Origin of the sequence: Hymenobacter perfusus (genome assembly GCF_003944765.1) — a bacterium.
Taxonomy (GTDB): Bacteria; Bacteroidota; Bacteroidia; order Cytophagales; family Hymenobacteraceae; genus Hymenobacter; species Hymenobacter perfusus.
The window spans coordinates 1-57671 of the sequence record NZ_RWIU01000008.1; the positions used below are offsets into that span (position 1 = coordinate 1).

44 protein-coding genes (1 of these 44 running past the window's edge) are annotated in these 57671 nt (G+C 60.3%); 24 read left to right on the top strand and 20 right to left on the bottom strand.

Annotation, left to right across the window (positions count from 1 at the left end; genetic code table 11):
- Positions 1-627: 627 nt before the first annotated feature.
- Together EI293_RS18840 and EI293_RS22660 are read right to left on the bottom strand one after the other, a co-directional pair.
- Positions 628-936 (bottom strand): transposase, encoded by a 309-nt coding sequence (locus EI293_RS18840; protein ID WP_125440108.1) that lies wholly within the window; start codon positions 934-936, stop codon positions 628-630.
- Between the two features lie 106 nt (positions 937-1042).
- A complete protein-coding gene (locus tag EI293_RS22660; protein WP_125440109.1) occupies positions 1043-1360 on the bottom strand; it encodes a transposase in 318 nt (105 codons plus the stop codon).
- A 183-nt stretch (positions 1361-1543) separates the two neighbouring features.
- On the opposite strand from EI293_RS22660, the gene EI293_RS22665 reads away from it, so the two are divergent.
- Complete coding sequence (locus tag EI293_RS22665; RefSeq protein WP_394343414.1) at positions 1544-1786, top strand: integrase core domain-containing protein; 243 nt, start codon at positions 1544-1546, stop codon at positions 1784-1786.
- 271 nt (positions 1787-2057) lie between these two features.
- Here the strand turns inward: EI293_RS22665 and EI293_RS18855 are convergent, their stop codons facing one another.
- The 12 genes from EI293_RS18855 to EI293_RS18910 form a co-directional block, all read right to left on the bottom strand.
- The gene (locus EI293_RS18855; RefSeq protein WP_125440110.1) at positions 2058-3470 is read right to left on the bottom strand and encodes an alpha-amylase family glycosyl hydrolase; all 1413 of its coding nucleotides are present in this window, start codon (positions 3468-3470) and stop codon (positions 2058-2060) included.
- Between the two features lie 64 nt (positions 3471-3534).
- Positions 3535-5649: a glycoside hydrolase family 97 protein gene (locus EI293_RS18860; RefSeq protein ID WP_125440111.1), complete on the bottom strand. Its 2115-nt coding sequence runs from the start codon at positions 5647-5649 to the stop codon at positions 3535-3537.
- 36 nt (positions 5650-5685) lie between these two features.
- Positions 5686-7089, bottom strand: coding sequence for an alpha-amylase family glycosyl hydrolase (locus EI293_RS18865; protein ID WP_125440112.1), 1404 nt, complete (start codon positions 7087-7089; stop codon positions 5686-5688).
- Positions 7090-7259: 170 nt separating this feature from the next.
- Positions 7260-8465, bottom strand: a complete 1206-nt coding sequence (locus EI293_RS18870) for a T9SS type A sorting domain-containing protein (protein ID WP_125440113.1) — start codon at positions 8463-8465, stop codon at positions 7260-7262.
- Between the two features lie 120 nt (positions 8466-8585).
- Positions 8586-9746, bottom strand: a complete 1161-nt coding sequence (locus tag EI293_RS18875; RefSeq protein ID WP_125440114.1) for a T9SS type A sorting domain-containing protein — start codon at positions 9744-9746, stop codon at positions 8586-8588.
- A gap of 99 nt (positions 9747-9845) precedes the next feature.
- Positions 9846-11474, bottom strand: coding sequence for a RagB/SusD family nutrient uptake outer membrane protein (locus tag EI293_RS18880; RefSeq protein ID WP_125440115.1), 1629 nt, complete (start codon positions 11472-11474; stop codon positions 9846-9848).
- Between the two features lie 21 nt (positions 11475-11495).
- Positions 11496-14522: a SusC/RagA family TonB-linked outer membrane protein gene (locus tag EI293_RS18885; RefSeq protein WP_246010733.1), complete on the bottom strand. Its 3027-nt coding sequence runs from the start codon at positions 14520-14522 to the stop codon at positions 11496-11498.
- A 501-nt stretch (positions 14523-15023) separates the two neighbouring features.
- Entirely contained in the window at positions 15024-16310 is a 1287-nt protein-coding gene (locus EI293_RS18890) for a M16 family metallopeptidase (protein WP_125440117.1), read from the bottom strand.
- Positions 16311-16326: 16 nt separating this feature from the next.
- The gene (gene porV, locus EI293_RS18895) at positions 16327-17526 is read right to left on the bottom strand and encodes a type IX secretion system outer membrane channel protein PorV (RefSeq protein ID WP_125440118.1); all 1200 of its coding nucleotides are present in this window, start codon (positions 17524-17526) and stop codon (positions 16327-16329) included.
- Positions 17527-17578: 52 nt separating this feature from the next.
- The gene (gene porU, locus EI293_RS18900) at positions 17579-21517 is read right to left on the bottom strand and encodes a type IX secretion system sortase PorU (protein ID WP_125440119.1); all 3939 of its coding nucleotides are present in this window, start codon (positions 21515-21517) and stop codon (positions 17579-17581) included.
- Positions 21518-21698: 181 nt separating this feature from the next.
- On the bottom strand, positions 21699-22403 hold the full coding sequence (locus EI293_RS18905; protein WP_125440120.1) for a CDP-alcohol phosphatidyltransferase family protein: 705 nt from the start codon (positions 22401-22403) through the stop codon (positions 21699-21701).
- A gap of 88 nt (positions 22404-22491) precedes the next feature.
- A complete protein-coding gene (locus EI293_RS18910; RefSeq protein ID WP_125440121.1) occupies positions 22492-23127 on the bottom strand; it encodes an MBL fold metallo-hydrolase in 636 nt (211 codons plus the stop codon).
- A gap of 117 nt (positions 23128-23244) precedes the next feature.
- Between EI293_RS18910 and EI293_RS18915 the strand changes: the two genes are divergently transcribed.
- The 8 genes from EI293_RS18915 (at position 23245) to ccsA (ending at position 33735) form a co-directional block, all read left to right on the top strand.
- Positions 23245-24357: an NAD(P)/FAD-dependent oxidoreductase gene (locus EI293_RS18915; protein WP_125440122.1), complete on the top strand. Its 1113-nt coding sequence runs from the start codon at positions 23245-23247 to the stop codon at positions 24355-24357.
- Between the two features lie 10 nt (positions 24358-24367).
- Entirely contained in the window at positions 24368-27685 is a 3318-nt protein-coding gene (locus EI293_RS18920) for a TolB-like translocation protein (RefSeq protein WP_125440123.1), read from the top strand.
- Between the two features lie 187 nt (positions 27686-27872).
- Positions 27873-28514: a heme exporter protein CcmB gene (locus tag EI293_RS18925; protein ID WP_125440124.1), complete on the top strand. Its 642-nt coding sequence runs from the start codon at positions 27873-27875 to the stop codon at positions 28512-28514.
- A gap of 112 nt (positions 28515-28626) precedes the next feature.
- Positions 28627-29298, top strand: coding sequence for a cytochrome c biogenesis protein (locus EI293_RS18930; protein ID WP_125440125.1), 672 nt, complete (start codon positions 28627-28629; stop codon positions 29296-29298).
- Positions 29279-29527 (top strand): CcmD family protein, encoded by a 249-nt coding sequence (locus EI293_RS18935; RefSeq protein ID WP_246010735.1) that lies wholly within the window; start codon positions 29279-29281, stop codon positions 29525-29527. The genes EI293_RS18930 and EI293_RS18935 overlap by 20 nt, the downstream gene beginning before the upstream one ends.
- A gap of 137 nt (positions 29528-29664) precedes the next feature.
- Positions 29665-30093, top strand: coding sequence for a cytochrome c maturation protein CcmE domain-containing protein (locus tag EI293_RS18940; protein WP_125440126.1), 429 nt, complete (start codon positions 29665-29667; stop codon positions 30091-30093).
- A gap of 103 nt (positions 30094-30196) precedes the next feature.
- Positions 30197-31063: a fibronectin type III domain-containing protein gene (locus tag EI293_RS18945; RefSeq protein ID WP_125440127.1), complete on the top strand. Its 867-nt coding sequence runs from the start codon at positions 30197-30199 to the stop codon at positions 31061-31063.
- Positions 31064-31137: 74 nt separating this feature from the next.
- Positions 31138-33735, top strand: a complete 2598-nt coding sequence (gene ccsA, locus EI293_RS18950; protein ID WP_125440128.1) for a cytochrome c biogenesis protein CcsA — start codon at positions 31138-31140, stop codon at positions 33733-33735.
- A gap of 314 nt (positions 33736-34049) precedes the next feature.
- Here the strand turns inward: ccsA and EI293_RS18955 are convergent, their stop codons facing one another.
- Entirely contained in the window at positions 34050-36836 is a 2787-nt protein-coding gene (locus tag EI293_RS18955) for a T9SS type A sorting domain-containing protein (protein WP_125440129.1), read from the bottom strand.
- A 190-nt stretch (positions 36837-37026) separates the two neighbouring features.
- Here EI293_RS18955 and EI293_RS18960 point away from each other — a divergent pair, with 190 nt between their 5' ends.
- The 8 genes from EI293_RS18960 to EI293_RS18995 all read left to right on the top strand — a co-directional run bounded on the left by EI293_RS18960 (position 37027) and on the right by EI293_RS18995 (position 43438).
- The gene (locus EI293_RS18960) at positions 37027-37854 is read left to right on the top strand and encodes a Rossmann-like and DUF2520 domain-containing protein (RefSeq protein ID WP_170170443.1); all 828 of its coding nucleotides are present in this window, start codon (positions 37027-37029) and stop codon (positions 37852-37854) included.
- 64 nt (positions 37855-37918) lie between these two features.
- Positions 37919-38248: a 2Fe-2S iron-sulfur cluster-binding protein gene (locus EI293_RS18965; RefSeq protein WP_044000890.1), complete on the top strand. Its 330-nt coding sequence runs from the start codon at positions 37919-37921 to the stop codon at positions 38246-38248.
- A gap of 100 nt (positions 38249-38348) precedes the next feature.
- Positions 38349-38585 (top strand): Fe-S cluster assembly protein IscX, encoded by a 237-nt coding sequence (gene iscX / locus EI293_RS18970; protein ID WP_125440131.1) that lies wholly within the window; start codon positions 38349-38351, stop codon positions 38583-38585.
- A gap of 78 nt (positions 38586-38663) precedes the next feature.
- On the top strand, positions 38664-39167 hold the full coding sequence (locus tag EI293_RS18975; protein ID WP_125440132.1) for a KdsC family phosphatase: 504 nt from the start codon (positions 38664-38666) through the stop codon (positions 39165-39167).
- Positions 39168-39305: 138 nt separating this feature from the next.
- A complete protein-coding gene (locus tag EI293_RS18980) occupies positions 39306-39500 on the top strand; it encodes a cold-shock protein (RefSeq protein WP_125440133.1) in 195 nt (64 codons plus the stop codon).
- A 128-nt stretch (positions 39501-39628) separates the two neighbouring features.
- Entirely contained in the window at positions 39629-40561 is a 933-nt protein-coding gene (locus EI293_RS18985) for a geranylgeranylglycerol-phosphate geranylgeranyltransferase (RefSeq protein ID WP_125440134.1), read from the top strand.
- Between the two features lie 166 nt (positions 40562-40727).
- Positions 40728-42005: a BamA/TamA family outer membrane protein gene (locus tag EI293_RS18990; protein WP_125440135.1), complete on the top strand. Its 1278-nt coding sequence runs from the start codon at positions 40728-40730 to the stop codon at positions 42003-42005.
- 260 nt (positions 42006-42265) lie between these two features.
- The gene (locus tag EI293_RS18995; protein ID WP_125440136.1) at positions 42266-43438 is read left to right on the top strand and encodes a glycosyltransferase; all 1173 of its coding nucleotides are present in this window, start codon (positions 42266-42268) and stop codon (positions 43436-43438) included.
- A gap of 16 nt (positions 43439-43454) precedes the next feature.
- On the opposite strand, the gene EI293_RS19000 is transcribed toward EI293_RS18995, so the two are convergent.
- From EI293_RS19000 to EI293_RS19010, 3 genes are read right to left on the bottom strand one after another with little or no spacing between them, the layout of a single operon-like run.
- Complete coding sequence (locus tag EI293_RS19000) at positions 43455-44057, bottom strand: class I SAM-dependent DNA methyltransferase (protein WP_125440137.1); 603 nt, start codon at positions 44055-44057, stop codon at positions 43455-43457.
- A 15-nt stretch (positions 44058-44072) separates the two neighbouring features.
- A complete protein-coding gene (locus tag EI293_RS19005) occupies positions 44073-44816 on the bottom strand; it encodes a PIG-L deacetylase family protein (RefSeq protein WP_125440138.1) in 744 nt (247 codons plus the stop codon).
- A 37-nt stretch (positions 44817-44853) separates the two neighbouring features.
- Positions 44854-46011, bottom strand: coding sequence for an acyl-CoA dehydrogenase family protein (locus EI293_RS19010; RefSeq protein WP_125440139.1), 1158 nt, complete (start codon positions 46009-46011; stop codon positions 44854-44856).
- A gap of 203 nt (positions 46012-46214) precedes the next feature.
- Here EI293_RS19010 and purH point away from each other — a divergent pair, with 203 nt between their 5' ends.
- The 7 genes from purH (at position 46215) to EI293_RS19045 (ending at position 55576) form a co-directional block, all read left to right on the top strand.
- Positions 46215-47750, top strand: coding sequence for a bifunctional phosphoribosylaminoimidazolecarboxamide formyltransferase/IMP cyclohydrolase (gene purH, locus EI293_RS19015; RefSeq protein ID WP_125440140.1), 1536 nt, complete (start codon positions 46215-46217; stop codon positions 47748-47750).
- Between the two features lie 309 nt (positions 47751-48059).
- Positions 48060-49085 carry a rod shape-determining protein gene (locus tag EI293_RS19020; RefSeq protein ID WP_125440141.1) on the top strand — a complete coding sequence of 342 codons (1026 nt, stop codon included), beginning with the start codon at positions 48060-48062 and terminating at the stop codon, positions 49083-49085.
- A 108-nt stretch (positions 49086-49193) separates the two neighbouring features.
- Positions 49194-50120: a rod shape-determining protein MreC gene (gene mreC, locus EI293_RS19025; protein WP_125440142.1), complete on the top strand. Its 927-nt coding sequence runs from the start codon at positions 49194-49196 to the stop codon at positions 50118-50120.
- Positions 50117-50653 (top strand): hypothetical protein, encoded by a 537-nt coding sequence (locus EI293_RS19030; protein WP_246010736.1) that lies wholly within the window; start codon positions 50117-50119, stop codon positions 50651-50653. The genes mreC and EI293_RS19030 overlap by 4 nt, the downstream gene beginning before the upstream one ends.
- Positions 50654-50909: 256 nt before the next feature.
- Positions 50910-52751 (top strand): penicillin-binding protein 2, encoded by a 1842-nt coding sequence (gene mrdA, locus EI293_RS19035; protein ID WP_125440143.1) that lies wholly within the window; start codon positions 50910-50912, stop codon positions 52749-52751.
- A 41-nt stretch (positions 52752-52792) separates the two neighbouring features.
- A complete protein-coding gene (gene rodA, locus EI293_RS19040; RefSeq protein ID WP_125440144.1) occupies positions 52793-54091 on the top strand; it encodes a rod shape-determining protein RodA in 1299 nt (432 codons plus the stop codon).
- A gap of 87 nt (positions 54092-54178) precedes the next feature.
- Positions 54179-55576, top strand: coding sequence for a hypothetical protein (locus EI293_RS19045; RefSeq protein WP_125440145.1), 1398 nt, complete (start codon positions 54179-54181; stop codon positions 55574-55576).
- Here the strand turns inward: EI293_RS19045 and EI293_RS19050 are convergent.
- Both EI293_RS19050 and EI293_RS19055 read right to left on the bottom strand, forming a co-directional pair.
- On the bottom strand, positions 55503-56570 hold the full coding sequence (locus EI293_RS19050; RefSeq protein WP_125440146.1) for a hypothetical protein: 1068 nt from the start codon (positions 56568-56570) through the stop codon (positions 55503-55505). The two genes, EI293_RS19045 and EI293_RS19050, sit on opposite strands and share 74 nt — an antisense overlap.
- Before the next feature lie 192 nt (positions 56571-56762).
- On the bottom strand, positions 56763-57671 hold the 3' portion of the coding sequence (locus EI293_RS19055) for a hypothetical protein (RefSeq protein ID WP_125440147.1). 309 nt of this gene lie beyond the right edge of the window; 909 of the gene's 1218 nt are visible here — the last part of the coding sequence; its start codon lies off the right edge, out of view — the gene reads right to left on this strand; its stop codon occupies positions 56763-56765.

The window sequence follows — 57671 nt, forward strand, 5'->3', positions numbered from 1 at the left end:
GTCGGTCGCCGCCAACCTTATCATCCATCCAGCCTCGCGGCGTTCCCCCTCACCGGGTGAATGCGCGAGGCTGAATGCGTTTATACCAGGCACATATCTGTCTGCCCGTGGCTGGATAGGTAAGGCGCACTGAAGAAGGATATATATTTCTTCTGTTATTAAATCTGCTCTACTGATACCAGCAAGCGCAGCTCGTGAAGGTGGAGGGGCGCTTGAAAGTGGTCCGTGGCGGAAATACGGGTCCTGCGCGCCGTGAATAAGCGGCTGGCGCAGGAGCTCGATATGTTAAAAAACATTGGTCATCTTCGGCCAGCCGACCCCGTGAGTACCTACCACTACATCGCCAAGCGCGGGTGCCCGTGCGCCAGATCTGTTGTACGTCGCGCCTAGCGCTTACTACGCTTAGCACCGACAGCAGAACTAACCCGTGTCAGAGCCGGCTTGGCAAATCGCCGTGCGCGAGGCGTCTGCCCGCTACGGCACGCGCCGACTACGGGTCCAGCAGACCCGCTCGTTTGTGTCTCGCACCACCGACTCCAACCCGGCCGCGCGTGCCGCGCCCGCCCTCTTGCTTGACCAAATGGCCCCATCACTCCGAACCGAGTCTGGGTGGGAGATATCAAGTACTTACTCTGCCAAGGCGGTGGCTGACTCTACTTGGCCGTCTGGCTTGACCGTTGCTCGCACAAAATTGACAGGTGGGATGTACGCGAAACCTCTGGCTTCCTTGAGTCGACCGAAGAACCGTTCGGCCTCATTGCGCTCGGCGTAGAGGTTCTGGTCGTAAGCCCGACGCTCGTTGCGGCTGGATTTGGGTGGAATGACGGGCTCGGCGTGGCGGCAGGCAATGGCGGCGAGCACGGCGTTGGTATCATAGGCGTTGTCGGCCACAACGGCCCCGGGCGCGTGGCGCAGCCCCGCTAACAAGACCGGCAACTGTGTGCAATTGGCCTAATGGCCGGGCGTGAGCACCAAGTGTAAGCAGTTGCCCAACGCGTCAACCGCGGCGTGCAGTTTGGTGGAAAAGCCGCCCGGCTACGGCCTAAGCTTTCGGCTGCGGGCGTATTTTTTTTTGCCCGGCTGCGGCTTTGTGGGCCTGGGTGCTGGTCGAATCGACCAGCACCCAGGCATAGTCGGGTTCTTGCACTGCTTGGAACAGGGCTTCCCACACCCCGGCTTGGGCCCAGCGCCGAAAGCGCCGCGCCACCGTGTTCCAGGGGCCGAATCGCTCGGGTAAGTCGCGCCAAGAAATACCCGTTCGCACACGGTAAAGCACGGCGTTGACAAACAGCCGGTTGTCGCGCCCTCGACTTAGGCGGCCAAGCGTAAGGGGGGGCGACGGCTTTCCATTCGTGTTCACTTAATTCGTGGCGGCGCATGGGTCAAAAATATCTCTTACTGTCCACACACTCTAGTGAGTGTGGCGTTGCGTCGCGCCTTGGTGGAGTGCCGGTCATGACTGGACTCGTGGTAGATTCCGGCCAAAGCAGCCAGTACAGACAAAGCAACCCGCTTCAAGCACATACTCGACCGCCATGGGAACGTGCCGAGCATTAGCCGGCGCGGCAACTGCTACTGCAACGTGCACGCCGAACCCTTTCGGAGCCGGCCGAGAACTGAACTGCTCGACGGCGGCAACTTTCCTAGACTGGAAGAAGCCAAGCCCGAAATCGACCACCATATCTTCTATTACAACGCAGAACGGTGCCATCCATCACTCGGCTACCTTGCCTCCAATCACTTTGAAACCCATCTTCAAACAACGTCCCAACGCTTTCCGGCTTAGCTAAGCCACCTCAAGGTATTGCCCTCAAAAAGCAAGGAGCACTTACAGATTATGTAAGTGCTCCTTGCTTTTTGAGGGCAACGTGACTAGAAAGTGACGCTATTGTGCGGTTATTTTTAGAGGCGTGTGTAGCCGGTGTACTGATGTTCTAAGTGGGTAAACGGCAGGAGAGCTATAGCTTATCGTAGTTAGCAGCCTTAGATCAGGAGTGGGTTAATAAACTGCTCAATTCAATAAGTGCCGAATGAGCCCACGCAACCAGTTGGGGTAATTATTTCTTCAATACCAGATAACCATACGCCGGCAATGAAACCTGGGTGCCTACCGTCACGGATCCGCCCTGTAGAGCGTTAGTCCAGGTAGTGTTGGCCAAGGTAGTGGGCACAGTGTAGGTTTGGGCCGAGTTGCGCACATTCACCAGCACGAAAGCCTGTTCTGAGCCGGCAGTTTTAGTGAAGGCACATACGTTGGCAGTGCTGTAAGCGGCAGGCGTACCGATGCGCAGGGCCGTGCTACCAGCACGAGCAGCTAATAGCTGCTTGTAGGCGCGCTTTACATCGGGGTTTTGACCCCAAGCCACTTTTACGGATGTGAAAGGAAAAGGAATGGCCTGCGTCATGCCGGCCTCCTGGCCGTTGTAAATCATCGGTACGCCTTTGTAGAATGCTGTGATTACAAAGGCCGACATGGCCCCGGCCTTTCCCCCAAACAGAGCTACTGGCGTACCATCGGAGCCATTTACGTCATGGTTGGTGATGTAGCGTACGACCTGCTGGGTGCCCGTAGCACCGCTGTACTCGCTGGTATTCAGAGCATCGAAAGCGGTGGCGGCGGCTCCGTTGCGGTACACCTGATAGATGCCGCCGTAAAAGTTGAAACCGAAGTTGTAGTCGAAGCCGGAGGTGAAATTAGCAGCGCGGGTACCCTCGGCCAACAGCAGTAGCTTGTGGGTTTTGATGTTGCGCAGCGTGTCGGAGGCCTGCTTCCAGAAATCATTGGGCTGAAAGTCGGCATAATCAAAGCGGAACCCATCCACGTTGGCCGTGTATACCCACGATTTCAGGGCCGAAATCATTTCCGCACGCATAGCCGTGTTGCTGAAATTGAGCTGGGCCACATCGTTGTAGGTGGTGCCATTGTTGGAGACGGGTGTGATGGCGCCGGCCGCGTTTTTCTGGTACCAATCAGGGTGCTGAGTAATCCAGGGGTTGTCCCAACTGGTGTGGTTAGCTACCCAGTCCAGCATCACGGCCATGTTGCGCTGGTGCGCGCCATCAACCAAAGCGCGCAGATCAGTAAGGGAGCCAAACTCGGAGTTAACGGAGCGGTAATCCTTGACGGCATAGGGCGAATTAACCGATTTGCTGTCGGTGCCAATGGGGTAAATCGGCATCAGATACAGCACATTCACACCCAGGTCCCGGATGGAGTCCAATCGGGCCGTGACGCCGGCAAAGTTGCCGCTCTGGCTGAAGGCGCGCATGTTTACCTGGTACATCACTGCATTCTCGCGGTTGGGTACGCCCGTGAACGGGGTACCGTACTGGGATGGAGTAGGGTTGGTAGTTGGCGGGTCCGGAGTAGGTGTGGGGGCTACCGGCGTATCCGATTTACAGGAACCCAGTAAGCTGGCTGCTACCACGAGAGCCAGGGTATTTGTGTACGCAGTTTGAAGCAAAGACATGGTGGGAAGAAAATAAGGATTTCGTGAGGTTTCAGCATACGCCACGGGCGTAGCTCAACGGTGCTTAGTTGCCTGCTGGCTTGATACTGATGGCCGCGCCGCCCCCGGCGGCTAACTGCAGCTTGAGGATGGTTTTGCTATTGACTTTCTGTTTGCGGATCTGGTAGGCCTGTGGGTTTTTGTCCCAGCTGGCACCTTTCCCGTCGGCGTAGATGGTGGCTTCGTACTGCCGGCCGGGCGTGAGGAAATCGAGCTTCACGGTTTGCTGGCGCGGATTTTCGTCGGTGATGCTGCCCACATACCACTCCTCCTTGCCTTTGGCTTTGCGGGCGGTGGTAATGTACTCGCCGGGTTCGGCCAGCAGCACACGGGTATCATCCCAGTCCACGGCCACGTCCTTGATAAACTGGAAGGCGTCGAGGTGCTGCTCGTAGGCTTCGGGCAGGTCGGCAGCCATCTGCACGGGGCTGTACATCGTCACGTAGAGGGCCAGCTGCTTGGCCAGGGTGGTGTGCACCTGCCGGCCCTTGTTCTGAGCGGGGTTCCAGCTTTCCAGCTTAATCTGGAAGATGCCGGGCGTGTAGTCCATGGGGCCGCCCATGAGGCGGGTGAAGGGCAGAATGGTTTCGTGCTCGGGCAGGTTGCCGGTGCTCCAGGCGTTGAATTCGTTGCCCCGGGCCGCCTCTGAGGCCAGCCAGTTGGGGTAAGTGCGGTGCAGGCCCGTAGGTCGGACCGACTCATGCATGTCCACCATCAGCTCGTGCTGGCCGAGCAGGGCGGCCGTATGATTGAAGTGGTTCACCATCCACTGCCCATCGTGGTGCTCCCCGCGCGGGATGATGCGGCCCACGTAGCCGGTTTTCACGGCGGCGTAGTTGTGCTCCTTCATGAAGCGGTAAGCGGCATCCTGGCGCCGCTCGTAGTTGGTCACGGAGCCGGAGGTTTCGTGGTGCATCATGAGCTGCACGCCCTTGGCAGCGGCGTACTGCTGCAGCTCCGTCACGTTGAAATCGGGGTAGGGCGTCACGAAGTCGAATACCTCTTCTTTCCAGTTATTGGCCCAGTCTTCCCAGCCCACGTTCCAGCCTTCCACTAGCACGCTTTGCAGGCCGTGCTGGGCGGCAAAATCAATGTAGCGCTTCACGTTGGCGGTGTTGGCGCCGTGGCGGCCGTTGGGCTTGAGACGGTTCCAGTCGGTGCCAGCCAGCTTGATGTTGCTGGTGTCGGCGTAGTTCCAGCTGGCTTTGTTCACGTGCATCTCCCACCACACGCCCACAAATTTTTGGGGCTTGATCCAGTTGGTGGTCGGGAACTTGGTAGGCTCGTTCAGGTTCAGAATCAGCTTGCTGGCCAGCACCTCGGGGGCTTTGTCCGATACCACGATGGTGCGCCAGGGCGTATGCTCGGGAGCCTGTAGATAGGCTTTGGCCCCGGTGGCATCGGGTACCAGCTGGCTGCGCAGGCCGTAGGTTTTGGTATCCACGTTCAGAAACATGGCCGGGTAGTTCACCAGAGCCGCCTCGTGGATATTCACGTACAGCCCGTCGTCCGATTTCAGCATCAGGGGCGTCTGAATCCGGTTGGGGGCGGCTTTCTGCTGAATGGCCTCGATGGGCGTGGTGTTGACTTCGCTCAGGCGCGTGGTGCTGTAGCTGTACTCGTTGGAGTCATAGTCGCCGGGAATCCAGAAGGCCTTGTGGTTAGCGGGCAGGTTGAACTCGGTTAGCTCCTCCTGTACCGTGAAGTAGCTCAGGCCGGGCTGCCGGGGTACCTCGTAGCGGAAACCCACGCCATCGGCAAACACCCGGAATACCACATCGAGGCGGCGGGCGGGCTGCTGGGGTTGGCGCAGGTGCACCGTGAGTTGCTGGTAGTGGTTGCGGATGGTTTTCACCTCGCCCCACACCGGGTTCCAGTTCTCATCCACGTTCCTGGTTTCGGAGCTGGTTACTTCCAGCGGCCCATCGAAGCCCTTGCCATCGGCCAAGGCCAACCCCAGCCGGGAGGGTTTGATGACGGATTTCGGGCCGAACTGCACCGTGTAGGTAGGCTGGCCGGTGGGGCTGAGAGCAAACGTCAGGCTGACGTTGTTGAGGCGGGCGGTAAGCGGGGCCGTATTCTGGGCGGTGGCGGGCAAGCCGGCCGCCAGCAGCAATACGACTAGTAGCGAGTTCTTCATTCAGGTAAATATCGGGGGCGGAGCTGCTGTGGTTGGTTAGCGGCCGGACTTCCCGGGTTGGGTTTGCAGAATCAGGTACTGGTACGGCTGCAGCGACACAGTGCCCTGCACCGACGTGATTTGCCCATCCAGGGCATTTTTCCAGGTTATACGGTTCAGCGCACTTGGCACCGGGTAACTCACCGCTACGTTGCGAAGGTTCACCAGGGCCAGTACCTTTTCCGGGCCGCTGGTTTTGGTGAAGGCGCACACATCGTCGGTGCTGTAGGAGGTTAGCTGGCCATTGCGAAGAGCTTCGCTGCCGTTACGCAGCCGGATCAACTGCTTGTATTCGCGGGTCAGGGCCGGATTAGGCGTCCAATCAATGGGGCGGCGCGCGCCCATGAAGGGCACCCGCTGGTTGTAGCCCACTTCCTGGCCGTTATAGATCATGGGCACGGCGTGCATATAGGCGGCCACCACAAAGGCCGCCATAGCGCCTCGTTGGCCGCCAAACAGCTGCTGGGGTGTACCGTCCCAGGCATTGATGTCGTGGTTGGAAGTATAGCGTACCATGCGGGCATTGACCGGGGCGTTGCGGTAATTGGCCGTATTCACCGAGTCGATGAGCTTCACGCTACGGCCCTTGGCGAAGATGTCGCCCTTCAGCACATTCATGAACCCGAAGTCGTAGCACAAGTCGAAGCCGCTTTGCAGATAGTATTTCTTCTTGTCGCCCTCGGCCAGCAGCAGCAGCTTGTGTTTGGGAATGCTGCGCAGGTTGGCCAGGGCCTCGGTGAAAAAGGCCTGCGTGGGGCCATCGGCGTAGTCGAAGCGGTAGCCGTCAATGTTGGCTTGCAACACCCAGTAGCGCAGGGCCTGAATCATGGCGGTGCGCAGCTGGGTATTCTGAAAATCAAGCTGCACAATGTCTTTCCACTCCGGTATGGGGTTGGTAAGGTTGCCGTTGGCGTCGCGCACGTACCAGTCGGGGTGCTGCGCAATCCAGGGATGGTCCCAGCTGGTGTGGTTGCCCACCCAATCCAGCATCACGGCCAAGCCGCGCTGGTGCGCTTCCGCTACCAACTCCCGCAGATCAGTGAGCGTGCCAAACTCCGGGTTCACGGCTGTGTAGTTCTGCACCGCGAAGGGCGAATCCACCGCCTTCAGCTTGCCGATGGGGAAAATGGGCATCAGGTACACCACATTCACGCCCAGTGCCTTAATGGAATCCAACCGGGCCGTTACGGCCTTGAAGTTGCCCTGTTGGCTGAAGCCCCGCATGTTCACCTGGTAGATGGTGGCATTCTGCCCGTCGGGTACCCCGGCAAACGGCTTACCGTACTGTTTGGGGTCGTGGTAGACCGTGGCAGGGGCAGCCGAGGTTTGGGCGGCGGCGGGCTCAAGGCAGCCCAGCAAGAACAGCGCCGCTAGCAAGGAAGAAAAAACGGGTTGTTTCATATAATCGGAACGAAGTAAGGGCGCAACAGGCGCGGGCTGACTGTGACGGAGGAAGTGGAGGCTGCGTAACCTAGGGCAACTCCAGCCGCTCACTCACTGGCCTTTTTCTGTTGCGTCTCTACTTTGTTTGTTCATTCAAAAATCTGTTCGGCAGTACTTCTGCTGCCGGGTTACTGCTGCACTTCTACCCGGCGGCTGCTCACGCCGGCGGCCGTCTGCAGGCGCAGCAGGTACACCCCCGGGGCCACGCCGGCCAGCCCCACCTTGAGCGTACTGCCGGAACCGTTTTGCTGGGTTATTACCTGGCCCAGCATATTGAGCAGAGTAGCCCGTACGGTGCCTACCGGACCGGTCAGCCCACCCAACTGCACCGTAAGCTGGTTGGTGGCGGGGTTAGGAAATACCGCTACCTCGGGCGCAGCGGCTGGCCTGGTCGTAGCCGTAGTGGGGGAGGTGACTTGCTGATAGGCTATCTGCTGCAAGGCCACGGCTTGGGCAGGCGTAATGCCGAGGTCAGTCGCAGCCTGCTCACTGGCCCCAAGGGTGCGCGGGTCTACGTTGGTGAGCTGGTAGAAGAGCACCAGCGCGCTCAGGTAACTGCCCCATTTGCTGGCGTGCACCTGGTCGGAGGCCCACAGGTTGATTTTGCTGGGGTCGGGGGTGTACGGGTTGCGCGTGGCTACATCCGCCGTGATGGCGCGCAGCCAGGCGTCGCCTACCGGGGCCACGGCGGCGTAGCGGCCGTTGGTGATGAACGCCTGTTGGTAGCTTTTACGCAGGTCCTGGGCCATCGAGTCGATGGGCAGGCCGGCGTAGCGGCTGCCAGCCGGGTAAGTAAAGTCGGGGCGGGCCCAGGTGCCGTAGAGGTACACCTGCGCGGCGGGGCTGGCTCCGTGAACGGCCTGCTCCAGCAGCGTGGAGTAGGTATAGAACAGCTGCCGGTTGCCTCCGCGGTTAGTAGGGGTGGGCCGGGTGCTTTGTTCCTGCAGGACCACTTTGTTCCAGCCCGGCTGCGCAATAACCGACAATGCGCTGGTGTGATGAAACTCCAGGGATTTGCCGCTCACGGCCTCAATGTGCACGTCGTAGTTGAGCCCGGCCTGGGTCGTGAACTTCTTGAAAATGCCCGGTACGCCGCCGAAAGCCGCCTGCATGCCCGCATCGTGGGCGCGGGGGTTGGTAGCGGGTAGGCCAAAGTTTACATCGGTAATAGCGGCGGCGTTATAATTTAGCGCCGGCGCGTACTGGCCGTGGGTAAAGCTGTTGCCCACGAACAGCACGCGGGTCTGGGCCGAGGCCGTGGCGCCCAGACCGAGTAAGGCAACGGCCAGCCCGGTCACGCGCCAGGCTTTTGAAGGGGTAAAAGGAAAAAGCATACCAGGAAGGAAAGGACGGGTGGGAGCGTATGGTTGATCAGGGAGCTGCAGCAAAGCCTGTAATGCCTGCTAAGCGGGCGAGGCATTGCGTACCGGACTCGCTTAGCAGGCAGTGAGGAGCTAGCGGGTTACGGTCAGGCGGCGCGTAGCCAGCTTGTCGCCTACCTGCACTTTTACCAGGTAAGTGCCCACGGCCAGGTCGCCGGTGGCCACACTCAATTCGTGGAATCCGGGGTTCTGCTTGCCGTTCAGCAGCGTCCGAACCTCGCGGCCCAGCAGATCCAGCACGCGCACGGCTACAGGCTGGGCACCACCCTGCACCTGGTAGGAAACGGTGGAGCTGCCTTGCGTGGGGTTCGGGAAAACGCTCATGGCCACCACCGCGTCATCGGCTTTGCGGCTGCTGAGCACTACTACGTTGACTGAAGCCGCCTGTGTGCCGGCCAGAACGGTGAAATCAGGATTGAAGCCCAGGTTGTTGTTGCCGTTGCCGGTAATTTCCGGAATGACATCCGATGACCAGAAAGCGTCGCCACTTACGTAAGCGGCCATTACTTTCACGATGGACGCCCCCGAGGGCAAGCCCAGGGAAGTGCGGTTGAACTCGTATTCGAGGGCGTAGGAGCCGGCTCCACCGCCATTGGTGTTGCCGGGGTTGGTGGTGATGTCGCCGGTAGGAGCCAGGTAGGCCACGCGGGTGCCCGCGAACAGGCTGTAGAGGCCGGTGGTCTGGGAGGCGGGCAGGGTGCTGGCCACGCCGTCGTTGGTAAGCGTGGCGCTCAGCCCGTCGCCCAGGGACTTGGCTACGGCTGAAGTGGCCGAGGAGTACACGGCCGCCTGTACATCGTAGCGGCCGGTGGTTGCAATGGCCGCGTCGGCTTCCAGTTCCAGCTTGGTCCCCCCGATGCTACCGCCGGTAAACGTGCCGAACACCGTAGTAGCCCCCGCAATGCTAGGCAGCCCAGTCCCTACCGGCACGCCGGACTTGTTGGGCAAGTCCATATACAGCTGGAAGTTGTTGCCGCCCGCCTCAATGGTACCCGCCAACCCGATGTAGAGCTTCGTGCTGCTGTTGGCGCCGTACATGCGCAGCAGACCCGCATTGCCAAAGCCCGCGCTGCTCACGTGCGCCGGCGTAAAGGCTCCCAGAGACGTGTATTGCCCGGCCGCCGTCCCAATTTCAGTGGCGCTGATAATGCCGTCGAGCGTAATCTGGGCCTGAGCGCTCAGGGTAGCGCCCGTCAGGGTGGTGGCCAGGAGGAGAGTAGAAAGTTTTTTCATGGGAAGATGAGCGAATGGTGGGAATTAAGAGAAGAAACCTGCGAAATTGAGGCTGACGGACAGTTACAGCTATCCGCCAGCCTCAGGCATTGCGGGTGATTAGTAGCCAGGGTTCTGCACCAGCGTGGGGTTAGCCACGATGTCGGTGGAAGGCAGCGGATAGAGGTTGAACTTGTTGTCGATGGCCTGGCCGTTGCGGGCACCGCCTTTCCAGGGCCACAGGTAGCTGCCGCTCGTGAACTTGCCGAAGCGTACCAGATCGGTGCGGCGCGAAGCTTCCCAATACAGCTCCCGGCCCCGCTCGTCCAGGATAAAATCGGTGGTGAGCTGGGCGGCCGTAATGCGGCCGTCGGTGGTGCCGCCGCCGTTGCCGTAGGCCCGGTCGCGCAGGGAGTTGATGTATGTAAGGGCCTGCGTCTGGCTGCCGCCCTGGCCGCCGCGCAGCACGGCTTCGGCATACATCAGGTACACGTCGCCGAGGCGGAACAGCGGGAAGTCAGTATCCACGAAAATGAGCTGGGGGTCATTGCCGTCGGCACCAGTGGATGTTTTATTGCGCCACTTGGTCACGCCGTAGCCTTCCGTGAAGATGGTCAGGTCATTGATTTCCAGAGTCTGACCGTTGGAGAAGAACATGGCCCGGGTATCGAAGCCGCTGGTGGGCGTGGGAAACAGCAGGGGCAGGTTTTTTCGGGCGCGGTTACCGGCCCAACCGCTGTTGATGCCGAAGCCGCTGGTAAGCATGCGGCCCCCCACGGCGGCATGCACCAGGTAGGTAGTGCCGCCATATACCTGCGACACGAGCCCGTCAGAAGTAATCGGAAAGATGATTTCCGAGGCCGCCGTTACGTTGTTATCGGCCAGGAACAGCAGGCGGTACTCGGGAGCCAATTGGTAGCCGCCGGCCAGTACTTTGTTGCAATAAGTGAGGCAGTCGGTGTAGCGGGCGGTGCCGGTGTACACTTCCGCGTTCAGATACAGCTTGGCCAGCAACGTTTGGGCGGCACCCTGGTCGGCGCGGCCGTAGGGGCCCTGGCGCGCGGGCGTTAGCAAGGGCTCCACTGCTTTCAGCTCCGACTCCACATAGCTGAACAACGCCGCGCGGGTGGTTTGCTTAGGTAAATCCTTGCTGGGGGCGTCGGCCTCTGTCACGAAGGGTACATTGCCATACAAATCAATGGCGTGGTAGTAAGCCAGCGCGCGCAGGAAACGGGCCTCGGCGCGGTAGAGGCGGGCTTTTTCGGCATCCGTGCCCGCAATGCCCCGGCTGCTGAGCTTGTCGTCGCTGGTTTCCCGGATGAACTCGTTGCAGAGTGCTACCTCGTAGAAAATACGGGTGTAGCTGTTGTTAATCAGGTCGTTGCTGGAGGTCCAGCTGGTGCGGTTCAGCTCCTGCAGCGGGCCGCTGTTCCAGGCCACGGCGGCTTCGTCGGTTACCAGTTCCTGCAGGTACCAATAGGCGCGCATGTAGGAGGTTTCGCCCTCGTCCTTGCCCTGGCCGGCAAACACGTCGGGACTACCCGAGTTGCCCGAGAGGTTAAAGCCGGCGTAGCACTTGGCCAGCACCTGAATGTAGTTGGCCGGGTCCTTATACACCGACTCGGTATTCAAATCATAAAACGGCTCCCGGTCGAGGTCTTTCACGCAGCCGTAAAGGCCGCCGGTGAGCAAAGAAGCGGTAAGGGCCAGCGTGAGGCCGCCGCGGCGCAGAGCAAAAGGGAATTTCATAAGAGGCAGGAGTAGCGGCGGTTAAAAACCAAGGTTGAGGCCCAGCGTGACGGTGCGGGGCAAAGGGTAGAAGTTGCTGTCGACGCCGGTGGCGCGCTCCGGATCGAGGCCGGAGTAGCTGGTCAGCAGCAGCAGGTTCTGGGCGGCCAGGGTCACGTTCAGGTTGGTGCCGGCTTTCACCAGGCTGCCGAAATCGTAGCCCAGCGTCACGTTCTGCAAGCGCACAAACGAGGCGTCTTCCAGGTAAATGTTACTCAGCGGCTGGCCGGTGGTGAAGCCGGTGGTATAGATGGCGGGCACCACGTTGGCCGAGTAGTTCAGGCCGGTATTCAGGCCATAGTAGCTGCTCTGGCCGCCGGCTACGCTGTTGTACACGGAGCCGCCCACGTTGGAGCGCACCGTGAAGGCCAAGCTCGCCTTGCCATAGCTCAGGTTGGAGCTAAAGCCCAGAATGGCCTTGGGCGCGGGGTTCTTGCCGTACACCTTATCCCGCTCGTTGATGATGCCGTCCCCGTTCTGGTCCACGTACTGCTCGATGGTGGGGCTGGCCGTAGGACCCTGGAGGGGCTTGCCGGCCTCACTGTACCGCTGCTCGTAGAGGAAGAAGGTGTTGGGCGCGTAGCCCACGGCATTCACCTGCACAAACTGGAAGTTGCCGATGCCGCCGGTGGGCGTGCCCAGGTAGGTGGGGTCCTGTACCTGCGAGAGTTTGGTGATTTTGCCCCGGTTCATGGTGGCGTTGAGGTTCACCGCCCAGTTCAGCCGGTCGCCCTGCAGCACGTTGTAGTTCAGGGCCAGCTCCACGCCCCGGTTTTCCAGGCTCCCGATGTTGGTGAGGAGGGTATTGGAGAGGTTGCTGCCGGCCGGAATCGGAATAACGGCCAGCAGGTCAGAGGTTTTACGCAGGTACACATCTGCCGAGCCGCTCAGGCGGTTGCCAAAGAAGCCGTAGTCCAGACCCACGTCGTAGGTAGCCGTTTGCTCCCACTGCAGGTTCCGGTCATAGGCGGCGGGGCGAAGGGTGTAGATGGTGTCCTGCCCAAAAATCTGCCGCACCGAAGGCGCTCCGAGGCTATACTTGGCCAGGTAAGGGTAGTCGCCGGCCACGTTGGTAATGTCCTGTTGGCCCGTGATGCCGTAGCTGGCCCGCAGCTTCAGGTCGGATACCGTTTTCGACTCGGCCAGGAAGCTCTCCTTGTTCAGGCGCCACGCCACCGAGGCGGCCGGGAAGTAGCCCCAGCGGTTTTCGGGGCTGAAGTGCGAGGACGCATCAGCCCGTAAGGTGGCCGTCACGAGGTAGCGGTCCTTGAAGTTGTAGTTCGCCCGGCCGTAGTAGGAAAGCAGGGTATACTGGGTCTTGAAGGGGTTCTGGGCCGGGTCGAGCGGGTACAGGCGCGAGCCGTCGGCCTTGTAGGCAAACCGGAAGGGCGCGTGGGTGTAGAAATCCTGGTAGGAGTAGCCGGCCAGGGCCTCCACGCGGTGGTCACCCAGTTCCTTGCTGTAGCGCAGGTAGGTTTCCAGCAGCTTGTTGTCCTTCTCCTGGCGGTAGGAGTTGTTCTGGCCCTGGGTGGAATACGCCACCGACGAGCTGGCCGGGATGAAAACCGTACCGTTGCTGCGCGCCACGTCGTAGCCCACGTTCAGGTTGGCATGCAGATCGGGCAGGAAATGCAGCTTGTAGTCGAGCTGTACGTTGCCGATGCTGCGCAGTACCGTGCTCCGGTCCCGCTTGTCGTTGAGCAGGGCCACCGGGTTGCGGTCCGTGAGCGGGTTCGGAATGGCGCCGTCGCGCCACTCGAAGTAGCCGTTGAAGCCGTCAGCTCCGGTGCTATAAATGGGTTGGGTCGGGTTGAAGCGCACCGCGCCGCCGATAGCGCCCTGGTCGGCAAAGCGGTAGTCGGCCCAGGTGCCTTTCACGTTCACATCAATGCGCAAATGGTCGTCCAGCAGGCGCGGAGAAAGGCCTATGGAGGCCGAGTTACGCTTGAGGTTGCCGGTGCGCAACGTGCCGTCCTGGTTCAGATAGCCCACCGAAACCCGGTAGGGCACGTGCCGCACGCTGCCGGTCAGGCTCACGTTGTTGTCAGTGGTCCAGGCCGTTTTATAAATGGCGTCCTGCCAGTCGGTATTGGCCGTACCCAGGTAAGCGGTGTTCAGGGCCGGAATGGTGCCCTCCGTCACCGCCCGGTTCAGCAGCGCGCGGTACTCGTCGCCGCTGAGCACGTCTACCTTACCGTAGTTGGTGGCCCTGGATACCTGGGAACTGATGTTCACGCGCATTTTCTCGCCATCCAGCCCTTTTTTGGTGGTGATGAGAATAACGCCATTGGAAGCCCGGGAGCCGTAAATGGCCGTGGCCGAAGCATCCTTGAGTACCGTGAAGCTCTCAATATCCTGGGGGTTCACGAGGGAAAGTGGATTGCCGGCTCCGTTGATGCCCTGGTTATCTACCGGCACCCCGTCGATTACGATGAGCGGGTCGTTGCTGGCGTTCAGGGAGGAGCCGCCCCGGATGCGAATTACGCTGGCTTCGCCGGGTGCCCCGCCACTGGTCGTAATCTGCACGCCGGCCACCTTGCCCTGTACCAGCTGCTCGGGCGAGGTAACCTGACCTTTCACAAAATCCTTGGTGGTTACCGTGGTTACGGAACCCGTCACATCCTGGCGGCGGGCGGTGCCGTAGCCCACTACCACGGCCTCATTGAGCAGAGTCGTATTGTCGCTAAGGGTGGCTGCTGCTACCTGGGTGGCCTGGCCTTCCGCCACCGTCACCGGAGTCCGCACGGTATTCAGCCCAATGGAAGAGAATACGAGCGTATGTGGGCCAGCCGGTACATTCGCAATGGTGTAGTTGCCGCTGCCATCCGTGGAGGCTCCGAGCGAGGTGCCTTCTACCAACACCGTCACGCCCGGAATGCCCTGGCCCTGGCTATCAACCACGCGGCCGGTTACCGTACCGCCGGCAACTGCTGCCGGGCGTATGACATGAGTAGGAGTAGCGGCATTTGCCGGGAGGGGCGAAGCCAACGTGCTTCCAATAGAAAGCAAACCTAACGCGGGCAAAACCAACCGGGCAGGGGAAGGCCAGGCAGAGAGTGGGAATAGTAGGGGTACCGGCATGAGAGCAGGGGTATGGGCGGGAATGGTTTGTTACTCGACGCAGTACCCAGCACCTGAAAAGGCCCCGGTCACGCATACACGCGACCAGCCTGGTAGCTGGGAACGGAGCAAAAGAATACCGTCCCTGTCTCAACCGAAACTTATCAAAACCGGATCAAGAAAATATAGATTGTATTGAGTGTTAATAAATTGATTTATAAGTAATTAAAAGTAAATAGGATAGAGAAAGTATGAAGATAATATGACCTGTTTTTCGCTCGATAAGCCATATTTGTACGCCATATAGCCAGCATCAATGTGCATATATATAGACTATAGTGACTACTCACTTTGGTGCATTTCTGTCATAAAGAAGAGCGTGCTGGAAATGTAAAAAGCCTGCTTCTCCAGGGAGAAGCAGGCTTCGTAACGTACTTGTTAAAGTGGGGTTCAGGCGTGCTGCCCGGGGCCGGCTACTACCTCAATCATGTCTTCCGGCGCGAGGTACTGCTGCGCCAGCTCCCGCAACGTGGAGGCACTGACGGCCTGAACTTGGCTGATGAACTCAGAATAGTAGGTAGTGGGCAAGTGATAAAAAACCAGGTTCTTATACTTATCACACTGCTCGAATACGGTGCTGAGCTCATTGGCAAATTTGCCGGCCATGTAGTTTTTCACCGTCTGTAGTTCGCCTTCAGGCACCAGTTCCTCCTGCAGGCGACGCAGTTCATGATGCACTTCCCGAATGGCCGCGCCAGCGCTGGCTGCATTTACATCGGAGCCAATCACGAAGCTGGTAGCCTGCTCGCGGGGGCCGATGCTGGAATAAATGCCGTAGGTCAGGCCTTTATCTTCCCGGATGTTTTTCATGAGACGGGAGCCGAAATACCCACCCAACACCTTCGTCAGTACCTGCAACTCGTGCGTTTGCGGATGGTTGAGAGCCGGCCACAACCGCCCGATACGCAGAGAAGCCTGCAGGCTGCCTTCCACCGGCACGTAGTCCTGCGCCGGGGCACTAGCCGGGAGAGCAGGCGCAACAGCTTCTATGCCGCCGCTAATGGCGGGAACAGCTCCCAGCATATCCTGCACAAGCGCATCCTGAACCGGGCTGACATCTCCGCAAAGGAAAAGCTCGGCCCCGGCGAAGGTGTACGCCTGCTGATGAAAGTGGCGAACCTGCTCCGTCGTTACGCGCTGGAAGGCCGTCTCGTCAAACTTTACTCCGTACGGATACGTCGCCCCGAAGAGGTTACTGGAGAACTGCTCGGCGGCGAGGTAGCTGGTTTTCTGGCGCTCAACCCGCACGTTCTGCACAGTACGGGTTTTCAGTTGGGTCAGCTCGGCTTCCGGAAAGGTGGGTTCGGTGAGCACATCGAGCACCAGAGGCAGGAGCTTTCCCAGATGCCGGGTTAGGCAGTAGAGCGTGAGCGTAGCTCGGTCGAAGCCCTGGTCGCACTCCAGCGAGGCACCGTAAAAGGCTATTTCGTCGGCAATCTGGCGGGCGGTACGGGTGCGGGTGCCTTCCAGCAGCATACGGGCCGTGAGCAACGAGACGCCGGGGGCCGGCTCGTACCACTTACCGGCGTTGAATACTACCTGCAGACGAACTACGGGTTGCGCATCATTGCGCATAACGTGCAGGCGGGCTCCATTAGGGAGCGAAAACACGTCAGCCGCGGGCAGCTTTACGCTGGCCAGCGGCTGAACGGGAGGAGCGACTGTGCGGTCGAGCATCAAAAGGAGAAGAGAGTTAGTTTACTGGGCTATCCGAAGGACCGAAGGCTTCGCTCAGCTCATTGAAATTAAAGTGCAGCGAAACGCGCAACGTCTGGGCCAGAGGGTTAGCCTTGGAATTCGGGACCAGATACGTGCCATCCACGCCGAAAACCTGGTAGCGCACCCCGGCCCCAAAGCTCAGGTATTGCCGGTCGCCCTTCATCGGGTTTTCGTAGAAATAGCCTACGCGGGCCATCAGCAAATCGTTGTACACATATTCCAGACCCGCCGAGAGGTTAATTTCCTTCATTTCCTCACTGAAGCCGCCGGGCGCGTCGCTGAAGGAGCTGGTGATGCCACGCACAATGCCGTAATTGGCCCGCTTCTCATTCTCGGCCAGTACAGCTGGGGCCTGGCGGTTATCGGTGGGGTCGTTTGTATCGTAGAAAGGCGTCGGAACCAGCAGCTTGTTGGCGTCCACCGTCAGAGTCAGCTTATTATACGCGTCCAGCTCCCGGGTAAAGGCCGTACCCAGTTTCAGGTTGGTAGGCAGGAAGTCCGGCTGGTTGGCATTGGTATACGTAATTTTGTTACCAATATTCGATACCGCCGCACCAAAAGCCAGATTGTACTCGCCCGAGCCAATGGACAGGTCGGTGGTATAATAGGCTCCCAGATCAACGGCTATGGCGTTGCCGGGCTTGGAGTCGGTGCTGCCGCCGGTTAGGTTGGAGCGGACGTAGCGGGCGTTCAGCCCCACGCCGAAGTTGTCGCTCAGCTTCTGGCCGTAGCCTATTGTGAAGGCGTATTCCTTGGGGTTGAAGGAGCCGTTCGGCTGGTTATTGGCCGTGCGGTAGTCAATCTGGCCCAGATCAAAATACATCAGATTAGCCGAAATGGTCGACCGCTCCCCGATTTTGCTGGTGCCGCTGAGGTAAGCCAGGCCCATATCATTGGCAATGCTGGCCAGCCAGGGAGTGTAGGATGCTGCCGCGCTGTACTGGTACCGCACAAAGCCCAGCTTGCCCGGGTTGTAATAGCCCGCGTTGGCATCGGGGCTGATGGCAACCCCAGCCTCACCTAAAGCCGAGGAACGCGCATCGGGGCTGATGGTGAGAATGGGCACAGCGGTGGTAATGGCATTGACCCGGCTCTGGGCGTGGGTGGCAGTAGCGGCCAGACCAAGCAGGCCGGGCAGCAGCACAGAGCGCAGGGACAGTTTCGGCAGTGTCATAAGGGAAGAAAGAATGGAGGCGGAAGGTAGGCGAAATAGCCCGATGGGTTGATTAGTTGAGCAAAACCAGTTTCTCGTATTTCGATGCGGTAGTTGTAGCCGAGCCATTGGCTGAGCGCGTGCGCACACTTACGCGGTACACGTACACGCCCCGGGCCAACTGGTCCTGATACTCGTCGCGGCCATCCCAGCTGACGGCTGAAACGTGGGAGCCGCTGCCAAAAGCCGAGCCCTGCAACGTGCGCACCAATTTACCCGACACCGTAAAAATCTGCACCTGAATGTCCAGATCCTCGCCGCTGCGGTTGTGGTCGAAGTGGAAGGTGGTGTTGCGGGCAAAGGGGTTGGGATAATTCAGCACGTGCTGCAAGGCCAGTTTCTCGGTGGGCGCGGCCACAAACTCCACGGAGCGTTCAGCGGAGTTATTCCAGGTATCCCAGGCTTTCACGCGCAGCTCGTGGGGGCCGGCCGTGAGGTCTTTGAACTTGTATTCTACCCGACCTACCTGAAAACTGTCAGTTTTGGCAGTGTAGAATGAGTTGAGAATGGTCACTTTGCTGGCGTCCCCGTCCAGGGTGGCCGTGAGGTCGTGGCCGATGCCGGTGCCGGCCGTATTGATACCACTTTCGTCGCGCAGGTTGCCCAGCATGGTGGTGGTAAGACCCGTGAGGCCGCCAAATACAAACTGCTCATTATCCATGAACAGCCGGATGCGCGGCGGAATAGTGTCGCGGTAGGCGAGGGGGGAAGCATCCCCTACCGATACCAGCATCTGGCCGTGGGCATCGGTACGGGAAGCGACATCTGAGGCGTACAGGCTGATTTTGCCCAGTCCCACGCTGTAGTTGATATCCTTGGGCACTACGAACTGTACTTTAAACTGCCCGTTGCGCACCGTGGCCGGCCCATCATACAGCACATTTTCGCGCACGGTAATAGGTACCGCCGGCGAATTGGCCTCGTTAGCCAGCGTCATCACCACCGACTTCTTCTCGAAGACCTGTACGTTGGCCGTGCCATTGAAAGCGTTGTTCAGGCGGCCTCCCTGGCGCACTTCACCTTTCAGCTCCACGCGTTGCAAGGCCTTGAGCGTATCGGCCTGGGCCGCGCCGGCAGTTTTGCCGTTGATTTCCGTGATAACTGCCAGCTGCTCGGGGTAGGCCAGGCGCATAGATGGGTCGCCGAGCAGAGCGTAGTTGCGGTTGTTGTCGCCGGCTACGGCAATGTTTTTGGCCGTCTGGCAGATGTCGCCGATACGGGGCATCGTGCCATCGGAGCGGGGCTTGAACAGGTCGTTGAAGAACTCAATGGCCAACGACTGGTTTTTATCGGCATACACCACGCGGGTAGTGGTCAGCAGCCCGATAGAGCCGCCGCTGATATCGGTCAGCGACAATTCGCCGGCGGAGGTAAACTCTGGATTGTCGTAGGTACTGAAGTCACAGGTGCCAGTGAACAGGAAGGGCAGGGTGGCGTCATTCTGGAGCCGCTGCACCGAACCGTTGGTCAAAATCTGCTCATCGGCCCAGCTCCGTGGGCTGCCGTGACCAATGTAGTTGATCAGCAAGGAGCCTTTCTCAAATGCTTCGTCCAGGGCTTTTTCAGCCGCCGGGGAGCGTTGGCCGGCGGCCACGATGGTTTGCGGATACAGGTCGAGGTACTGCTTGTACACATTGTAGCCACGGGCTTTGGCCAAGGTGTCCAGCGGGTTGGCCAACTGGTCGCTGTAGTAGCTGAACAGGTTACCGTCGCCATCATCGGCCACAAAGGTCAGGCGGTTGCGCCACTTGCCGTAGCTGCTGGCCGCGTCGTAGCCAATTAGCTTTTTCACCACTAGGTTGGCCTGGTCGGTGGTGCGTACGGGCAGGCGGCCCACGGCTACATCCATCAGCTCGTTGCTGGTGTTGGGCAGCCAGCCTCCTTCGTTGTCATCGAGCAGGGCATAATAGTCGTCGGAGGAGTAGGTAAGGCCCTGGGCATTGGGGCGGGCCCCCATCACCAGATCAAAGCCTTCCACCGACTCGTACACCGGCACGAAGTTCTGGTTGATTTTGTCGCCGTTAGCCGGCAAACGGTCTTTCCACCAATCAGGCAGCTTAGTAGCATCGTTGGTGATGTCGGCCTTATAGTCATAGGAGGCGTCGCCGAACAGCAGCAGGTACTGGCGGCGGCCGGTGGTATTCCGGTCGTACACCATTTTCATGAAGTCCCGGATGGCCGTTACGTCCTGCGCTCCGGAGCCAAACTCATTGTACACCTGCGTGGTGGTTACTACTTGTGCGGTGAGCCCGTCGCGGGTGGTGCGGTGAGCGGCCAGCGCGTTGGCGGCCGTCAGGAAAGACGGGTGCGTGAGAATAACCAGCTCCAGCTTGCCATCAAGGTTGAGCGCATGCAGGTTCTGGTTGCCGACTTTACCAAAGCCGCGCGGCGTAGGGAAGCTGCTGCCGGTAAAGGCTACAAACTCGCGTACCGAGTCAGTGCGGGCCAAAAACGTACCGTTGGTGTGGGCAACTGCCACCGGCCGGCGCGGATTGGTTACTTCCCAGACGGTGGCTCCCGTGGCGTTGCTCAGTTCAAACTGGCTGATGGCGGCCGCATTGATGTTTTCAAGGGAGCGGAATTCCAGCAGGCTGCCATTCAGGCGAAGCTGGCGCTGGGCATTCAGCTCCAAGTAGTCGAGGTAGCCCTTAGCGCCCGGATCGGTGCCCCCGGCGTACGTCAGGCTTATTTTTACTTCCGAGGGCGAGGTGCCCGGAACCGTGTAGGCTATATTGGAGAGGTTGGTATTGGCTATTTCCGGGTAGCAGCCATAGCCGCCGGTGCAGTTGTAGCCCGGTACCACCTGGCTTACGGTATTCTGCCCATTTACACTAGTCTGGAAAACAGTAGCGGAAGACGAGGCCGCCACCACGGAAGACGTCACCTGCGCTACTGAGCCGGCTACCAGATCAGCCACCGGAAATGCGGCCTCATGCTGCATCCCAGAAGCAGCGGAAAACTGCTCGCCTACCCACACCCGCCCCGATTTAGCTATATTCTGCAGCTCCCGCTCGTAAAACTGCCGTTCGTTGAAGGTGGTAATACGCCCCGAAGCCGACCCGCTTACGGTGGGCTTTGGGGCTACGCGCCGGCCGGTGCCGGAGCCTGCCGTCAGGAAATAGTAAGCAGTATCGGCGTATGGGTTTTGTTGGTGCCGGAACCGGTTGCTCAGGCCGTCGCGCGTCCATGTGTGTGGCCCCCGAGCGTAGAACAGAAAGTACTCGTTGTCGTCGAAGGTCGTGTTGCCGTCGCCCACGAACTGGATGGCGTTTTCGGCCAGGTCATCGGGGCGGTAGGCACTGTTGAGCTGGGGCAGGGTGCCCATAGCGTTGCCGTAGAGGCGCAGCCGGCTGGGGTCGAGGCCCTGCACATTCATGCCCAACCCACTCAGCGTGGCTTTATCGAGCTTATATACCCCGCTGCCGGGCACGCCAATCTTAAACCAATCACCCTGACTAAGCGCGGAAGTACGCGTGTAGATGCGGGAGGCAGTGGGGCGCTGAGTAGCCGTGGTATATGCATAGGAGAAGGAAACCAGCTTTTCAGCCTGGCCGGTCTGGGCGTTGCGCCGTAGCGGCTGAATAGCCAGCAACGTAACCGGCTGCCGGGTATCGGTACCCGAAATCAGCTGCAGCGTGGGAGTCGTGGGCAGTGCTGCCAGGTCCAGCTGTTTAGTATCGGCGGCCGGAACAGGCTCATATACCGCGTCGCGGAGCTGGCCCTGGGCTACTGTACCGGCCAAGCGCAGCTGTAAAGTGCCCACCTGCTCGTTGGCACGGAACGACGCGCCCCGAAACGACGGTACCTGCCGCTTCTGCCCCCGTATGGCAATTGGTTCCGTACCCGTCCAGGTAACGCGGGCTCGCATTACCTGTTCCGACTGCGCCCGAGCAGTCTGCCCGGTTATCGTCAAAACCAGTGCAACCAGCCACCAGAACGTAGAATACCGCATACGCAAAGCTCAAGAATCAACGAAAAGGAAAGGATGCTTTCGAGGGGCAACAGGTTGGGGGGCAACACAGTTCAGGAATGGCTATTTAACTGCCCAGGCGAATAATTATTGCAATCTGCTAAGAGAAAAAACGCCGAATCAGGTAAACGTATTCTGCTCTGGCTATGGATTGCCGGGGTTGTTACGCGGCTTCGATTTTGGGCTTTGCCGGGCTCAGCACTGAAAGCAGCACGTACAACAGAATGATGAGCGGAATGGCGGCGGCCCACAGCCACAAAAATAGCCCAACGCTAAGCAGCAGGAACACAAACCGCACCTGGTTGTCCTGCCAGCGAAACGATTTGAACTTCAGGGCAAATAGCGGTAACTCAGCTACCAGCAGCCCGGAAAGTACCAGCGTGAGCCCCAGCAGCACCCACGGATTCAGGACGTAGGGGCTGAGGGCAAACCGGTCGTTGGCCAGAATCAGGGGCAGCGAGGCGACTACCAAAGTGCAGGCCGGCGTGGGTAGCCCAATAAAGGAATCGGACTGGCGGGTGTCGTTGTTGAATTTGGCCAGCCGCAAAGCCGAAAATACCGTCACGATAAAGCCGGCATACGGCAGCCAGGTGGGCATTCCGGCCCCGCTCTGCCGCAGCAAATCAAACAGAAACGCTCCCGGTACCACCCCAAACGACACAACATCAGCCAGGGAATCGAGGTCTTTGCCGATGGGGGAGGATACGTGCAGGGCCCGCGCCAGTAAGCCGTCGAAGAAGTCGAACAAAGCCGAAAGGCCAACGAAATATGCTCCCGTTTCCAGGTCACCGGCAAAAATGTGGCAGATGGCCAGGCAGCCCGAAAAAAGGTTCAGGCAGGTAACGGCGTTGGGAAGGTGCTTTTTCAAGTAGAAGCGGCGGATTAGAAATGCTATGAAAAGGCAGTGGCCTGGGGCACCAGGCCAGCTATTGTGCAGCGGTAGGTAGCCGGCGGCCTTATTTCAGGAATGGATTGCTACGGCGCTCCTGTCCTACAGTGGTAGCCGGGCCGTGACCGGGGTATACTACCGTCTCGTCGGGGAGCGTCAGGAACTGGGTTTTGATGCTGGTAATGAGCGTGGCATAGTCGCCGCCGGGCAAATCGGTGCGGCCGATGCTGCCCTGAAACAGCACGTCGCCGCCGATTACGGTACTGGTAGGAGCGTGGTAGAATACCACGTGACCGGGCGCGTGACCGGGTGCGAATCGCACTTCCAACTCTGTTTCCCCAAAGCCAATCGGCTCTCCGGGCGTCAGAAAACCAGTGGGCTCGGCTGGGTTGTACTTCGGGAAGCCGTAGCTGGGCGCATACGTTGGCACTGCCCGGAGCGTGGCCAGATCAGCCTCGTGAATCAGGAAGGGTACCTTATAGGTATCGAGAATGAATTGATTGCCGAAGACGTGGTCGATGTGGCAATGCGTGTTCACCAGTAATACTACCCGCAGGCCCTGGGCAGCAATGAATTGTTGGAGGGCTTCCTGCTCGGCCGGCTCGTAGCAGCCGGGGTCAACCACCACGCAGTGGCCGGTGGTATCGTGCAGCAGGTAGGTATTCTCGGAAAAAGCGTTGAAAGTAAATCCCGAAACAGTCATGGAAAAGAAAGGAAAACCGGAGCGGAGCCCGTGCACATTTGGGAGGGTAAGTTACAACTTGTCGGGTGGAGTAACGCCGGACGCCAACTTTCCATATTCCCCCTTACCTTGCTCCCAATGACGCGCGTTGAGTATTTATTGGTAGGCTACGGCATTGCCGGGGCTACGTTGGCGGCCGAGTTGCGCCACCGGGGGCACCAGGTTCTGGTGCTGGATACCCTGCAGCCCGATTCGGCTTCCCGGGTAGCGGCCGGCCTGATGAACCCGGTGGCCGGCAAGCGGTTTGCCTTGGCCTGGCGCGCCGATGAGCTTCTGACGGCTGCCATTGCCTTTTACCGGGCGCAGGAAGAGCGCCTGAAGCAGCCTTTTCTGCAGGAGTTGCCCATTATAAAGCTGTTCTCTTCCACTCAGGAGCAGAATACCATGCTGGCCCGCAGTGCCGACCAGCCCTGGCAGGATTTTGTGCCAGAACCCACCGGCGAGCTGCCCGAAATAGCGGGAGTGCAGCAGGAAATGGGCGGGCTGTGCATTCAACGGGGCGGCTACGTGCTGGTGGAGGAGTTGCTTACCGCACTTACAGCGGAAGGCGTGCGGGAAGGTTGGCTGCGGCACGAAACTTTTGATTGGGGCCGGCTTGTTGCCGATCCGGCAGGAGGCTTCACTTACGCCGACCAGGTGCATGCTCGGCACGTGGTTAGCTGTGAGGGAGCCGCTGCCGTGCATAACCCGTATTTCCGCTGGCTGCCGCTGACCCCTAACCAGGGAGAGGTGCTGGAAGTGGAATGCGCGGGGCTGCCGGCAGAGGTGGTGCTGAACAAGGGGGCCTACGTGGTGCCGCTCGGCAACGACCGGCTACGCGTAGGCGCTACGTACCGCTGGCCACCTTTCGCGGCAGGCATTACGCCTGAGGCCCGTGAGGAGCTTAGCCAGCGCCTGCAGGCCATGGTCAGCTTACCCTTCCGGGTAACCGCGCAGCGGGCCGGCGTGCGGCCCGCCGTGCGTGACCGGAAGCCGCTGCTGGGCACCCACCCGGAAACGCCGGGCGTCCACATTTTCAATGGGTTTGGCTCGAAAGGGGTAATGATGGCCCCGCGCCTGGCCCAGGTAATGGCCGACTGGCTGGAAAGTGACGTAGAGCCTTGGCCCGAAGTCAATATCCGGCGGTATTTTACGTTGTATTCTTCCCGGCCGGCTGTGGCCGGCCCGGCTTCCTCCGCGTCTCGCTCCTAGCTTTCCTTATATGAAGCACATATCCTTTCTTTTCCGGCCCCGCGTGAGCGGGCCGGCCGGCCTGGCGGCTTTGCTGCTGGGCGTGCTGCTTTCCGGTACAACTGCCTGGGCCCAAACGGCCCAGGAGCCGTTCGGGCGCGTGCGCATCCAGTACAAGGACTTCGACTGGCAGCAGCTCAATACCCAGAATTTCAACATCTATTATTACGCCGGAGGTGAAGCCAATGCCCGGCACGCCGCCGAGTACGCCGAAAAAGAACTGCAGCGCATCACCGGCCTGATAGGGTACTATCCCTACTCCAAAACCACTATTATGCTCTTTAACTCCGTAGGCGACCTGCGGCAGAGCAACGTGGGCTTGAGCAGCGACAAGTACCAGACCGGTGGCGAAACCTCTCTGCTGCGCATGACCAAGGTGCAGATTGCCTTTGAGGGTCAGCAAACCCGGTTTAAGCAGGACTTGAGCAACCGTATCACCCAGGTGCTGCTCAACGATATGATGTATGGCGGCTCGCTGAAGGAAGTTATCCAGAGCAGCTATCTATTGCAGCTGCCCGACTGGTTTATCAGTGGGGCCTCGGCTTACGCGGCGCAGGGCTGGAGCGTGGAAATGGACGACTACATGCGTACCATGACCAAAGAGCACGAGGGCACCCGGACGGCTCCGTTCTTTGTGCGCAACCCTGAGCTGGCCGGCCAGAGCCTGTGGAATTACATTGCGGAGCGCTACGGCTACACCAGCATCCAGAATATTCTGAACCTTACCCGCATTACCCGCGACGTGGAAGTGGGTATCAGCTCCTCGCTGAATGTACCGTATAAAGTCTTCCTGAAAGACTGGCTGGGCTATTACCGCCAGCTTAATTCGCAGCCCCGCACGCCATATCAGGAGGCCAGCGAGAAAAACCGCATTGTCGGCCGCAACCGCAAGGGAACCATCTACAGCCAGCCGGTAATAAGCCCCAACGGGCAGCGCATGGCCTACGTGCAGAACGACCAGGGCCGCTACCGGGTGCAGGTGGTGAATAAGGATGGCTCGGGTCGTAACATGATTCACCGGGGTGGCTACAAAACCCCTGATCAGCAGGTAGAAACCCGCCTGCCGGTGCTGGCCTGGCGCGGCAACGGCCAGATTGCGGTGGCCGAAGAAGACAAAGGCCAGCAAACCCTGCAGCTGCGGGAGGCCAGCGGCGGCGTGAGCAATATGCTGGCCCGGCTGAAAAGCCTGCTGCCCAGCTTTGGCCGCAGCACCTCGTTGTTTGCCCAGTTCTCGCAGGTGACTGACCTGAACTACTCACCCGATGGTAAATCACTGGTATTTAGCGGAGTTCGGAACGGGCAGAACGATTTGTACCTGCTGCGCGCCGGAAGCCGCACCCCCGAAAAGCTGACGAATGATGTATTTGATGACGTAGAACCGGCTTTTCTGCCTGGGGGCGGCGGCATCCTGTTCAGCTCAAACCGCTGGCTCGACTCGGCCGGTACGGCGAAGGGCAGCTTCGGGGCCGTGGTGAATAACTACGACCTGTATCTGTACCACCTCGATGGTCGCCCGCAGCCGGTGGAAGTTCTGGTAAACACCATTTCCAACGAAGGCCGGCCCCGTGCCATTTCCGACTCGGAAGTGCTGTTTGTGGGCGAGGAAAGCGGAATCCGTAGCCTTTACCGCCTGACGCTGGCTACCCGGCAGTACCAGCCGGTGACCAGCTTCCTGGCCAGCATCAAGGACTACGATTACAACAGCACCAGCAACACGCTGGGCCTGGTGGCCGCTGAAGATGGGCACGACAATGTGTATCTCTACCCCGGCTACACCCTGCCTACTGACCTGACCCTGTTCAAAACCGCCCGTCAGGAAACTCTGGAGGACCGCTCGAAACCGGCTAAAGCAGCGGCTCCGGCTCCTAACCGGCCCGGCCCGACTGTGGTCAACGCTACGCAGCAAACCACTGCTCCGGCCGCCGCGTCGGAAGCAGCTCCGGAAACAACTCCGGCCAGACCGGCCGATAACCGCGTCAATACCAATGCGTACGAGTTTGATGAGGACATTCCGGCCTCCCGGGCTTCGCCTACGGTAGCCAAGCGCCGGCCTGCCACGGTGGTGGCCCTGCCCAAAGCCGCCCCCGCCGAAACATCGGCTCCGTCCGGCCCCTTCCGCTACGATACCCGCTTCAGCATCGACAACGTGGTATCCACGCTATATTCTGATCCGTTGCTGGGCCTTGGGCTGAGAGGGCAGGTAAATATGTCGGATCTGATGGAGGACCACCGTATTCAGGCGGGCATTTTTGCCCTTACCGACCTGCGGACCAGCAACATCTTTGCCGAGTACACCAACCTTAAGCACCGCTACGACTGGAGCGTCAGGTACCAGAAACAGGCCTATTTCGTGAGCCTGGAGAGCTTTGGGCGCGTGCGCTACGGGCGTCATGAAATTGCGCCCACGCTGGCTTACCCGCTTACCCACAACCTGAGCGTACGTCTGGGGCCGCGCTTTGTAAGCGTGAGCCGCAAAATCTTCGCGGACCTCAGCAACTCCACCGACCGCAGCACCAACTACCTGGGAGGCGAGGGCGAACTGGTGTTCGATAACTCCATTGCCACCGGCGTAAACATGCTGCAGGGCACCCGCATGAAAGCCGGGGTAACGCGCCTGCGGGACCTAGATGGCCACGGCACCGACTTCACCAAGATTTTTGTGGACCTGCGTCACTACCAGAAAATTCACCGGCAATTGATCTGGGCCAACCGGGCCAGCTTTGGCCAGTACATCGGGGGCGGCACCGCGCAGCCTTTCTTCCGGCTAGGCGGCATGGATAACTGGCTGAACTACGATTACAACGACAGCCAGTTCATCACCGCCGACCAGTCATCGGTAACGGACCCCACGCGCCTAGACCCCACCCAGATGTTCTATCAGCAGTTTGTGACCAACCTGCGGGGCTTCAACTACAGCAAGCGGGTAGGCCAGAAATACGTGCTGTTCAACTCCGAGCTGCGGCTGCCCATCATCCAATATTTCTCGCATCGGCCGATTGAATCGGGCTTCTTCCGCAATCTGCAGCTCACCGCTTTCGGCGACATGGGTACCACTTACTCAGGTGCAAATCCATTTAGCGTAAATAACTCCAACAACACGCAAACGGTGGAGGAAGGAGCCTTCACAGCTTCCGTCGTGAACTTCACCAACCCCATGCTGTATGGCTACGGGGTTGGTATGCGCACTACCATGCTGGGCTTTTACGTGAAGGGCGATGTAGCCTGGGGCCGCGAACAATACAACAACCAGGGCCCCAAGCTGTACGTGACGCTGGGTTACGACTTTTAGAACAGCTTCCCGTAACCACGCTGCCGGCCGGCTTTTTCTCAGGAAAAAGTCGGCCGGTTGGCTTTTCTATAGGCCGGTAGGAGTATTCCTGAGCGGGGGGCGGCTAATCCGGGAGTTGGGTTGTATCTTTGCGGTCCTGTTTACCAGCCGTGTTGCCGTGACGCTTCTGAGCGAAATTTGGGTACTGATGCAGAAGGACTTCCGTCTGGAATGGCGGCAGCGTGCGGCCCTCAACGGGATGCTGCTGTACGTGAGCAGCACGGTATTCGTGTGCTACCTGAGCTTCTCCTCGCGCGGCGGCCAACTGCCCGTCCCGGCCTGGAATGCTCTGTTCTGGATTGTACTGCTGTTCTCGGCCGTGAATGCCGTGGCCAAGGGCTTCCTGCAGGAAAGCCGGGGCCGGATGCTGTACTACTACACAGTGGTGCGCCCCCAGGCCGTGATTCTGGCCAAGATTCTCTACAACGCGCTGCTGCTGCTGGGGCTGGCCCTGGTGGCTTTTGCGCTGTACTCGGTGGTGCTGGGCAACCCGGTCCAGAACGTGGGGCTGTTTGTGGGCAACGTGGCCCTGGGTGCCGTGGGGTTTGCCAGTACGCTCACGCTGGTGTCGGGCATTGCGGCCAAGGCTACCAACAGCAGCACCCTGATGGCCGTGCTGGGCTTCCCCCTGATGGTGCCCATGCTGCTGCTGCTCATCAAAGTATCGAAAAACGCGCTGGATGGACTGGAATTCGAAGCCAGCCGCAGTTCTTTGCTGACTCTGGTGGCCCTGAACATGATTGTCGGGGCCGTATCGTACCTGCTGTTTCCTTTTTTATGGCGGTCCTGAAGGAAGCTATGGGCTTTGGGCTGTTAGAAAATGGCAGCTGGTGGTTTCGCTCTTTTGCACGCGTTTACTTACTTCAACAAGCTGACGGTCAAAAGCTAACGGCTAACTGCTTATGAAACAAAACTGGTGGAAAGCGCTGACGGTGGTGTTGCTGCTGTACGTATCGGTGGCCGGCCTGCTGCTGCCGGTGCCCCGGCTGGCTATTCTCAACGAAACCATCCGCAACCTGTACTTCCACGTGCCGATGTGGTTTGGCATGACGTTCATCCTGGCGGCCTCCGTGTACTACTCGGTGCGCTACCTGCGCACGCCCACGCCGGCGCTGGACATCCGGGCGCATGAGGCGGCCCGCACGGGTATTCTGATGGGCTTTGTGGGACTGGCTACGGGCAGCATCTGGGCCAAGTATACCTGGGGCGAGTGGTGGACCAACGACCCCAAACTCAACGGCGCGGCCATTGCCATGCTCATCTATGGGGCTTACCTGGTGCTGCGCTCCTCCTTTACCGATGAGCAGCAGCGGGCCCGCGTGTCGGCCATCTACAACATCTTCGCCTTTGCCACGGCCATGCCGCTGTTCTATATCCTGCCGCGCTTAACGGACTCGCTGCACCCCGGCGCGGGCGGTAATCCGGCCTTCGCCAAGTACGACCTCGACAGCAATATGCGGTTGGTGTTCTACCCGGCCGTTATCGGCTGGACGCTTCTGGCTTTTTGGCTGGCCCAGCTGGCTAGTCGTGTTTCCCTGCTCAAACTGAAAGTATATGAAAAACAGCTTGCTTAAGCTGCGCCCGGCGCTGCTGCTGCTGCTGGCCGTGCTGCTGCCGATGCTGCGTGCCGCCGCCCAGGCCACCGCCCCCGTCGACCAGCCCGAAATGGCCGATGCTCTGCGCCAGAGCGGTAAAATCTACGTGGTGGTAGCCGTTATTACGGTGGTACTGGCCGGGCTGCTGTTCTTCCTGATTTCCCTGGACCGAAAGCTTACCCGATTAGAAAAGGAAGTTCGGGAATAGGTGGAATAGTAGAGCGGTGAACTAAGTAATTCATCCGCTCATCTCCCTGCGGACCTTTTCCATCAGTTTTTGTTGTTCTGAGTGACCTTTGGCCCTGGTTGGGGCCGCCTGTTGTAGCATCGAGTTGTAGCACCGAAATGAAAAAAACGCACATCTTCATTATGGCCATCATTGCCGTGGCCATTGCCATCATCACGAGTACGGCCGGTGACGCCAGCGTGTACGTGTCGTTCAAGGAAGCGCGCGAGCGGGCCTCGGAGGGCAACCTGACCAAAGTACACGTAGTGGGCCGCCTCCCGCGCGACGGGGCCAAGAATATCATGGGTCTGGAATACAACCCCACCGTCGACCCTAACTACTTCGCCTTTACACTGGTGGACACTAACCGCATTGCCCAGCGCGTGGTGTACTTCAACCCCAAACCCCAGGACTTCGACAAATCGGAGCAGGTGGTAATCACCGGGGCCATGCGCAACAACACCTTCGTGGCCGATAAGATCCTGCTCAAATGCCCCTCCAAGTATGTGGAGAAGGATATCGAGGGCGCTACCGCCAGCGTGAACTAACCAGGTAAAGGGTAAAAGCGTGGTGAAGAAGCAATGTGAGAACGGGAGTAGTAAACGACTGTGCCGCTTGCTGGTAACTACCTCGCTTCTTGCTTCGCTGTTTTTGCCGGAGCATGCTGCCGCTCAGGTGCCGAACGATGACATTGCGCGTCGGCGGCCACTCCAGTCGGAGGAGCTAGTGACATCTTCCACCACCGGCTGCACCGTGCAGTGGGGCTGTGTAGATGAACTGCTGACTGGCAAGTGCATTGAGTACCACAATGACCAATGGTTTGAATTCACTCCCGCAACAACTGGTCGCTATTACGTGAACATTGCTGGTCAGCAGTGCCGGGATGTACGCGGGGTACAGTTGGTTGTACTGACGGGCACCCCCTGCCAACCGGCCACTTATCGGGTGTTATCCTGCACTTCGCTTGGTAGTCAGGATGATGTGTTCGTGACGCTGGACTCGTTGCGGGCAGGGCAGTCCTACCTGCTGAACGTGGATGGCTACCTGCATGATAACTGCCGGTTTACCCTCGTTGTCAGCACCCGGGCACAGGGCATTCCGGCTTCAGCTTTACCGCCTGCCACCAGCCTGACGGGCAATCCGGTAGTGACGCTGCGCTGGCAACTGCCCGATTCACTGGCTTCGGCCACGCAGTTTCGGGTATTGCGCCGCGAAGCCGGAGCCTTCCGGTCCGCTGACCGCACCGTGCTGGCAGTACGGCGCACAACGTACGGCGCGGCAGTTGCCAGCTACTCCTGGACCGACACGCTCTCGGCTGCCGGGCGTTACCTTTACCAAGTGGTAGCCGAAAGTACGGACGGCAGTACTCCGAGTCTGGTGCAGCAGCAGTGGTACACTTACAGCCAGCTGCGTCAGCGCACTGGAAGTGCTTCTGACGTGCGACAACAGGCTCTACAGCAGCAGCAAGCCTGGGAACGGCAGGCCCGCCGGATGCGGCGGCAGCATCCGGTCAAATAATCTTAAAAACAACTTGTGGTCAGCTTGGTAGATATTCTGACAGGCTGATTTTCTCTTCCTCAACGCAGTAACCTATGTTGAACACCCTTATCGGCGACGCCGGGCACCTGAGTGTCATCGTGGCCTTCGTGGCAGCCACGGTGGCGGCGTACGCCTACTTCAAGGCCGGGCGGGACCGGGCCCTCGGCGACACCGATGCCGGCTGGCTGCGGCTGGGTCGAGGCGCTTTCCTGGTGCATAGCCTGGCCGTTGTGTCGGTGATTGTGTGTCTGTTTGCCATCATCCACGGCCACCGCTACGAGTACTATTACGCCTGGAGCCACAGCAGCAACCACCTGCCGGTGTACTACATGATTTCCTGCTTCTGGGAAGGGCAGGAGGGTAGCTTCCTGCTCTGGATCTTCTGGCACGTGTGCATCGGGCTTATCCTGATGCGCTACGCCCGCCGCTGGGAAGCGCCGGTAATGGCCATTTTCGCCGGCGTGCAGCTTTTCCTCACGTCCATGATTCTGGGCGTGGTACTGGGCGATTTGAAAATCGGCTCTTCGCCCTTCATCCTGCTGCGCGACTTCATGCCCGACCTGCCGGTCTGGAAAACCAACCCCAACTTCGTACCCAAGGACGGTACCGGCCTGAACGCCCTGCTCCAGAACTACTGGATGGTAATTCACCCGCCCACGCTGTTCCTGGGTTTTGCTCTCACGCTGGCTCCCTTCGCCTATGCCGTAGCCGGCCTCTGGAAGGGTGAGTACACCAAATGGGTGCGCCCGGCCATGCGCTGGACACTCTGGGGCGGGATGGTGCTGGGTGTGGGCATCGTGATGGGCGCGTACTGGGCCTACGAAACCCTCAACTTCGGCGGCTACTGGAACTGGGACCCGGTGGAAAACGCCGTGTACATTCCGTGGCTGGTGCTGGTGGCTTCGCTGCACGGGCTGGTACTGTGGCAGCGTAGCCGCACGGCTCTGCGCACCAGCTTTGTGCTGGTTATTGCCACCTTCCTGCTGATTCTCTACGCTACTTTCCTCACCCGTTCGGGCGTATTGGGCAATGCTTCGGTCCACTCGTTCACTGATCTGGGCCTGTCGGGGCAGTTGATTATTTACTTGGCGGCTTTCGTGGTGCTGAGCATCGTGCTGCTGGTATGGCGTTGGAAAAACATTCCGATATCGGAAAAGGAGTTGACTACTTACAACCCTGAGCTGTGGGTGTTTGTGGGGGCCACGGTGCTGTGCTTGGGCGCGTTCCAGGTACTGTTCACCACCAGCATTCCGGTCTATAATGCCTTCCTGGGCTTTATCGGCATCAAATCGAACCTGGCTTTGCCCGCCGACCAGATTGCCCACTACACCAAGTTTCAACTCTGGATGGGCGTGGGCGTGGCCTTCTTCTCGGGCCTGGCCCAGGTGATGTGGTGGCAGAAAAACGACAAGTCGAGCCTGACTAACACGCTCACCGTACCGGCCATCCTGTCGTTGCTGGGTGCTGCCCTCGTGATTCTACTGGTGCAGTACTACGGCCACAAGATGGACCTCGTGTACATTGTGCTGCTGACCACGGCTCTGTTTGGGGTGCTGGCCAACGTGAGCATGGTGTTCACCCTGATGCGTCGCAAAGTGAGCCTGTCGGGCGGCGGTATTGCGCACATCGGCATTGCGCTCATGCTGCTGGGCGTGCTGGCTTCGGCTGGCTATTCCAACATCATCAGCCAGAACGTATCGGGCCTGCTCTACTCGCGCGAGTTCGACCAGACCACCAACCAGGACAACGTATTGCTGTGGCGCAACGACCCCGCCCCAATGGGCAAGTACGACGTGCGCTACACCGGACAGTTCTGGGATGTGCCCGGCGTGCCCGGCTACGTGGATAAGCAACTGCTCTACCGCACCGCCGACGAGTACAAAACCTTGGCCCGTGCCGACATCAAGCGCGGCGACAAAGTGTACTACAAAGCCGGTGACACGGTCGAAATCAGCCCCGAAAACACGTTCTACCGCGTAGAGTACAAGGACCGCAAAACCGGCGAGGCCTTCACGCTGTATCCCCGGGCGCAGGTAAACGAAGAAATGGGCGGCCTGCTGGCCTCGCCCGATATCCAGAAATTTGCCGACCACGACATCTATTCCCATATCAGCGCGGTGCCGCCGGTGGATAAGGAGAAGGACTGGAGCGAAGTGAAGGAGCATGTACTAAGCGTGGGCGACACCATCTTCCTCAACGACTATTTTGCTGTGTTCCGCGCCGTGGAGCCTGCTCACCAGACCGCCGGTCTGGGTCTGCAGAAAGGCGACCTGGCCATCCAAGGCGACTTCCTGGTGTACGGTGAGAAGAAGCAGTATCACATTCACCCAATGTTTGTGGTGCGTAACCGCCTCATCGGCCGTGTGCCCGACGAAATTGAGGATCTGGGCCTGCGCCTGAGCTTCCTGAACGTGGATACCCAGAAGGGTAAGTTTACCTTCGGTGTGAGCACTACCCAGAAGGACTACATTATCCTGAAAGCCGTGGAGAAGCCGTTCATTAACCTGCTCTGGAGCGGTACCCTGCTGATGGCCGTCGGCTTCGGCATGGCCATCTACAAGCGCCGCCGCGAAACCGACGCCGCCGTGGAAACTGCGCCGGCTACTGGTACTACGGTTCGTCCGGTGCAACAGTCCCGGCAGGTAGCGTAAGGTGTACTGTGATTAATACAAAAGGCCCCGACTTAGCCGTCGGGGCCTTTTTTTGTGGTGTTTGACGACCAGCTGCTCCACTATCAGCTGGCAGTATTGATGCTGCGTCAAGTGATGGATATTGCGCCGCCCACATGTGCTATACAGCTTATAGGCAGTTGAAAAGCGAAGTGGTGCTTTCAGTCCAGCATCTTGCAGCCATCAGACCAGTACACTGTTTCCTGAGCCGCGCTAATGCAACTGGTTGTTATTGCCGGGTACAAAAAAAGGACAGCCATTTGGCTGTCCTTTTTTATGCCGCTCAGAAGTATTGCTTACTTCTGGATGGTGATGTTACGCATCATGTACTCATTACCGTTTTTCACTTTCACGATGTACATGCCGCTGGAGAGCTTCGACAGATCAACCTGGTTGGTCATGTTGTCGCGCACCGTGGCGGTATGTACCCGCTGACCCAGCAGGTTGATTACTTCTACCTGCAGGCCGCCTTTGGCGTTGGCACCGTTCACTTCCACCGTCAGGCTGCCTTCTGAAGGGTTCGGATACAGGCTGATAGCGCGCATCAGGGCCGGAGAAGAAGCCGTTATGGTAGATATGGCAATGTCGTCGATGTACAGGTTGTACTGGTCGGCGGCGCTATACACGTGGAAGCCCACATAGTAGTTGCCGGTGGTGGCTGGCGTAATGGGTACTACCTGGCCCGTAGCGGTGCCACCGACAGTGGTGGTGTACGTAGCGTTGGCAATAGCCTCATTCTTCCAGAGCAAGTTGGTCTGGCTGGCAGCCGTTGCAGCGTTTCCGTACTTCACCTCCAGTTTCTCGGAGGTGCCCAGCACAGCGGCTTTGTACTTGAACGAAACCTGGTACGTAGAGCCGGCTCGCAGGAACAAAGCCGGAGTGAAGAACCAGTCATCGGCAGCCGCCGTGGCGCTGTACACATAGCGCAGTTGGTTCGGAGCCGAAGCTGGCGCGCCACCGGGCGTGTCGGTGCCGATAACTGCCCACGTACGGTTGTCGTTGTTTTCGTTGGCTACCGTGATACCGCAGGGCAGCGTACCAGCCGTTACACCGTCAAAATTCTCTCCGTAGGGGAAGGTCGTGATAATAGGCGCCTGGCAAACCGTAGTGAACTGGGCCACCGGGCTCAGGTTGCTCTGGTCGGTAGCACCGCAGTTGGCGCGTACGTACACATCATACTGGGTGCCCGAAGTCAGACCCGTGAGGGTAATGGGGGAAGCAGTACCGGGTACGCTGGTACCGGCAGTAGCGGGGTTGAAGCCACGAGGACCGTAAATAACGGTATACGCGGTGCCGTTGCTGGGAGCGGTGAAGGTTACCGAAGCACTGTTAACGGTGATGTTGCTAACCGCAACGGCCGTAGGCGTGGCGCAGGTAGGTACCGGGGCCAGAGTAGCATCGAGAGCAATGCGGGTGCGGAGCGTCGTGCTATTTACAGGAGTCCAGGCACCGCCGCTCGTCTGGTAGTAGAAGGTGCCGGTGCGCAGTGGGTCTTCCAGCTGATAGGCAATGCCTACGTTACCCGAAACTTCCAGTACGCCAACGTAGAAATCACCCGTTACTACAGGGTTTGGTACTGCAATAGTAACCGTGCCAGCTGCCGTTGGGCGGCTCTGCACCGGTGAGGTATACAGCACGGTGCCGGGGATACCGCCGGTTCCGTTGGCATCCAGCACCACCACCCGATACGTGGAGGTAGTAGTGGCATTGGCCAGGAAAGTAGCTTTTACTTGGCTGAGGCTGGCAGCCTGACTGTTTTTGTATTTTACCGCCAGCGTGCCGCCAGTAGTGGTAGAGGAAACCCCTACCGAGCCGAAGAACGCCTGGGCCGCATCTACATAAGCTACCTGGTCAGTGGTAATCTGTTGCGTGTAAGGCAGCGAGTTGTTGGTGTTGTCATCGTCGGCCGGTACGGTTACCGTCAGGTTGTTGGTTCCCTGGGCCAGCGTGGTGGGGTAGGCATCAAACGTAACGGCTTGCGTGGCACCTGCGGCCAGCGTAGCAATGGTTTTGGTGCTGGTGAAGGTGTTGGCACCGCTCACCGTCAGGGTTACCGGTACGTTGGTCAGCGGGTTGGTGCCGGAGTTGGTAACAGCGGCTACCACGGTGTGCGGCAACGAATTGGGTACTGCCAGTTTACCCAGCGTGTGGATGGTAGCTACGGAAGCGTCGGAGGCAGGAGCAGTCCGGAAGCGGTACGTGCGGCCGGCATCGGGCAACACGCTGTTCTGCACAAAATGGCCCACGTAATACGTTACGCCGCCCTGTACTACAGTATTCTGGAAAGCAGTGGCACTCCAGGCGGCCGTGCCACCTTTAGACGTCAGGCTCAGATCGGCCGGATCGGCCGAGCTACCCTTCAGGCCCACCAGAAAGCCCTGGGCAGTGGCCGTGTTGCCGGAGCTGGTCCAGGCCCCGTATACGAACTCAATGTTATTGGTGCCCTCATACAGTTTGATCTGAAACTGCATGGTGCTGAACTGCGACGGAATGGTTGTAGTACCGGAAACCGTTGGCTTGTCGCTCAGATTCTTGAATTGAATCGTGCAGACGCGGCTACCGGCCGTACCGGTAGTCGATACCCGGAACTCCGTAGGCGAAGCCGTCTGGTTGGCTGCCGCTACCAGGTCAACCCCGGAAGCAGGAGCCAGCACATTCTGATCCGTATTGTTGATGAGAATGTTTACGTCGTTGGCGGCCGTGGGTGCCGTGGCTCCCAGCTTAACAAAGCCGTTGGTGTTCAGCGTAAACTGCGTAAAAGCCGTGCCGTTGTACGAAAACGAAAACCCGATGTCCTGGGCACCGGAAGTGGCATCGTCGAGGTTAGCCGTGGTAATAGCCGTTCCGGCCGTACCCAGGTCAGCGTAGGTGCCGGTTACGTTCTGGGCCCGTCCTGAGGTGTAGGGCAAAGCGGTAATCCGATTGGCAACAGTAGGCGAGGCCAGCTCAAGGGGCTGAGTCCGCAGGGCTACTGCCTGGTGGCGTTGCGCGTGGGCGGCCGTCGAGGCCAGGCCCAGCAGGCCCAGCACCGCCAGCTTGCGCCAGGGGCTGTTTGTGCTACCCTTTTTGTAAAGTTGTGTCATAGAAAGTGACAGGAAGGAAGGTGAAGAAAGAAATGAAGACACTAGGTTCGGCACACCGGCACATCACCAGTATAGCTACCGTAAAGGTGAAGACAAGATGTTAAATATCGAGCATATACTTCATTGATTTTGCATAAAAAAGCCACATAGAGGTTATTTTATCTAACACTTGCCTTGGTTTATGGAGAAGATGTCAATACAAGATTTGCCCCAGAGCATCGTTTTATTAGGTGCTGGACGAGTGGCCCAGCACCTGGCGCCGGCCCTGGCCGCTGCCGGACACAGCATAGTAGGCGTGTGGAGCCGGACGCCGGAATCGGCGGCGGCGGTGGCCGCTACGGTGCCCGGCGCGGCAGTACTGGATAGTCTGCAGCATCTGCCGGCGGCGGCCGTGTACCTGCTGGCCCTGCCCGATGCGGTGGTGCCGGAAGTGCTGGCGGCGGCTCAGTTTCCGGCGCGGGCCCTGGTTGCCCATACGGCCGGGGCATTGCCACTTTCCGTCTTTGCGGGGTATTCCCACATTCGGGGTGGCGTGTTCTACCCGCTCCAGACGTTCAGCCCCGGCCGTCAGATTCAGTGGCCCGCCGTACCGCTGTGCCTGGAAGCAGCGGATGCCGCTGGGCTGGCCACGTTACGCGCGTTGGCAGCCTCGCTGAGCCAGGAGGTGCGGGAGCTGAGCTCGGAGCAGCGGCTGCAGCTGCACATGGCTGCCGTGTGGGCCTGTAATTTCCCCAATCATCTGCTGGGAATCAGCCACGCGTTGCTGGCGCAGGCCGGACAGTCCTGGGAATTGCTGCACCCGCTCATCCGGGAAACCGTGGATAAAGCCCTGGCCTTACCGCCCTTTACCGTCCAAACCGGCCCCGCCGTGCGCTATGATGCCGCTACGCTGGCCCGCCACGAAGCAGCCCTGGCGACTCATCCCGACTGGCAGACGCTCTATAAAGAGCTGACGGCAAGTATTCAGCGCATCGCTGCGGGGGTTGGGACAAACAATGAGGCGGGCAAGCAGCTTTGATTCGGGGGGAGGCGTGCGTACCTTCGCACCCGCATTTTTGCTCCGATCTACCTAGCATTCCGTCGTGAAAGCCGTAAATATTACCTTCAAGTTTCAGGACGGCCAGCCCGACCAAACGCATGTGGCCGCCGAAGGCGAATCGGTGCTGGATGTGGCCCTCAACAACGATATTCAACTGCAGCACAACTGCGGCGGGGTATGTGGTTGCAGTACCTGCCACGTCTACATTCTACAGGGCGAAAACGACCTGCCCGAAATTTCCGATAAGGAAGAAGACTTCATTGACCGGGCCGTGGACCCGCGCATCAACTCCCGTCTGGGCTGCCAGTGCGTGATGCAGGGCAACGCGGATATCGTGGTGCTCATTCCGCCCCAGAACTTCCTCGGCCACTAATTCAGAGAGTTGAGTGATGAATGCTGAGTGATGAATTGGATGTTGTCCGGTTCCTGCTTCAATTCATCACTCAGCATTCATCACTCATCACTCAATCAGAATGAATCATTTCGAGCCCCCGATCAAGTGGAGCGACCATGAGGATATTGCCATGGCGTTGTACGAGAAGTTCGGTGACGACTTCAGCGAAGCTAAAATCTACCGCATCCGCTTTACCGAGCTGCTGGAATGGGTACTGAGCCTGCCCAACTTTGAAGGCACCCGCGAGCAGGCCACCGAAGGCCACCTGGAGCAGATTCAGGCCAAGTGGGTGTACGAGTGGCGCGATAATCAATAATTCAGCAGTAGTGCAAACACTGAGTAACCGGGCTGACTACACAGGCGGCAGGGTTGCTCAGTGGCGTTTTTGAAGCATATGGATGCAACGCTGGTTCCGGCCGATTTGTCGGTCATCAAGGTTTTTATCTTCGACGTAGATGGCGTGCTGACCGATGGTACGCTGCTCGCGTTCAACTCCGGTGAGCAGGCCCGCGCCTTCCATATTCGGGATGGGTACGCCGTGCGCCACGCCCTGCGCAAAGGGTACCGGGTGGCTGTTATTTCGGGCCGGGAGGAGGAGGGCGTACGCAGGCGGCTGGAGTCGCTGGACGTGCGCGACATCTACCTGGGGGTAGACGATAAGATGAAAATCTTCAACAGCTACCTCAATACCTACCACCTTGAGCCCACCAGCATTGCCTACATGGGCGACGACATGCCCGACATTGAGGTAATGCGCCGCTGCGCCGTAGCCGCCTGCCCCGCCGACGCCGCCGCTGACGTGCGCGCCATCAGCAACTACATAGCCGCGCTGCCCGGCGGACACGGGGCCGTGCGGGAGCTGATCGAAGCCGTTATGAAGCTCCACGGTACCTGGTAGCTGAATGCCCTTCCGTAAGTAGATAAGCCCGGCTTTGAGGCTGTTAGCCCCGGTTGTACCCTGTGCAGCCGGGGTTGTGCTTTTCTGATTTCCCTCTATATTTACCCGTATCATTAACCTACTTCTTTTCTTTTTTTCATGAAAACAGGAACCGTAAAATTCTATAATGAGTCGAAGGGCTACGGCTTCATTACGGAAGACGGCACGAATGAAGATTTCTTCGTTCATGTGACCGGCCTTAACGGGGGGCAAATCCAGCAGAGTGACCGGGTAGAGTTTGACACGCAGGAAGGCCGTAAGGGCGTTAATGCGGTGAATGTGAAGCGCCTGTAAGTAACGTTTACACCCGGTTTTACCACATGGGTTGGCCCCTTCCGAAAATCGGGAGGGGCTTTCTTCTGCACCCTGCCGAATAGGAATGCATCTTTGCGTGGCCAGTTCCCCGCAGTTTTTCTTCCGCTATGCCCACCCCCCCCCATTCTGCCGCTCACCTCCCGCTAGCGCCGGCCACCGCAGGGGCGTTGCCGGAAGCCGGTGGGTGGCGGCAGCTGGCCCGGCTGGTACGGTTGCCCAACCTGCTGATTATGGGGCTGTGCATGGTACTGGTGCGGGCTTGTCTGTTGTTGCCCGATGCTCCGTGGCGGCAGGTGCTGGCTCCCGGTTTCGGCCTGCTGGTACTGGCGGCTCTCAGCGTAGGAGCTGCCGGCTACATTATCAATGATTACTATGATGTGAAGATTGACGCTATCAACCGGCCGGGGCGGCTGGTGGTGGGCAAAGCCGTCAACCGCCGGCATGCTATGCTGGCACACCTGATATTATCGGGGCTGGGTGTGGGGCTAAGCGGGTGGTTGTCGCCGTGGCTGGGGCTGGTCAATCTGGGGTCGGCACTGTTGTTATGGGGATATTCGGTGCGGTTTAAGCGCGTGGCGCTGGTCGGCAACGTGAGTATTGCCACCCTCACAGGGGCGCTGGTGCTGCTGCCCGAGCTGCAGTTGCGCACCGACAACCAAGCCGTATGGAGCTACGCACTGGCGGCGTTTCTGCTGACAGTAGTGCGCGAAATTGTGAAGGACGTGGAGGATATGCGCGGCGACGCTCAGCACGACTGCCGCACGCTGCCTATTGTGTTGGGAGTGCCGCGCACGAAATGGGTAGCCGGCTTTTTCCTGCTGTGCCTGGTCCTGCTGGTAGCCGGAGCTGCCTGGCAAACGCTGCTGGGCCGGCAGTGGGGGCTGGGCGGGTGGCTGCTGGCTTTGGTGCTGCTGCCGCTGCTGGGTCTGGGCTACCACCTGCGCCGCGCCGACCGCAAAATGCACTTCGCCCGCCTCAGTGCCTGGTGCAAATGGGTGATGCTGGCGGGGGTGCTGTCGATGGGCTGGCTGGCGGGTTAGGGGGCAGAATGTAGCACAACACTAGCCGCCCGGCAACCGTGACGCCGGCTGTTGCGTTAGGGCCTATTACGGCGGCGGATTTCAGCGTATATCCAGGCTGAATACCCCAGTGGGCCGCGCCGTACTGTCCTCCCCATCACCTTTTCTGACCCCAAGCCATCTACGTATGCGCTTTCTCTACCCGCTGCTGGCGCTAGGTGCGCTGGCCGCGCCGGCTGCCTGGGCGCAGTCGGCTCCCGCCGTCCTTGCTCCGGCTCCCGAATCAGTTCTGCTGGCATCTGCTGCCCCAACCCAGGCTCCCGAAACGCCTATTGAGGGCGCGCCAGTAGGCCTTACCCGCGCCCTGACGCTTGGTGCTACTACCAAGTCAAAGCTCAAGCTTACCCCCGATGACCCGGACGACCCGAGCTTCATTCCGGTGCCCATTGTATTCTATCAGCAGGAAACCGGCCTGGCGGGCGGGGCGGCTATTCTGCCGGTGTGGCGCTTCGGTAAGGATACCACGGTGCGCAAGTCCAATGCTCGTCTGATTGCCTGGATTTCGCAGGAAAAGCAGACCACCGTACAGCTCACGCACACCATTTTTACCAAGGAGGAGAAGTTCTACTTCTCGGGGGAGGCCAGCTACTACGACCTTGCCTTCAACTACTACGGCCGCGGCAACGAGACCGATAAGGACGTGGAGTCGCACATTCAGTACCCGCTCATCGTGTTCGATGAGAAGGCCTTAGTGAAAGTGGTGCCCAACCTGTTTGTAGGTGTGCGCTACCGTTACACCGACCTGGGTAAAGTAGAATTGAAAGACCAGGAAGGTAACACGGCCCCGTATTTCGCTATTCCGGCCGAGCAACGGGCCGGCTACGTGACTTCCGGCGTGGGTCCGGCCCTGCTCTACGACAGCCGCGACAACGTGCTGGCGACCTATACGGGTAACTTTGTGGACGCGCACGTCCTCTTCAATGGCGGTGGGCTGGGTTCCGATTACAACTTCACCCGCTACATGGTGGATGCCCGGCACTTCACTCCGCTGTTGGGTTCCAACAATACCATCCTGGCCGTACAGTTCCTGGGTCAGTACCACACCGGCTCGGTACCGTTCCGCGAGTGGGGCGGCATGGGTGCCACCCTGGGCGGCTCGCTTTACAACAACGCTTACCTGATGCGCGGCATCTACGAGGCGCGTTTCCGCGACCGTCAGTTCACTACAGCGCAGGCCGAAATCCGGCAGAAACTGTTCTGGCGCATCGATGGCGTAGTATTCGGAGCGGTGGGCCAAGTGGCTCCGGCTCTGGACGACTACAAGCTCGACGCCATGAAATTTGCGGGCGGTGTGGGCGGCCGGTTCCGCTTCAACCGCCGCGACCGGCTCAACATCCGCCTCGATTACGGCGTGGGCTCAGGCGGTAACTCCGGTATCATCTTCGCCGTCGGCGAAGCCTTCTAACGCCCATTTTTCCCGCTGCAAAAACCAGTTGCTCCCCCCTTTAGACTGGCTGCTGACGCGTTAGAATAGTAACCAATTACGCAAAACAGCGCACTTCACGAAAAGCGGCTAACCGCCGCTAAAAGGTATCCGCTGCTTGGCTATCCAGAAAAACCCCCGAACGGAAGTTTGGGGGTTTTTCTGCGTTTAAGCTCTACCGTAGCGGTTTCATTTGCTAAATGAGGTAGCTTTTGACGAGCCAGCCGCGTACAAAGCCGCACATGGAACACGCCACTCCCTTGCGCTTTCACGCTGAAGTATCCGCCGGAGCAGCCGCTTTTCATTGGCCGGCCATATTTGCCGAGGTTCAGCCGGCTCCGACGCTGCGGGCCTGCGTGATTATCCCTGCCAAAGATGAAGCCCCGGGGTTGCCGGCCACCCTGGCGGCCCTGGCCGCGCAGGTTGATGCGCGGGGCCGCCCATTACCTGCCGGCTACTTCGAGGTTTTATTATTGGTGAATAACAGCCAGGATGCTACGGCGCAGGTGGCGCGCGCGTTTGCGGCCCGGCACCCACAGCTGGCGCTGCACGTTGCCGAAATTCAGCTGCCATCTTCGGAAGCGCACGTGGGCCGGGCCCGCCGCCTGCTGATGGATGCGGCTCTCCGCCGGCTGGAGCTGGCTGGCCAGCCCGGGGCCTTCATTGCCAGTACCGATGCCGACACGCAGGTAGCGCCCGATTGGCTGGCTGCCACCGCAACGGAGCTGGCTGCCGACGCCGATGCCGTTGGTGGCCGAATTCTGATGGCCGATGCCAACCCGGCATGTCCGGTGCGCCGCTGCCAGCTGCGCGACGCCACGTATCAGCTGTTGCGGGCGCACCTGGAAGCCTTGCTCGATCCGGTAGCTCACGACCCCTGGCCCCGGCATCATCAGCATTTTGGGGCCAGTCTGGCAGTTACGGCGGCGGCTTACCGGGCAGTAGGTGGGTTGCCTGTGGTGCCGCACCTGGAGGATGAGGCCTTGTACCAGTTGCTGCTCCTGCACGATTTGCGCGTGCGCCACAGCCCGGCCGTGCGGGTATTCACTTCTAGCCGTCAGCAGGGCCGGGTGGAGGTGGGGTTGTCGTGGCAGCTGCGGGAATGGGCCAGCCTGGGCCGGCAGGAGCCGTTGGTACCGCACCCCGCCGCCTGGGCCGCCGAGCTGCGGGCGCGGCGGGAGTTGCGGAAGACGTGGCAGGCAACGGATTCAAGGCTGCCTCACATGTCACCGGCTCAGACCTTCGAAGGGTTCTGGCGTCAGATACAACCCAGCCTGCGGGCCGCCGAAGAGAAGAAATACCCCGCTATTCCGCTGCGTGAAGCTATAACCGAGCTGCGCCAGTTGCTGGCTGCTGGGGCTAGGAACGGGTTAGATCTGGCGCGCGTACCAAAGTCAGCCTGCTTTGTAGGCTAACCTTTGTCAAGCTGGTTTACCGCCGGGCCAGCACGTCCAGCCGGTACTGCGCGTGGCGCTGGCCGCTGACGTGCAGCAACGGGCCGTCGGGGCCAGCCCGCTGCAGAAAGAACTCGTGCACGTCGTCGCCGGTAAGCGGGTAGTCGTGGACCGGAGCGGTCCAATGCACCAGTACCAAGTGGCCCCCGGGGCGTAGCGCCGTCAGCATCCGGCTGGCAGCGCGCTCCAGATCAGCCGGGCTCCAGTAATACCCCACTTCCGAAACCAGAATCAGGTCGAACTCCCCGCCCGGAAACTCCTCCGGTACGCGCAGCAGTTTTAGCTCTACCTGCGGGAGATGCGCGCACCGCTGCCGGGCGCGCTCCAAAGCGTTGGCGGCTACGTCTACAGCCAGCAAATGGCCGCAACGGGTTGCCAGCTGCTCGGTAAGCACCCCCAGGGAGCACCCGATTTCGAAGGCCGCCGCGTAGTGTTGCTGCGGCAGGGCAGCCAGCGTCGTGGCATACTTTTCCCGCTCGTACGGGCTGGTTTCGAAGTTCCAGGGGTCCTGGTTGGCCCGGTATACGTCGTCGAAATACGTGGGCGGCAGCGTATTAGGTTGATTCGGGTTGGGCTGCATAAGCGGCAGATGAGGTTAGTCGATTATGGTTTCCAGGTAGACTTCCACGGGCCGGGCGAAATGCGCCAGCATACTCGGGGCCAGCGTAAAGCCGGTAGGGTCGTCATCAATGGGGGAACCGGCCAGCTGCGACTTGTGGGCGGCAATGGCCCGCTGTTTCTGCGCCAGCACCGGCCCGATATCAAGCTGCCAGCCCTGGACTTCACCGGGTTGAGGCAAATCGGCGGGGGCCGCCCGTTCCCAGGCCCACACTATGTACTCCAGCAGGCGCGGGGCGGGCGTCAGCTGCGCCAGGGCGGCCAGGGCCAGCTGATACGTGGCCCGATGGTCGTGGTGCGGGTCGCGGCGCCAGGGTACCAGCACCGTCTCGGGCTGCGTGTGGTCGAGAAACTCCACCAACTGCTGCACGGCCGCCGTGCCGGCCGGGGCCTCGGGCGCAGGAACCGCACCATCGGGCAGATTGAGCGCAAACAGGGCTTGGGCCGGGACGCCCAACTCCGTGAGGGCCGTGCGCAATTCCTGCTCGCGGAGCTGCTGCCGGGCGGGGGCGGGAAACTTGCGGGAATTCGGGTGCGACATAGTACCGTCGCTGACCAGCACGCACCACACGGGCTGCCCGGCCTGCCGCAGCAGCGCCAGGAGCCCTCCGCACCCCAACGATTCATCATCGGGGTGGGGGGCCAGTACGACGGTAGGGCCGAGCGTGGCAGCGGTGGCGGTCGGCATCAGCGGGTAAGCGGCAAAATCAAAGGCAGGCATAGGCGTGGTAGTAGAGAGAAGCGGAGAGAAAGGGGCGTTACGGCTGCCAGAGCTCATAGGCCGGTGCGGTTTGTTCCAGGGCGTAGCGGCCGGCGTCGGCCAAAGCAGCATCCGGGGCGGGCTGGCGCAGGTAGTGGGTCAGGTCGCGGTGCAGGCGCTCGAAAGGCTCGGGCCGCAGCAGGCCCCGGGCTCCCACGCACCGCTCGGCCAGCGGCAACACCCGCAGGCAGATATCCTCGATGGCCGAGCGCACCAGGTTGGCATGGGCCACTGTGGCCTCGGCGGCGGTTTCAGCATCGGGGCGGGCGGCAAACCCGGCGGCGGCCTGCATCCAGTGCTGGGCCTGGGCAATGAGCAGGCTCATTTCGCCGAGCCGCTGCCGCTGGTAGGGGTCATCGGTACGGCCGAACTGCTGCAGAAACCGGCGGGTTTCATCGAACACGGCTTCGGCCCCGCCCGCCTGCACGGCCGCAAACCGGATGGCCCCGCCGCTGAACCAGGGCTGGCGGTAGTAGTCGCCGGGCTGGCCCAGCAGGTCCTCAGCCCCGACTTCCAGCCCCGTAAAATCTACCCGGAAGCTGGCCGAGGCCCGCATGCCCAGCGGTTGCCAGAACTCGGAAGCATAGCGCGGCACCTGCTCATCAGCGGGCAGGATCAGCATCTGCCAGCCGCCGTCGGGCAAAGCGGCCGTGAGCAGCGGGCGGGTAACGTGGCCGGCCCCGCTGCCGAAGGTTTTGCTGCCGTGCAACCGGTAACGGCCGTCGGGCAGCGGCTCCAGCTTCACCCCATCGTGGGCCTCCGTATTCCAGACCCCGAACAGATGCCCCTGGGCTGCCTCCTGCGCCCACCGCGCCACTTGGGCCGGCTGCCCAAACCGTTGCAGTAGCTGCAAAGCATTAACGTGGCCCTCGTATACCCGGCCCACGGCCAGGTTGCCCCGCCCGATGTGGCGCAGTGTGCTGAGCAGGGCCGCCGTGTGGGCCGTTTCGCCGAGGCCGTTGCCGCCTAATGCCGCCGGCAGCGGAGCGGTAAGGAGCCCTGCTTCGTGCAGCCAGCCGAACTCCTGGATCGGGAAACCGCCTTCCACATCGGAGTGCGCGGCCTGGGCCAGCAGGCGCGGGGCCAGGGCGGCGGCCCGGTCTTCGGCGGCAGCCACTGAAACAGTAGCGGTAGTCAGAGCAACGGATTCGGGCATAGAAAGGAGGAAAGCGGACTGGTTACGGCTATACGGCGGTAGCCGGTTTCGGGTCAGAAAGGAAGCCGGCGCGGCGGCAAAACCCCGGTTTTCGCTTCGCCAATCCGCTTGCTGCCGCGCTGTTAATAATTCCGTAACACCGGCTTCGGCCGGTGGCCCTACCTTCGCGCAGCATTTCACACTCACCTCTTACCCCGCCTGTCATGTCGCAGCCCATTCGTTCCGCGCTTGTTTCCGTCTACTATAAGGACCGTCTGGAGCCGTTGGTGGCGCTGCTCAAGCAGCACGGCGTGACCATTTACTCCACCGGCGGCACCCAGCAATTCATTGAGGAGCAGGGCGCGCCTGTTACGGCGGTAGAAACCCTGACGGGCTTCCCGTCCGTGTTCGGTGGCCGCGTCAAAACCCTGCACCCCACCGTATTCGGGGGCATTCTGCACCGCCGCCACGAAGCCGGCGACCTGCAGGAGGCCAAGCAGCACCAGATTCCGCCCATTGATCTGGTGGTGGTGGACCTGTACCCCTTCGAGGAAACCGTGGCCTCGGGCGCGCCCGAGGCGGACGTCATTGAGAAGATTGACATCGGCGGAATCTCCCTGCTGCGCGCCGCCGCCAAGAACTTCCGCGACGTCCTGGTGGTCAGCTCCCGCGACCAGTACGCGGCCGTAACCGAGCTGCTGACGGCCAAAGGCTGCGCTACCGACCTGGAGGACCGTCGCCACTACGCGGCCGCCGCCTTCGAGGCCACCTCGCACTACGACACCCAGATTTTCCGGTACATGGCCCAGGGCACCGAGCTAAGCGGTGCGGCCCTGAAGCTTTCCGAAAAGCCCGCCACGCCGCTGCGCTACGGCGAAAACCCCCACCAGGCCGGCACCTTCTACGGTGACCTGAACGCGCTGTTCGACCAACTCCACGGTAAGCAGCTCAGCTACAACAATCTGGTAGACGTGGACGCCGCCGTGCTGCTGATGCAGGAGTTTGCCACTGACGGCCCCGCCGCCTGCGCCATCCTCAAGCACACCAACGCCTGCGGCGTTGCCCAGGCCGAGACGTTGCACCAAGCCTACCTCAATGCCCTGAGCTGCGACCCGGTTTCGGCCTTCGGCGGCGTAATCATCGTGAATAAGCCCGTGGATACAGTCACGGCCGAAGAGCTGAGCAAGCTGTTTTTCGAGGTGCTGATTGCTCCCGCATTCGATGAGGCTGCCCTGACCATTCTGCAGGGTAAGAAGAACCGCATTCTGCTGCGTCAGAAGCCGGTACAATTCCCTGACAAACAGGTGAAAACCCTCCTAAACGGCGTGATTGAGCAGGATTTCGACCGGGTAGTGGAAGGAGCGCAGGAGTTTCGCACCGTCACCGAATCGGCCCCAACGGCCGAGGAAGTGGCGGCCCTGGAGTTTGCCCTCAAAATCTGCAAGCACACTAAGAGCAACACCATCGTGCTGGCCCGGGCCGGGCAGCTGCTGGCTTCCGGCGTAGGGCAAACCTCGCGCGTGGACGCCCTGCGCCAGGCTCTTGAGAAGGCCCGCAGCTTCGGCTTCGACCTCAACGGAGCCGTTATGGCCTCTGATGCCTTCTTCCCCTTCCCCGACTGCGTGGAAATTGCCGGCGCGGCCGGCATCCGGGCCGTGGTGCAGCCCGGCGGCTCCATCAAGGACCAGGACAGCATTACCGCCGCCAACCAGATGAACATGGCCATGGTGCTCACCGGCGTGCGGCACTTCAAGCACTAAGCGGAAAGATCAAGTCGACTTCCTGCAAGCTCCGGTCGTTCTCCAGGGACGGCCGGAGTTTTTTTCAGCCGAGACGGAGAATTTTCAGGCCGGTTAACCGGCCCCGGGTAGCTGCCGGGCAATGAATTCGGGGTTTGGGCGTTGGGTACGCCACCGGCGCCCGTCGGGATTCCCGCAGTGGGAAAGTACGGGCGCGCGGCTGCTTCATATTGATAAGCAGAGGTAACGGGCTTCGCTGAAACTTGCTTACTTTTGCCCCCACTTTTGACGGGCGCAAACCGCCCGTTCTCATTCACTTGCCGTTACTCGATGGGTTTCTTCAATTTTCTGACCAGCGACATTGCCATTGACCTGGGCACGGCCAACACGCTCATCATTCACAACGATAAAATCGTGGTGGATGAGCCGAGCATCATTGCGAAAGACCGCACTACTAATAAGGTAATTGCCGTGGGTCGGCAGGCGCAGCAAATGCACGAAAAGACCCACGACAACATCAAAACCATCCGGCCCCTCAAAGACGGCGTTATTGCCGACTTCCACGCGGCGGAGGAGATGATTAAGGGGCTGATCAAGATGATTGACACCCGGAATCGGCTGTTTCAGCCTTCTCACCGCATGGTTATCTGCATTCCGTCGGGTATTACCGAGGTGGAGAAGCGCGCCGTACGGGACTCCGCCGAGCACGCCGGAGCCAAGGAAGTCTGGATGATTCAGGAGCCGATGGCTGCCGCCATTGGTATCGGCATCGACGTGGAGCAGCCCGTAGGTTCGATGATTATCGACATAGGGGGCGGCACCACCGAAATTGCGGTTATTGCCCTCTCCGGTATCGTCTGCGACCAGAGCATAAAGACGGCCGGTGACGTGTTCAACCAGGATATTCTCGACTACATGCGTCGGCAGCACAACCTGCTCATTGGCGAGCGGAGTGCCGAGCGCATCAAGATTGAAGTAGGCGCGGCCTTGACCGAACTGGAAGTAACCCCGCCCGATTTTGAGGTGCGCGGCCGCGACCTGATGACCGGTATTCCGAAGGTGATTAAGGTAACGTCCTCAGAAATTGCCATTGCCCTCGACAAATCGGTGGCCAAAATTGAGGAAGCCGTACTGAAGGCCCTGGAAATTTCGCCGCCCGAACTGTCGGCCGACATCTACGAAAATGGCATCCATCTGACCGGCGGCGGCGCCCTGCTGCGCGGCTTGGATAAGCGTTTGGCCGCCAAAACCAAGCTGCCCATCCACATTGCCGAGGACCCGTTGCGCGCCGTAGTGCGCGGTACCGGGGCTGCCATCAAAAATATCCAGGCCTTCCGCGGCGTGCTGCTGACCTAGAATTGAGATAAGCAGAAGTGAGAAGTGAGACGTTTGTTCTGGCACCCAATTGTGGTGGTTTGAACGAAGTCTCACTTCTCACTTCTCACGTTCTCACATCTCCCCTCCATGAATAACCTGCTCGCCTTTCTGTTTCGCTACCGGGGTATCCTGGTATTTGCGTTGCTGGAGGTGTTGAGCTTGTTTCTGCTGGTGCGCAACAGCACGTATCAGCGGGCCGCGTTCTTCAATTCCTCCAACGCCTACGTGGGGCAGGTGCTCGACTGGCGGGCTCAGATTCAGGGCTACTTCCGGTTGGTGGATGTGAACCAGAGCCTGATGCAGGAAAACGCCCGGTTGCGCCAGCAACTCTACCGCCCCGACCTGAGCGGCCGGGTGGCCGATTCGCTGCCGGTAAGCCAGGACAGCACCACCCAGGCCCGCCTGGCCCTGCTGGGCCGGCCCGATTCGCTGCTGCTGGGCCTGCGCCAGCTGGCCGCCCACGACCCCGACTACCCGCTGATTCCGGCCCGCGTGGTGAGCAGCACCCAGCGCCGCGTGGACAACTACCTGACTCTGAACGTCGGCTCCGTCGATGGCGTGAAGCAGGGGATGGGCGTGGTTTCGGCCGATGGGGTGGTGGGCCGGGTGAAGGTGACCTCGGAGCACTATACCACCATTACCTCGGTGTTGCACTCCAAATCCACCATTTCCGCCCGCATTCAGCGCGACGGCACCATCGGTACCATCCGCTGGCTCGGCGACGACCCGACGCACGTCCTGCTCGACAACGTGCCCCGGCAGAACAAGCTAGTGCGCGGCGACACGGTAGTGACGTCGGGCTACAATGCCGTGTTTCCGGAGGGTGTGCTGGTGGGCCGGATTGAGTCGTTTGTGCAGGAGCCGGACAAGAATTTCTGGACCGTGCGGGTGCGGCTGGCCGTTAATTTCTCGCGCCTGACCTACGTATATGTGGTTACGAGTCGGCCCAAAATAGAGCGCGACACGGTGGAAGCCCGGGCCGGCATCAAACCTGAAGCGGAGGAACGACCATGAGAGGCGGCGTATTCGAAATTCTGTGGCAGGCCCTGCGCGGCATCCTATACATAGCCCTGTACGTGCTACTCATCAGCGGCACCGATTTCGTGCTGTTCAACCTGGGCTGGTGCTTCATCTACCTGGGGTTTCTGCTGTTTCTGCCCATTGCCACGCCCATTGTGGTGCAGCTGCTCATCGGCTTTCTGACGGGCATTACCATGGACCTGTTCTTCGATACCGGCGGGGTACATGCCGCCGCTGCTGTGCTGCTCATGTACCTGCGGCCCTGGGTATTGCGTCTGCTTACCCCCCGCGACGGGTACGATGCGCAGGATGCGGTAAACATCCACCAGATGGGCTGGCAGTGGATGGTGGTGTACCTGGCTATGCTCACGGCTATTCATCACACGGCATTTTTTCTGCTCGAACTGGGTTCCATTCAGGTACCGGGTATTGCACTGGCCAAAATCGTCATCAGTACCCTCTATACCGGTCTCACGCTGCTCATCATTCAGCTGGTGTTCTTCCCTACCCGCCGCCGCAGCCGGTAGGTCGGGAAGAAGTAACCAACTGTACATTGCGAGCGGAGCGAAGCAATCCTTCCTTCTTGGAGTCTCAAGCTCTGACCTACTCAAAAGCCCCTAGTGCTGGCACAGACGTCAGGGCTTTCTGTATGTCAATGCTTTGTGCAATGGAAAGGAAGGATTGCTTCGCTCCGCTCGCAATGACGCACTTCCCCGCCTGCCGGAGTATCTTTGTTGTCCCGAAGCCTGCTTCGGAACCCGTTACCTTTCAGACTTTTCTGCTTTGCAATACCTCGAAGGCCGCAAGTATGTGGTCCAGGCTATTTTCCTGGCCGTCGCGCTGGTGTTTGCGGCGCGACTCTTTTACATTCAGGTGCTCGATGGCAGCTACAAGCTAGCGGCCGACCGCAACACCCTCCAACGCATTGTTCAGGCACCCTACCGGGGCCTGATTTACGACCGTAAGGGCCAGCTGCTGGTGCAGAACACACCGGTATATGACCTGATGGTGACGCCCCGCGAAGTAAAGCAACTGGATACGCTACGCTTCTGCGAGCTGCTGCAACTGCCCCTGGAGGAAGTGCGCGAAGGCCTGCAGGCCGCCCGCAAGTTCAGCCGGGTGAAGGCCTCGCCGCTGGTTCAGAACCTAAGCACGCCCGATCTGGCCGCCATCCAGGACAACCTCATCGACTTCCCGGGCTTCAGCGTGAAGGCGCGGATGGCGCGCTCGTATAACACGCACAGCATGGCCCACGCCCTGGGCTACGTGGGCAGCATCACGCCGGCTTTTCTGGAGAAGCCGCGCTACGCCAAGTACCAGCCCGGCGAGTTCCTGGGCATTACGGGGCTGGAATCCTACTACGAAGACCAGCTGATGGGCAGGCGCGGCGTGCAGTACCGCATGGTGAACGTGCGCGGTATCGAGAAGGGCGCCTTCCGGGGCGGCGAGTTCGATACGCTGTCGGTGGCCGGGCAGGATCTGCACTTGAGCCTCGATTCGGAGCTGCAGGAGTACACCGAGAAGCTCATGGCCGGTAAGCGCGGCTCGGTGGTGGCCCTCGACCCCAAAACCGGCGAAATCCTGGTGTTCGTTTCGGCCCCGATGTTTGATCCGGCCACGCTGTCGGGCAAGGGCATGGGCAACCGCTACATGGAGCTGCTGCGCAACCCCGAGCAGCCGCTGTTCAACCGCCCGCTGATGGCCACCTACCCGCCCGGCTCTACCTTCAAGCTGGTAAACGAGCTGGTGGCTTTGCAAATGGGCGTAGTGACGCCCCAGACCGGCTTTCCGTGTAACTGGAAGCTGGTGCGCTGCACCCACCGCCACGACTACCCCAGCGACGTGGGCATTGCCATCCGCAACAGCTGCAACCCCTATTTCTACCAAGTGATGCGGGCCGCCGTGATGCGCGGCCGTTCCACCAACCGCTTCGAGGATGCCCGCCTGGGCCTGGCCGAGTGGCGGCGGCAGGTGATGCAGTTTGGGCTGGGCGAGAAGCTGGGCGTGGATATGTCGCAGGAGAAAAAGGGCCTGATTCCGTCGTCTGACTTCTACGACAAGCGCAACGGCTACCACCGTTGGAATTTCCGGACGGTGTACTCGCTCAGCATCGGGCAGGGCGAAATCGGTATTACCGGCCTGCAGATGGCCAACATCATGGCCACCATTGCCAACCGGGGCTGGTATTACACGCCGCATTTTGTGAAGCAAATTGGGAAGGGTGGGCCGCTGCCCCAGTACCAGCAGAAGCACACGGTGGGGGTTGATCCGAAGCATTTCGAGGAAATTATTCCCGGGATGCAGGGCGTGGTGGACGGGCGGGGCGGTACCGGCGGCAACGCCAGTCTGCTGGACGTGGGCATTTCGGTAGCCGGCAAAACCGGTACCGTGCAAAACCCCCACGGCGACGACCACGCCACCTTCGCCGCCTTCGCCCCGGCCCAGGACCCCAAAATTGCCATTGTGGTCTTCATCGAAAACGCCGGTTTCGGGGGTAGCTCCGCCGCGCCGCTGGCTTCCCTCGTGATGGAAAAATACCTGCGCGGCAAAGTAGCCCCCTGGCGGCACCGCTGGGAAGAATGGCTACCCGGCCCCGCTGATCGGTTTATTGTCCGTCGTCACTAACTGTTATTCCGCGCTTCGCTCGGATTGACATACTACCCCTTATGTCCACGTCTCCTGCCCGCTATTCTCGTAGCATTGATTGGGTCACGGTGCTCATCTACCTGCTGATGGTAGGCGTGGGCTGGCTGAACGTGTACGCGGCCAGCTACTCGCCCGACGCGCCGGACAATGCCCTCAGCAGCTTAGGCTTTCAGGAGCTAATGGCCTTCAACTGGTTCAAGCAGATTCTGTGGATCGGGACGGCCGTGGTGCTCATCGTGGTGCTGGTCGTCATTGATTCCAAGGCCTACGATACGTTTGCCTTCGTGCTCTACGGGGCCATGATTCTGCTGCTGATCATCACCCCGTTTATTGCCCGGCCCATTGCCGGCTCCCGCTCCTGGCTGGAGCTGGGGCCGGTACGCCTGCAACCGGCCGAGTTTGCCAAGTTTATTACCGCCCTGGCGGTGTCGCGCTACATGGCCGGCATCAACCTGCGGCAGCAGAATTTCCGCGACCAACTGGTGCTGGCTGGCCTCACGCTGCTGCCCCCTTTGCTCATCATTGCCGCCAACGAAACCGGGCAGGCGCTGGTGTTCGGAGCGTTTCTGCTGGCGTACTTCCGGGAAGGCATGTCGCCTTTGATTCTGCTGATTCTGGCCGCCGCCGGGGCCATTCTCATTCTGGCCCTGCTGGTGCCCAAGCTGTGGCTGGTGGGGGCGTTTACTTTGGTTCTGGTGGTGGTTTTTGCCTTCAACTCCAAGCTCTGGCGGCATCATTTGCCTTTGTCGCTGGGCGTGTGGGCGGTGGTAATCGGGATGGTGTTCGGGGTGGATTTCTTCTTCAACAACGTGCTGCAGCCCCACCAGCGCAAGCGCATTGAAATCCTCATCAACCCCTCCGCCGACCCATTAGGCGTGGGCTGGAACGTTACGCAGTCGAAAATTGCCATTGGTTCGGGTGGTTTTGCCGGCAAAGGTTTCCTGCAGGGCACCCAGACCAAGTTCGACTTTGTGCCGGAGCAAAGCACCGATTTCATCTTCTGCACCGTGGGCGAGGAGTGGGGCTGGGCCGGTACCATGGTGACCATCATCCTGTTCATGACGCTGCTGGGCCGCGTTGTGTACGTGGCCGAGCGGCAGAAATCGGTGTTCGGGCGCACGTATGGCTACTGCGTAGCCAGTATTATCTTCTTTCACTTCTGCGTGAACATTGGCATGACCATCGGGCTGGCTCCGGTGGTGGGCATTCCGCTGCCGTTTTTCAGCTACGGCGGCTCCTCGCTCTGGTCGTTCACCACCCTGCTGTTCATCCTTCTCGCCATCGACGCCTACCGCAAACAGGATCTGGAGCGGTATTAGGGGTAAATTGTTGGACCGTTGGATGAGAGACTATCCAGCAGTTCACCCATCCAACAATTTACCCATTTAACCATCCAACGAAGTAGCATGACAGTTGACAGCAACCCGGCACGGCAGAAGCAACCGCGCATTCCGGGCTGGGTGTGGGCCGGGCTGGTACTGTTGCATCTGCTGGCGTTGGGGTGGCAAGCGTGCCATAACACGTACCTGTTCCCCGATTCGGACCGATACGTGCAGGCGGCCCGTAACCTGCGGGAGGCGGGGGTATTGTACGCGCTGCCGCTGCAGCAGCCGCTGGAGTTGCAGGAATACAGCATCCGGCCGCCCGGCTACCCGGTGTTCCTGCTGCTGACCGGCGGGGCCGGGGCAAACTTCCCCTGGCTGACGCTGCTACTGCAAAACCTGCTGAGCCTGCTGAATCTGGGGCTGGCCCTGCGGTGGCTGGTGCGCCTGAGGGGCGGTTTACGGCCCCGGCAGTGGCTGTTGGTGCTGGTCCTGGCCGCTACCGGGCCAGGACAGTTCATTTACGCCAACCTGCTGATGAGCGAGATGCTGCTGCAAACGGCCGTGGTGGTCTTGTGGCTGAGCCTGACGGCGTGCTTCACCCGCAACTGGCCGCTGCGGTGGTGGTGGGCAGCCGTGGGGGCTACGGCCGTGGGACTGCTCAACAAGCCGGTGTTTTTGCCCTTAGTGGTGGTGGTACTGGCCCTGGGGATAATAGCCAGCTGGCGGCAGCGGCGGCCGGCCCTGGTCCTGGTCGGGGCGGTGCCGCTACTGGTAGCCGGCCTCTGGATGGCGCGTAATGAGGCCCGCACGGGCTACTTTCATTTCTCCAGCATTGCCGAAATCAACCTGCTGCGCTACAACGTGCGCGGGGTATTGCAGGCTACGGAGGGCCCGGCAGCCGCCGAAAAATTCGTGCGGGGCACGCTCAGCGCGGCGGCGCGGCGGCCCACCTTCGCAACCCAGCAGCAATACGTGCAGCGGGCCGGGGCCAGTGCGCTGCAACGGCACCCAGTGGCGTACGCGGCCCAGCACCTGCGCGGAATGCTCACGTTCTTCCTCGACCCCGGCCGGTTCGATGTCGTGCATTTCCTGGACCTGGACCCAACGCCCGGGCCGGGTTTGCTGCAACTCGCCAATCAGCGAAGCCCCGGGGCGGTATTGAGCTACCTGAGCCGGTTGCCGCTGGGCCTGCTGGCTGGGCTGGCCGGGCTGCTACTGGCCAACGTGGTGCGCCTCGGGCTGCTGATTCGCTTCGGGCTAAACAACCGCTACCCGGCAGCGGCGCGACTGGTTCTGCTGGGCTTGGTGCTGTATGTGGCTTTGCTGACGGGGCCACTGGGCGCGGCGCGTTTCGTGGTGCCGGTACTGCCGCTGTTGCTGGCCGCCGCCGGGGCCGGGGCCGGCCTCAAGGCCCAGGGGCCAGCGGTTCCGTTGCCGGAGCCGGCCCTAGCAGCCACGCAAACAGCGGGTCGTGGGTGAGGATGAGGGCGGCGGCCACGGCAAAAACCGGCGCTGCTAGGTAGCCCATCCGGCCCAGGTCACCCGACAGCAGCATGTGCACCGCCACGGCCGCCACAAACCAGCCAGCGGGCCGGCCCAGAGCTGGCAGCCAGTTGCGGCGGGCCGCCGCGTGCCGCAACCCGGCCAGCAGCAGCCAGCTGAAAATCCCAAAAATGCTGAAGATTTCCCCGGCTCCCTTTACGGAAAATAGCCGTCGGAGCGAGTACGTGAGGTTTTCTATATGGGCAAAGGCATTTTGTACGCTCTCGGCCGGCGGCGCACCCAGCCGGGCATCCAGCCAGAGCCGAATGGCCAGGGCCGCACCGCCGCCCACCGCCAGCCAGGCCAGCTGCGCCGGCCAGCGTACCGCCCCCCGGCCGTACCACAGTAGCCACGGCACCAGAAATACAAACGACTCCTTGGCCTGAAACCCCAGCAGCAGCGCCGCTACCACTGCCGGCCCTGAGTTGCTCCGGGCCCCGTAAAATGCCAGCCCCATCACCAGCAGATACAGGCTGTCGACCAGCGGCAAGCCCGCCGTGTACATCGCCCACCGGCTCACGAGCACGGCCGCCACCGCTAGTGCCGCCGCCGCCGGTGAGGCCCCGTACAGCAGGCAGCACCGGAACAGCAGCACCCCCAAACCCGCCAGTAGCAGGCTGTTTACTACGTAGAAGCTCAGCCGCAGCGGCCACTCACTGGCGGCCCGCAGCGGCCAGATCCGGGCGTACACCTGCTCCAGCGGCCACGCCACCACGGCCGCTGTTGCCGGCACCAGTACCCGGTAGCGCCGCGTAATGTTGACACCTTCGAACTCGCCCCGGGCCATATGTAGGTAGCTGCGCGTATCAAGGGAGTGGGAAAAATCATAATGCACGTACATGGTATAGCCCGGGCCGGCCACCAGCCCCAGGGCCAGCAGGTACACAAGCAGCCACCGGGGCCAGCGCAGGGAAAGGTCAGGAGAGGGCATGGCTGCAAAGTAACCACCCGAAAACCGGAAACCGACTGGTTGGTGCCAACCCAGCCGCCAGCCTTCAGGCCGGAGCGAGGCTTTGCTAGCTGTTGTTGCTATCGGAGTACCTAGCTGGTGCTAACGCAAACCGGTCCGGCGGCTTATAGCCACCGGACCGGCGCGTGAGGTCAGTGATAAATCGGCTTACGCTCAGCCGCCGAATTTTCGGTCGATCAGGCGCAGGAGCTTGTTAACGTGCTCTTCCTTGCGCACCCACTGGTATTTGCTGGACAGTTCCTCGTTCACGTACCGCTTGGCCGTTTCCGGGTTGGGCAGCGTGTCGAGATGCTGAATGGCGGCGTGGTACTCCATGTTCTCCCCATTGAACAGCTCATTGATGAAGCTGAACCGCTGGTTGATGGAAATAGCCTCTCGCAATGACTCTACTTTCGGCGCTTTGTCGGCCAGGGTAGCGGTGCGGTCCTGGCGCAGGGTTTCGCTCAGCGTCGGCGCGGCAGACTGCTCGGCTTTGAGCTTGGCATACAGTGGTACGGGCGTATCGGTGGCCGGCTCGGCTAAGGGGCGGCGGCTTTCAGCTGCTGGCGGGGTAGGTACCGGGGCGGCGGGGGTAGCTGGAGGCGTAGTGGGCGCGGCGGCAGGAGCAGCAGCGGCAGGTGCCGGAGTGGCTGGCCCGGATGTTGGCTCAGGCGCTGGCGTGAGCGTCGGGGTAGCAGCTGCCGGAGTGGGGGTAGCAGGTGCCGGAGTGGGGGCAGGGGCTGGCGGGATACTGGCTGGCGCGGCCTCGTACAGGTCGTCCTCGGTGAGGGCCAGCAGGCCGTTGAACTGCTCCACCACGGCCGCTACGGGCTGCATCTGGCTCTGAGCAGCCTCCTGGTGCAAACGGAAGCGGCTGACCAAGTAGTCGCGCTCCTGCTCCTGGCCGGCGGGCAGCGTGTCGAGAAAACTCTCAAACACAGGTTTGTTCACATCCAGATAGCGTAACGATTCGCGCAGTTGCTCCGGCGTGCAGGCGCTGGGTTCTCCCACCAGCTTGCGGGTGAAGGTGTCGGCCGGGTCCAGGCAGCCGGTCAGCGTATCGGTAATGGCCTCGGCCAGCAG

Coding starts and splice junctions, on each gene's coding strand:
- EI293_RS18855 (WP_125440110.1), bottom strand. CDS start 3,470: ATGTCTTTGCTTCAAACTGCGTACACAAATACCCTGGCTCTCGTGGTA.
- EI293_RS18860 (WP_125440111.1), bottom strand. CDS start 5,649: ATGAAGAACTCGCTACTAGTCGTATTGCTGCTGGCGGCCGGCTTGCCC.
- EI293_RS18865 (WP_125440112.1), bottom strand. CDS start 7,089: ATGAAACAACCCGTTTTTTCTTCCTTGCTAGCGGCGCTGTTCTTGCTG.
- EI293_RS18870 (WP_125440113.1), bottom strand. CDS start 8,465: ATGCTTTTTCCTTTTACCCCTTCAAAAGCCTGGCGCGTGACCGGGCTG.
- EI293_RS18875 (WP_125440114.1), bottom strand. CDS start 9,746: ATGAAAAAACTTTCTACTCTCCTCCTGGCCACCACCCTGACGGGCGCT.
- EI293_RS18880 (WP_125440115.1), bottom strand. CDS start 11,474: ATGAAATTCCCTTTTGCTCTGCGCCGCGGCGGCCTCACGCTGGCCCTT.
- EI293_RS18890 (WP_125440117.1), bottom strand. CDS start 16,310: ATGCTCGACCGCACAGTCGCTCCTCCCGTTCAGCCGCTGGCCAGCGTA.
- porV (WP_125440118.1), bottom strand. CDS start 17,526: ATGACACTGCCGAAACTGTCCCTGCGCTCTGTGCTGCTGCCCGGCCTG.
- porU (WP_125440119.1), bottom strand. CDS start 21,517: ATGCGGTATTCTACGTTCTGGTGGCTGGTTGCACTGGTTTTGACGATA.
- EI293_RS18910 (WP_125440121.1), bottom strand. CDS start 23,127: ATGACTGTTTCGGGATTTACTTTCAACGCTTTTTCCGAGAATACCTAC.
- EI293_RS18915 (WP_125440122.1), top strand. CDS start 23,245: ATGACGCGCGTTGAGTATTTATTGGTAGGCTACGGCATTGCCGGGGCT.
- EI293_RS18920 (WP_125440123.1), top strand. CDS start 24,368: ATGAAGCACATATCCTTTCTTTTCCGGCCCCGCGTGAGCGGGCCGGCC.
- EI293_RS18925 (WP_125440124.1), top strand. CDS start 27,873: ATGCAGAAGGACTTCCGTCTGGAATGGCGGCAGCGTGCGGCCCTCAAC.
- EI293_RS18930 (WP_125440125.1), top strand. CDS start 28,627: ATGAAACAAAACTGGTGGAAAGCGCTGACGGTGGTGTTGCTGCTGTAC.
- EI293_RS18935 (WP_246010735.1), top strand. CDS start 29,279: ATGAAAAACAGCTTGCTTAAGCTGCGCCCGGCGCTGCTGCTGCTGCTG.
- EI293_RS18940 (WP_125440126.1), top strand. CDS start 29,665: ATGAAAAAAACGCACATCTTCATTATGGCCATCATTGCCGTGGCCATT.
- ccsA (WP_125440128.1), top strand. CDS start 31,138: ATGTTGAACACCCTTATCGGCGACGCCGGGCACCTGAGTGTCATCGTG.
- EI293_RS18955 (WP_125440129.1), bottom strand. CDS start 36,836: ATGACACAACTTTACAAAAAGGGTAGCACAAACAGCCCCTGGCGCAAG.
- EI293_RS18960 (WP_170170443.1), top strand. CDS start 37,027: ATGTCAATACAAGATTTGCCCCAGAGCATCGTTTTATTAGGTGCTGGA.
- iscX (WP_125440131.1), top strand. CDS start 38,349: ATGAATCATTTCGAGCCCCCGATCAAGTGGAGCGACCATGAGGATATT.
- EI293_RS18975 (WP_125440132.1), top strand. CDS start 38,664: ATGGATGCAACGCTGGTTCCGGCCGATTTGTCGGTCATCAAGGTTTTT.
- EI293_RS18980 (WP_125440133.1), top strand. CDS start 39,306: ATGAAAACAGGAACCGTAAAATTCTATAATGAGTCGAAGGGCTACGGC.
- EI293_RS18985 (WP_125440134.1), top strand. CDS start 39,629: ATGCCCACCCCCCCCCATTCTGCCGCTCACCTCCCGCTAGCGCCGGCC.
- EI293_RS18990 (WP_125440135.1), top strand. CDS start 40,728: ATGCGCTTTCTCTACCCGCTGCTGGCGCTAGGTGCGCTGGCCGCGCCG.
- EI293_RS18995 (WP_125440136.1), top strand. CDS start 42,266: ATGGAACACGCCACTCCCTTGCGCTTTCACGCTGAAGTATCCGCCGGA.
- EI293_RS19000 (WP_125440137.1), bottom strand. CDS start 44,057: ATGCAGCCCAACCCGAATCAACCTAATACGCTGCCGCCCACGTATTTC.
- EI293_RS19005 (WP_125440138.1), bottom strand. CDS start 44,816: ATGCCTGCCTTTGATTTTGCCGCTTACCCGCTGATGCCGACCGCCACC.
- EI293_RS19010 (WP_125440139.1), bottom strand. CDS start 46,011: ATGCCCGAATCCGTTGCTCTGACTACCGCTACTGTTTCAGTGGCTGCC.
- purH (WP_125440140.1), top strand. CDS start 46,215: ATGTCGCAGCCCATTCGTTCCGCGCTTGTTTCCGTCTACTATAAGGAC.
- EI293_RS19020 (WP_125440141.1), top strand. CDS start 48,060: ATGGGTTTCTTCAATTTTCTGACCAGCGACATTGCCATTGACCTGGGC.
- mreC (WP_125440142.1), top strand. CDS start 49,194: ATGAATAACCTGCTCGCCTTTCTGTTTCGCTACCGGGGTATCCTGGTA.
- EI293_RS19030 (WP_246010736.1), top strand. CDS start 50,117: ATGAGAGGCGGCGTATTCGAAATTCTGTGGCAGGCCCTGCGCGGCATC.
- rodA (WP_125440144.1), top strand. CDS start 52,793: ATGTCCACGTCTCCTGCCCGCTATTCTCGTAGCATTGATTGGGTCACG.
- EI293_RS19045 (WP_125440145.1), top strand. CDS start 54,179: ATGACAGTTGACAGCAACCCGGCACGGCAGAAGCAACCGCGCATTCCG.
- EI293_RS19050 (WP_125440146.1), bottom strand. CDS start 56,570: ATGCCCTCTCCTGACCTTTCCCTGCGCTGGCCCCGGTGGCTGCTTGTG.